The 55,430-nt window shown below is 64.5% G+C and carries 56 protein-coding genes and 1 tRNA gene (1 of these 57 only partly in view); 35 read left to right on the top strand and 22 right to left on the bottom strand.

Features of this window, described 5'->3' with window-relative positions:
• Position 1: 1 nt before the first annotated feature.
• Positions 2–1,333, top strand: coding sequence for a hypothetical protein (locus FPH17_RS04050; RefSeq protein ID WP_016456429.1), 1,332 nt, complete (start codon positions 2–4; stop codon positions 1,331–1,333).
• Between the two features lie 569 nt (positions 1,334–1,902).
• Here the strand turns inward: FPH17_RS04050 and FPH17_RS04055 are convergent.
• The 4 genes from FPH17_RS04055 to FPH17_RS04065 all read right to left on the bottom strand — a co-directional run bounded on the left by FPH17_RS04055 (position 1,903) and on the right by FPH17_RS04065 (position 4,390).
• Positions 1,903–2,328, bottom strand: coding sequence for a single-stranded DNA-binding protein (locus FPH17_RS04055; protein WP_016456430.1), 426 nt, complete (start codon positions 2,326–2,328; stop codon positions 1,903–1,905).
• Between the two features lie 91 nt (positions 2,329–2,419).
• Positions 2,420–2,563 carry a hypothetical protein gene (locus tag FPH17_RS11875; protein ID WP_016456431.1) on the bottom strand — a complete coding sequence of 48 codons (144 nt, stop codon included), beginning with the start codon at positions 2,561–2,563 and terminating at the stop codon, positions 2,420–2,422.
• Positions 2,564–2,723: 160 nt separating this feature from the next.
• Positions 2,724–3,746: a DUF4192 domain-containing protein gene (locus FPH17_RS04060; protein ID WP_049181628.1), complete on the bottom strand. Its 1,023-nt coding sequence runs from the start codon at positions 3,744–3,746 to the stop codon at positions 2,724–2,726.
• Positions 3,747–3,916: 170 nt separating this feature from the next.
• Complete coding sequence (locus FPH17_RS04065; protein WP_080972893.1) at positions 3,917–4,390, bottom strand: recombinase family protein; 474 nt, start codon at positions 4,388–4,390, stop codon at positions 3,917–3,919.
• A gap of 35 nt (positions 4,391–4,425) precedes the next feature.
• Between FPH17_RS04065 and FPH17_RS04070 the strand changes: the two genes are divergently transcribed.
• Positions 4,426–4,962, top strand: coding sequence for a hypothetical protein (locus tag FPH17_RS04070; RefSeq protein WP_218079069.1), 537 nt, complete (start codon positions 4,426–4,428; stop codon positions 4,960–4,962).
• A gap of 169 nt (positions 4,963–5,131) precedes the next feature.
• On the opposite strand, the gene FPH17_RS04075 is transcribed toward FPH17_RS04070, so the two are convergent.
• Positions 5,132–6,691, bottom strand: a complete 1,560-nt coding sequence (locus FPH17_RS04075) for a SulP family inorganic anion transporter (protein WP_034664651.1) — start codon at positions 6,689–6,691, stop codon at positions 5,132–5,134.
• 169 nt (positions 6,692–6,860) lie between these two features.
• Here FPH17_RS04075 and FPH17_RS04080 point away from each other — a divergent pair, with 169 nt between their 5' ends.
• Entirely contained in the window at positions 6,861–7,265 is a 405-nt protein-coding gene (locus tag FPH17_RS04080; protein ID WP_048733850.1) for a MerR family transcriptional regulator, read from the top strand.
• A 540-nt stretch (positions 7,266–7,805) separates the two neighbouring features.
• On the opposite strand, the gene FPH17_RS12065 is transcribed toward FPH17_RS04080, so the two are convergent.
• The 3 genes from FPH17_RS12065 to ychF are packed head-to-tail and all read right to left on the bottom strand — an operon-like array spanning position 7,806 to position 10,425.
• A complete protein-coding gene (locus tag FPH17_RS12065; protein ID WP_238397069.1) occupies positions 7,806–8,399 on the bottom strand; it encodes a host-nuclease inhibitor Gam family protein in 594 nt (197 codons plus the stop codon).
• Positions 8,366–9,316, bottom strand: a complete 951-nt coding sequence (locus FPH17_RS12070) for a recombinase family protein (protein WP_238397068.1) — start codon at positions 9,314–9,316, stop codon at positions 8,366–8,368. The genes FPH17_RS12065 and FPH17_RS12070 overlap by 34 nt, the downstream gene beginning before the upstream one ends.
• Before the next feature lie 20 nt (positions 9,317–9,336).
• Positions 9,337–10,425 carry a redox-regulated ATPase YchF gene (gene ychF, locus FPH17_RS04090; protein ID WP_154878775.1) on the bottom strand — a complete coding sequence of 363 codons (1,089 nt, stop codon included), beginning with the start codon at positions 10,423–10,425 and terminating at the stop codon, positions 9,337–9,339.
• 87 nt (positions 10,426–10,512) lie between these two features.
• On the opposite strand from ychF, the gene FPH17_RS04095 reads away from it, so the two are divergent.
• The 3 genes from FPH17_RS04095 to FPH17_RS04105 are packed head-to-tail and all read left to right on the top strand — an operon-like array spanning position 10,513 to position 13,619.
• Positions 10,513–11,904, top strand: a complete 1,392-nt coding sequence (locus FPH17_RS04095; RefSeq protein ID WP_414437224.1) for an AI-2E family transporter — start codon at positions 10,513–10,515, stop codon at positions 11,902–11,904.
• 30 nt (positions 11,905–11,934) lie between these two features.
• Complete coding sequence (locus FPH17_RS04100) at positions 11,935–12,978, top strand: DNA recombination protein RmuC (RefSeq protein WP_154878776.1); 1,044 nt, start codon at positions 11,935–11,937, stop codon at positions 12,976–12,978.
• Positions 12,979–12,989: 11 nt separating this feature from the next.
• Positions 12,990–13,619, top strand: a complete 630-nt coding sequence (locus FPH17_RS04105; RefSeq protein WP_203085473.1) for a DUF6542 domain-containing protein — start codon at positions 12,990–12,992, stop codon at positions 13,617–13,619.
• Positions 13,620–13,622: 3 nt separating this feature from the next.
• Here the strand turns inward: FPH17_RS04105 and FPH17_RS04110 are convergent, their stop codons facing one another.
• Positions 13,623–14,594, bottom strand: a complete 972-nt coding sequence (locus FPH17_RS04110; protein WP_154878777.1) for a 4-hydroxy-3-methylbut-2-enyl diphosphate reductase — start codon at positions 14,592–14,594, stop codon at positions 13,623–13,625.
• A 154-nt stretch (positions 14,595–14,748) separates the two neighbouring features.
• On the opposite strand from FPH17_RS04110, the gene xseA reads away from it, so the two are divergent.
• Together xseA and FPH17_RS04120 are read left to right on the top strand one after the other, a co-directional pair.
• The gene (gene xseA, locus FPH17_RS04115) at positions 14,749–15,999 is read left to right on the top strand and encodes an exodeoxyribonuclease VII large subunit (RefSeq protein WP_154878778.1); all 1,251 of its coding nucleotides are present in this window, start codon (positions 14,749–14,751) and stop codon (positions 15,997–15,999) included.
• Positions 16,000–16,009: 10 nt separating this feature from the next.
• Positions 16,010–16,285, top strand: a complete 276-nt coding sequence (locus FPH17_RS04120) for an exodeoxyribonuclease VII small subunit (protein ID WP_095276814.1) — start codon at positions 16,010–16,012, stop codon at positions 16,283–16,285.
• Here the strand turns inward: FPH17_RS04120 and FPH17_RS04125 are convergent.
• Complete coding sequence (locus FPH17_RS04125) at positions 16,282–16,857, bottom strand: DUF4245 domain-containing protein (RefSeq protein WP_154878779.1); 576 nt, start codon at positions 16,855–16,857, stop codon at positions 16,282–16,284. The two genes, FPH17_RS04120 and FPH17_RS04125, sit on opposite strands and share 4 nt — an antisense overlap.
• 231 nt (positions 16,858–17,088) lie before the next feature.
• Between FPH17_RS04125 and glpX the strand changes: the two genes are divergently transcribed.
• From glpX to FPH17_RS04150, 5 genes are all read left to right on the top strand, one after another.
• Positions 17,089–18,108 (top strand): class II fructose-bisphosphatase, encoded by a 1,020-nt coding sequence (glpX, locus tag FPH17_RS04130; protein ID WP_154878780.1) that lies wholly within the window; start codon positions 17,089–17,091, stop codon positions 18,106–18,108.
• Between the two features lie 122 nt (positions 18,109–18,230).
• Complete coding sequence (locus FPH17_RS04135) at positions 18,231–19,631, top strand: class II fumarate hydratase (protein ID WP_154878781.1); 1,401 nt, start codon at positions 18,231–18,233, stop codon at positions 19,629–19,631.
• 57 nt (positions 19,632–19,688) lie between these two features.
• Positions 19,689–20,204 (top strand): hypothetical protein, encoded by a 516-nt coding sequence (locus tag FPH17_RS04140; protein WP_095535675.1) that lies wholly within the window; start codon positions 19,689–19,691, stop codon positions 20,202–20,204.
• A gap of 45 nt (positions 20,205–20,249) precedes the next feature.
• Positions 20,250–20,894 (top strand): TetR/AcrR family transcriptional regulator, encoded by a 645-nt coding sequence (locus FPH17_RS04145; protein ID WP_154878782.1) that lies wholly within the window; start codon positions 20,250–20,252, stop codon positions 20,892–20,894.
• A complete protein-coding gene (locus FPH17_RS04150; protein WP_095276826.1) occupies positions 20,867–22,444 on the top strand; it encodes an MDR family MFS transporter in 1,578 nt (525 codons plus the stop codon). The genes FPH17_RS04145 and FPH17_RS04150 overlap by 28 nt, the downstream gene beginning before the upstream one ends.
• A 74-nt stretch (positions 22,445–22,518) precedes the next feature.
• Here FPH17_RS04150 and FPH17_RS04155 read toward each other — a convergent pair whose 3' ends face one another.
• The 3 genes from FPH17_RS04155 to FPH17_RS04170 all read right to left on the bottom strand — a co-directional run bounded on the left by FPH17_RS04155 (position 22,519) and on the right by FPH17_RS04170 (position 24,607).
• Complete coding sequence (locus tag FPH17_RS04155) at positions 22,519–23,049, bottom strand: GNAT family N-acetyltransferase (protein ID WP_095276829.1); 531 nt, start codon at positions 23,047–23,049, stop codon at positions 22,519–22,521.
• 113 nt (positions 23,050–23,162) lie between these two features.
• The gene (locus tag FPH17_RS12025) at positions 23,163–23,777 is read right to left on the bottom strand and encodes an LGFP repeat-containing protein (protein ID WP_203085471.1); all 615 of its coding nucleotides are present in this window, start codon (positions 23,775–23,777) and stop codon (positions 23,163–23,165) included.
• Positions 23,778–23,941: 164 nt separating this feature from the next.
• Complete coding sequence (locus tag FPH17_RS04170) at positions 23,942–24,607, bottom strand: type 2 periplasmic-binding domain-containing protein (protein WP_095276833.1); 666 nt, start codon at positions 24,605–24,607, stop codon at positions 23,942–23,944.
• Between the two features lie 24 nt (positions 24,608–24,631).
• Here FPH17_RS04170 and FPH17_RS04175 point away from each other — a divergent pair, with 24 nt between their 5' ends.
• On the top strand, positions 24,632–24,982 hold the full coding sequence (locus FPH17_RS04175) for a DUF5997 family protein (RefSeq protein ID WP_095535677.1): 351 nt from the start codon (positions 24,632–24,634) through the stop codon (positions 24,980–24,982).
• Between the two features lie 4 nt (positions 24,983–24,986).
• Here the strand turns inward: FPH17_RS04175 and glyA are convergent, their stop codons facing one another.
• Positions 24,987–26,279, bottom strand: coding sequence for a serine hydroxymethyltransferase (gene glyA, locus FPH17_RS04180; RefSeq protein WP_095276837.1), 1,293 nt, complete (start codon positions 26,277–26,279; stop codon positions 24,987–24,989).
• A gap of 179 nt (positions 26,280–26,458) precedes the next feature.
• Between glyA and coaA the strand changes: the two genes are divergently transcribed.
• Complete coding sequence (coaA, locus tag FPH17_RS04185; protein WP_233125438.1) at positions 26,459–27,394, top strand: type I pantothenate kinase; 936 nt, start codon at positions 26,459–26,461, stop codon at positions 27,392–27,394.
• A gap of 16 nt (positions 27,395–27,410) precedes the next feature.
• Here the strand turns inward: coaA and FPH17_RS04190 are convergent, their stop codons facing one another.
• From FPH17_RS04190 to mca, 3 genes are read right to left on the bottom strand one after another with little or no spacing between them, the layout of a single operon-like run.
• Positions 27,411–28,199 carry an isoprenyl transferase gene (locus FPH17_RS04190; protein ID WP_186439380.1) on the bottom strand — a complete coding sequence of 263 codons (789 nt, stop codon included), beginning with the start codon at positions 28,197–28,199 and terminating at the stop codon, positions 27,411–27,413.
• 15 nt (positions 28,200–28,214) lie between these two features.
• A complete protein-coding gene (locus FPH17_RS04195) occupies positions 28,215–28,529 on the bottom strand; it encodes a hypothetical protein (RefSeq protein WP_095535680.1) in 315 nt (104 codons plus the stop codon).
• Entirely contained in the window at positions 28,526–29,386 is an 861-nt protein-coding gene (gene mca / locus FPH17_RS04200) for a mycothiol conjugate amidase Mca (RefSeq protein ID WP_154878783.1), read from the bottom strand. The genes FPH17_RS04195 and mca overlap by 4 nt, the downstream gene beginning before the upstream one ends.
• A 133-nt stretch (positions 29,387–29,519) precedes the next feature.
• Here mca and FPH17_RS04205 point away from each other — a divergent pair, with 133 nt between their 5' ends.
• From FPH17_RS04205 to FPH17_RS11880, 3 genes are all read left to right on the top strand, one after another.
• Positions 29,520–30,005 carry a DUF4307 domain-containing protein gene (locus FPH17_RS04205; RefSeq protein WP_244288058.1) on the top strand — a complete coding sequence of 162 codons (486 nt, stop codon included), beginning with the start codon at positions 29,520–29,522 and terminating at the stop codon, positions 30,003–30,005.
• 126 nt (positions 30,006–30,131) lie between these two features.
• Positions 30,132–30,650: a transcription elongation factor GreA gene (gene greA, locus FPH17_RS04210; RefSeq protein WP_095276849.1), complete on the top strand. Its 519-nt coding sequence runs from the start codon at positions 30,132–30,134 to the stop codon at positions 30,648–30,650.
• 68 nt (positions 30,651–30,718) lie between these two features.
• Positions 30,719–31,234: a hypothetical protein gene (locus FPH17_RS11880; protein WP_095537674.1), complete on the top strand. Its 516-nt coding sequence runs from the start codon at positions 30,719–30,721 to the stop codon at positions 31,232–31,234.
• Positions 31,235–31,325: 91 nt separating this feature from the next.
• On the opposite strand, the gene FPH17_RS04225 is transcribed toward FPH17_RS11880, so the two are convergent.
• Entirely contained in the window at positions 31,326–32,129 is an 804-nt protein-coding gene (locus FPH17_RS04225) for a Bax inhibitor-1/YccA family protein (protein WP_095548446.1), read from the bottom strand.
• A gap of 116 nt (positions 32,130–32,245) precedes the next feature.
• Here FPH17_RS04225 and FPH17_RS12075 point away from each other — a divergent pair, with 116 nt between their 5' ends.
• The 7 genes from FPH17_RS12075 to FPH17_RS04250 all read left to right on the top strand — a co-directional run bounded on the left by FPH17_RS12075 (position 32,246) and on the right by FPH17_RS04250 (position 37,141).
• Complete coding sequence (locus FPH17_RS12075) at positions 32,246–33,238, top strand: suppressor of fused domain protein (RefSeq protein ID WP_154878784.1); 993 nt, start codon at positions 32,246–32,248, stop codon at positions 33,236–33,238.
• Positions 33,239–33,258: 20 nt separating this feature from the next.
• Complete coding sequence (locus FPH17_RS12080) at positions 33,259–33,354, top strand: deoxyribodipyrimidine photo-lyase (RefSeq protein WP_198949229.1); 96 nt, start codon at positions 33,259–33,261, stop codon at positions 33,352–33,354.
• The gene (locus tag FPH17_RS12085; protein ID WP_244288059.1) at positions 33,351–33,566 is read left to right on the top strand and encodes a deoxyribodipyrimidine photo-lyase; all 216 of its coding nucleotides are present in this window, start codon (positions 33,351–33,353) and stop codon (positions 33,564–33,566) included. Before FPH17_RS12080 ends, FPH17_RS12085 begins: the two co-directional genes overlap by 4 nt.
• A 62-nt stretch (positions 33,567–33,628) precedes the next feature.
• Positions 33,629–33,925: an FAD-binding domain-containing protein gene (locus FPH17_RS12090; RefSeq protein WP_238397067.1), complete on the top strand. Its 297-nt coding sequence runs from the start codon at positions 33,629–33,631 to the stop codon at positions 33,923–33,925.
• A 44-nt stretch (positions 33,926–33,969) separates the two neighbouring features.
• Entirely contained in the window at positions 33,970–34,728 is a 759-nt protein-coding gene (locus tag FPH17_RS04240; protein ID WP_154878785.1) for an SDR family NAD(P)-dependent oxidoreductase, read from the top strand.
• Positions 34,729–34,765: 37 nt separating this feature from the next.
• On the top strand, positions 34,766–36,322 hold the full coding sequence (crtI, locus tag FPH17_RS04245; protein ID WP_154878786.1) for a phytoene desaturase family protein: 1,557 nt from the start codon (positions 34,766–34,768) through the stop codon (positions 36,320–36,322).
• A 27-nt stretch (positions 36,323–36,349) separates the two neighbouring features.
• On the top strand, positions 36,350–37,141 hold the full coding sequence (locus FPH17_RS04250; RefSeq protein WP_133064842.1) for a hypothetical protein: 792 nt from the start codon (positions 36,350–36,352) through the stop codon (positions 37,139–37,141).
• 4 nt (positions 37,142–37,145) lie between these two features.
• Here the strand turns inward: FPH17_RS04250 and FPH17_RS04255 are convergent.
• Positions 37,146–37,219 (bottom strand) — tRNA-Leu (locus tag FPH17_RS04255).
• A 156-nt stretch (positions 37,220–37,375) separates the two neighbouring features.
• Here FPH17_RS04255 and FPH17_RS04260 point away from each other — a divergent pair.
• Positions 37,376–38,401 (top strand): DNA cytosine methyltransferase, encoded by a 1,026-nt coding sequence (locus tag FPH17_RS04260; RefSeq protein ID WP_095553189.1) that lies wholly within the window; start codon positions 37,376–37,378, stop codon positions 38,399–38,401.
• A complete protein-coding gene (locus FPH17_RS04265; protein ID WP_095276872.1) occupies positions 38,398–39,282 on the top strand; it encodes an NgoMIV family type II restriction endonuclease in 885 nt (294 codons plus the stop codon). Before FPH17_RS04260 ends, FPH17_RS04265 begins: the two co-directional genes overlap by 4 nt.
• 413 nt (positions 39,283–39,695) lie before the next feature.
• Here FPH17_RS04265 and mfd read toward each other — a convergent pair whose 3' ends face one another.
• Positions 39,696–43,328, bottom strand: a complete 3,633-nt coding sequence (gene mfd / locus FPH17_RS04270; RefSeq protein WP_154878787.1) for a transcription-repair coupling factor — start codon at positions 43,326–43,328, stop codon at positions 39,696–39,698.
• Positions 43,325–44,008 (bottom strand): TetR/AcrR family transcriptional regulator, encoded by a 684-nt coding sequence (locus FPH17_RS04275; RefSeq protein WP_154878788.1) that lies wholly within the window; start codon positions 44,006–44,008, stop codon positions 43,325–43,327. Before FPH17_RS04275 ends, mfd begins: the two co-directional genes overlap by 4 nt.
• A gap of 269 nt (positions 44,009–44,277) precedes the next feature.
• On the opposite strand from FPH17_RS04275, the gene FPH17_RS04280 reads away from it, so the two are divergent.
• Entirely contained in the window at positions 44,278–46,320 is a 2,043-nt protein-coding gene (locus FPH17_RS04280) for an acyltransferase family protein (RefSeq protein WP_154878789.1), read from the top strand.
• On the opposite strand, the gene FPH17_RS04285 is transcribed toward FPH17_RS04280, so the two are convergent.
• Positions 46,295–47,752, bottom strand: coding sequence for a multicopper oxidase family protein (locus FPH17_RS04285; RefSeq protein ID WP_244288060.1), 1,458 nt, complete (start codon positions 47,750–47,752; stop codon positions 46,295–46,297). The two genes, FPH17_RS04280 and FPH17_RS04285, sit on opposite strands and share 26 nt — an antisense overlap.
• Positions 47,753–47,832: 80 nt before the next feature.
• On the opposite strand from FPH17_RS04285, the gene FPH17_RS04290 reads away from it, so the two are divergent.
• The 7 genes from FPH17_RS04290 to pth form a co-directional block, all read left to right on the top strand.
• Complete coding sequence (locus FPH17_RS04290; RefSeq protein WP_154878790.1) at positions 47,833–49,068, top strand: MFS transporter; 1,236 nt, start codon at positions 47,833–47,835, stop codon at positions 49,066–49,068.
• A gap of 66 nt (positions 49,069–49,134) precedes the next feature.
• Positions 49,135–50,574: a bifunctional UDP-N-acetylglucosamine diphosphorylase/glucosamine-1-phosphate N-acetyltransferase GlmU gene (glmU, locus tag FPH17_RS04295; protein ID WP_154878791.1), complete on the top strand. Its 1,440-nt coding sequence runs from the start codon at positions 49,135–49,137 to the stop codon at positions 50,572–50,574.
• A 9-nt stretch (positions 50,575–50,583) separates the two neighbouring features.
• Positions 50,584–51,561, top strand: coding sequence for a ribose-phosphate diphosphokinase (locus FPH17_RS04300; RefSeq protein WP_154878792.1), 978 nt, complete (start codon positions 50,584–50,586; stop codon positions 51,559–51,561).
• Between the two features lie 79 nt (positions 51,562–51,640).
• Positions 51,641–53,002 (top strand): amino acid permease, encoded by a 1,362-nt coding sequence (locus tag FPH17_RS04305; RefSeq protein WP_244288061.1) that lies wholly within the window; start codon positions 51,641–51,643, stop codon positions 53,000–53,002.
• Positions 53,003–53,008: 6 nt separating this feature from the next.
• Positions 53,009–54,043 carry a histidinol-phosphate transaminase gene (hisC, locus tag FPH17_RS04310; RefSeq protein WP_154878793.1) on the top strand — a complete coding sequence of 345 codons (1,035 nt, stop codon included), beginning with the start codon at positions 53,009–53,011 and terminating at the stop codon, positions 54,041–54,043.
• A gap of 391 nt (positions 54,044–54,434) precedes the next feature.
• Positions 54,435–55,088 (top strand): 50S ribosomal protein L25/general stress protein Ctc, encoded by a 654-nt coding sequence (locus FPH17_RS04315; protein WP_154878794.1) that lies wholly within the window; start codon positions 54,435–54,437, stop codon positions 55,086–55,088.
• Positions 55,089–55,108: 20 nt separating this feature from the next.
• Positions 55,109–55,430 carry the 5' portion of an aminoacyl-tRNA hydrolase gene (gene pth / locus FPH17_RS04320; RefSeq protein ID WP_154878795.1) on the top strand. Its footprint extends 242 nt past the window's final position, so the window shows 322 of its 564 coding nt (coding positions 1–322); its start codon is at positions 55,109–55,111; its stop codon lies beyond the right edge, outside the window.

Here is a 55,430-nt window from a genome sequence, read left to right on the forward strand (position 1 = left end):
CGTGCAGAAGAACAGTTTCAAGACGTCGCTGTTCGTCGTGTATCTGCCGAAGTCGATGTGCAAGGAGATCCCCGACTACTACACCAGTGAGGTGGACGGGCGCGAAGTGAAACGTCCGCGCTATGTCGCCCGCGACTACGAGGAAGCAAAGCAGTACCTCGAAGAGTCAATGCGCTGGCTTGCAGAAAACTTCATCCCCGGCGGTATCGACGCAGTCGCTGGCGGTGATATGAACTTTGACGAATCAACGCCACACATCCAGTTCCAGGCGGATACGTTCTCACCGAAGCCCGAAGATCCCGACAAGCTCCGTTGCCGCCCCGGCATCGCGTACAACACTGACACCTCAGTGCGGTACACATCCGGCCCGAAGAAGGGCAAGCAGATCTCGGGTAACCAGAAGTTCATCGACGCGCAACGGGGCCTGCGCGAACACATGCACTCGCTCGGCTATCCGGTGGAACTAGAAGTCTCCGAACGTCATGACGAGTCACTCAACCTCGACCGCTACACCGAGCAACAAGACCGGGAGCGCGATCTCGCCAAGCGCGAGGATGATGTGGAAGTCAAGAAGCGATCCGTGCAGCGCGACATGGACGCAATTGATCGTGACCGCGAGCAGGCTGCTAAGGAACTTGAACAGGCGCAAGAAGCCCGCGAAGCAGCCCAGCGCGTACAGGAGAATGCTGAAGCACAGGCTCGCGAGGTTGCCGAGCGTGTGCTCAAGGAAGCACGCGAGAAGGCCGAGCAAGAAGCCGAAGAGATCCGCAGCGAAGCACGCAAGGATGCTGAGCAGGAGTTGGGCCTGGCCGAAGCGCAAGCAGACGAGCTGCTCGAACGAGCCGAAGAGACTGCGCGGGCCAAGGCGGGCGATATTACAGCCGCAGCTCGCAGCGAAGCAGAGACGATCACTCGCAAGACCGACGAGGCCCGTAAGCAGGCTGAGCGCGACGCCGAGACGATCCGCAGCAAAGCACGAGATGAGGCCACGAGCATCCGCGACGAGGCCACACGCGACGCTGCAGTAACGCGCAAGGATGCCCGCGATGAGGCTGATCAGATCCGCCGCAACGCGCACACGGACGCCGAAGATGAAGCCGCCATCATCATCGAAGAAGCGGTGAAGTCAGGACAACAGTTGGAGCACTTGGATAAGAAGTTCCTGGTGCAAGAACTGCATCGCAGCCCAGAGTTGCTTGAGCGTTACACGCTGTTCAGGCAGTCGCAGACCTCAGGCAAGAAGGGCGGGGCGCAGCAGCGTGCACGCGAGCGCATCGAGAAGCGCCGCCAGCAGCAACAGCAGCGTGATCGTGATGGCGGTATGGAGTTGTAGCACTGCTCTCCCCTGCCCTGTACGGCCTTCTGCGGGCCTAACAGGGGGCCGTCGGCGTCGTAGGTCATTGGCGGCGGGTAAACGGCTGATATTCAGCGAAAATCGAAGAAATCTCGGCTAGGCGGGGCCGGTGTCACTACGTTGCGCAGTGAATTGGCCTGTTGAGTGGCGGAGATAGTGCGCAGCACGTCGGTGTGTACGACGGGGCATGTGCTGCGCAGAAGAGATGTCCGTAGAAGGGCCGACAGAATGTCGTTGTCATTCTGTTGCGTAGTAAAGGTGTCAATAGGATGACAAACCACTTCACTGCCCAATTCACATGTCATTAAAGTGACAGGGCATTTGATTGCGCAGTAAACGTGTCGATGAAATGGGTGCCCAATACACAGTGCAACCTACGTGTTAATGAAATGTCACAGACACTACATAGTGCAGTGAGTTGCGCAGCAGAAACGCCAGTAAAAGCACCGCACCACTGCACCGTAAAACTGCACAAGTGATTCGCAGCAAATTGGCGTGTGAAATGGTTGAAAAAATAACCCCGCAGGTTTCCCTGCGGGGTTTCGTAGTTAGAACGGTACTTCTTCGCCCTCAGCGCCAGCCAGGGCGGCGGTCGCCGCCTCGCCTCCGCGACGGGCAGCGCGAGCAGCGGACTCCTTCTTGGAATCGATCAGCTGCACCGTGTCGATGCGCGCCACCAGCGGGTACTGCTTCACACCGTCCTTGTCGGTGTAGACGTCGGTCTTGAGCGAGTAGCTCACCGCAACGCGATCGCCGGAGCCGATGCAGCCGAACACACCGGGGTTCGCGGCGTCCTGGACGTAGCCGGTCAGCTCCACGATCTCGCTTTCCACCTTGCCGGTGGACTTGTTCTTGAAGGTGTTGCGCGCATAGACGCTGAGCTTCACCGTCGCGCCGCCGTTTGCGTGCTCGAACAGCTTGGGTGCGCGAGCTGCGTTGCCGACGATGGTGCCGTTGTTGAAGGGGTTGGACATGTTGGTTCTCCTTACGTGAGTGGGTGTGATTTGCCGTGCAATTTGGGTACTTAAGCAGCTGCTTTGCTGCTGCGGGGCGGTTGCGCTGTCGTTACAACACTGCCCAGGGCAGCGGTGTGCCTGCCGCCTCTAGGTCGCGCAGTTCTTGTGCTGCGCCCGGATCGGCGTCCTCGCCGTCGATGCCGTCGGCGAGCTGGTAGAGCAGTTCCAGGTCGGTGTGGGTGATGTCGCGCATCACGTGCCTCCTTGTTCGGATTGATGGTCAATCCGTCTGTTGGAGACAGCTCTGCTGTCTAAAGGTCACTCCCCTGCCTCGTTGCGGTGTCTGTCGTCGCAAGCCAAGGCCCCGCGAGAAAAAGAAACCCCGTTGCATTGCTACAACGGGGTGTGTGGTGCTACTCGGCAAACAAGATCGTGCGGGTCTTCTCAGCGCCCTCGCGGACAAGCTCGACCATCCGCTCGCCCTGGCCGATATCGGTCAGCTTCGCCACCAGCGACGGGAAGTTCTCGTCTGGCCCGATCTCGGTGGCTCGCTGCGCAGCCACGCCAGCTAGCCCCGGCTGGCCTGTGGCGTGAGCGAGCACGGCAACAGTGGCGGTGAGCTGCGAGCGCATGCCTGGCCAGCTGGTCGGGACAGCGCGCATAACCTTCTCTATGAACGCAAGGCCCGCCTGCGGGTCATCGAGCAGTGCGGCAAGCAGCGTGTCCCGCAAGCGCGGCGTGGTGAAGCATTTCAGCGCAGACCGAACAGCGCGAGCGCTCGGCTGGGTGATCCCTGCCGCCGCCTGCTCATACTCACGCTGCAGCACGTCTGCGAACATGGGCGGGATATACGCCAGCGCGTCTTCGATGATGTCGGCGTGCTCGGCAGCGTCGATGCCGTGGTCAGTGCTGTTCAACCGTGCCTCGATGTCGTCTTTGCTCGGCTCCGGCAGCTCGCCGGTGTGCTCTAGCATCTGCTGCAGCGCCGCTGATGCGGCGACCTCGCCGACAACACCGTGGCGCGGCTCGTCGATGAGCGGATGCTGGTACACAGACCACCAAGCAGCCCCAGTGACGATCTCGGGCACCTGCACCACCCCGAGCAGCGGCGGTAGCGGCGAGGCCCCGCTGGTGAGGTACGTGGCCGTCTCGTCGAAGACCGGCTGCGCAATGTCATCGCTGATCATGTACGCGATAACAGCGTCGAGTTCGAGGTGGTGGACCCACGCTGCGAACCGCTCGCGGCTCTCGGTGAGCTTCTCCACTGCTTCGTCCAGGTCGAACCGTGCGACCGGGCCGAGGCGGACGGTGTCGACGCCCTCGTCGTCGACGAAGAACGCGAGGATCAGCGAGTTGTTCGGGTAGAACCCGAGGATGCCGGGGAGGTTCGCGAGGATCTCGCCGTGGGATGCAAGCGTGTGAGAATGGGTGGACATGGCAGTGCTCCTTTGCACGAATACGGGGTGTATGTGGTCAATCCCGTATTCGGCCCGGCTCTGCCGGTCGCAGGCGTATCCCAGCAGTGCAGCACTCATGTGTGCCGAGCGTCGCTAGCGCAGCCTGATGCCTTCTCGCCGGGTGCGAGCGCTAGCGACGCAGCCTGTGCTTAAGCGTCGGCTTCGATGCGCTTGAGAGCGCGATAGATCGTCGGCCGCGAGACGTTAAAGGTGCGCGCTACAGCGCTGACGGACTTGCCGCCGTCGATAAGCTCCTTGGCCATCTGCGCCTGCTCAGCGCTGAGCTTCGGCTTGGGGCCGGCGACCCTGCCCTGTGCGCGGGCGTGCGCCACGCCCTCACGGGTGCGCTGGACAAGCAGGTCACGCTCCCACTCGGCAAGACTTGCCATGACGTTGATAACCACCTTGTCGGTGGGCTTCGACGTGTCCAGCGCTGGCTCCAACACCTTGACGTTGATGTCACGCTCGGCGAGGTCAGCGATGGTGTTCACGGTGTCCGCGAGGCTGCGGCCGAGCCTGTCCAAGCGCGTGACAACGAGCGTGTCGTCGGGGCGCATGTACGCCAGCGCGTCATCAAGACCAGGCCGTTGCCAGTTGGTGCCGGAGATGGTGTCTGAGTAGATGTGGTCCGGGTCGCAGCCAGAGCCTGAACGCTCAGATGACTTCGAGCCTGACTTCTAGCCTGGAACCGCTGGTAGAAGTAGCTGTATCTGAGGCAATGTCGAAAGAGCCTAAGAGCCTGCACGAGGCAGCAGAAGCCTCTAAGAAGGCTCGCAGCGCTCTGCTCCAGGAGAAGGAGTCCAACGAAAAGCTGCTGGAGGAGATACGCGCAGAACGCAAGCAGTATAACGACGATATGGAAAAGTCGAACACGAACTTTATTAAGGCCTGCATGTCTGCCTCGTGGATTGCAGCCAGTGTTCTCTTCGTTGCTATCGCACTCGTTGCTGTCGGAGCCTTGGGGAACGGGCTGCTAAGTATGCTCGGCATACCCGACGGCGTGTCTGCCTTGTGGGGTCACGTCCAGGAGGCCAACGGCATCGGCCCAACACTGGGCTGGTTGGCGTTAACACTTATCGTCATAGGGGTTCTTATAGCGCTTATGACCTGGATGTTGTCCCAGGCTGCGCCGGGTATTGCTCACTTAGTCGAGGAATACCGTCGCAATCACCCGAGGAAAGAAACGAACCACTAACTAGAACACGTGCACCGTAAAAAGTAAAAATCCCCACAACACAGCGTAGCGGTTAACCGCTACGCTTCTTTTATGCTCTTCCTATGCCCCAACTTTGCAACAGCACCAATAAACTGGCGCCCCGGTTATAAGTTGGGGCGCCAAGTCGATGTGCTCGAGTCGGGGGATGTTAGTGGCCGGTGCCAAGCCGGCCAGACAGGCGGTTCAGCCGGTCCTGACTGGGACCGTCGAGCCCGATAATGGACACGGTTTTGCCTCTGTCCTGGAACTTCTGCGTAATCGCGTCAAAGGTCGCGACCGTGGAGGCATCCCAGATCTCCGCCTCAGTGAGATCAATAGTGATATGACGGGCAGAATCGGTGTAATCAAAGCGATAAACCAGGTCATTGCTTGATGCCCAAAACAACTGGCCATGCACCCGGTAGGTACGAGTATCAATCTCTCCATCGCCGTCGCCGTCGATCTCGGAGACCTTTTCAATGGAAGCGATATGTGCCATCCGACGGGCGAACATGATCATCGCGGTGACCACACCCAACACCACACCAATGGCCAGGTTGCTGGTGGCTAGGGTGGCAATAATCGTCACGGCCATAACAATGGTCTCAGAGACCGGCATGAGTTTAAGGGTGCGTGGATGCACCGAGTGCCAGTCGATGGTGCCGACCGAGACCATGATCATGATTGCCACCAGGGCAGCCATCGGGATCATGCCAACGATGTCGCCCAGTGCCAGGACCAGGACCAGCAGGAACACACCGGCTAACAGGGTGGATAGGCGGGTACGTGCCCCGGATTCGCGGACGTTGATCATGGTTTGACCGATCATCGCGCAGCCACCCATGCCGCCGAAGAAACCGGAGGCAATATTAGCCACCCCCTGTCCCCAGGATTCACGAGTTTTATCGGAATGAGTGTCGGTGATGTCATCGACGAGCTTGGCGGTCATCAACGATTCCATGAGACCGACCACGGCCATGGCCAGGGCATAAGGCGCGATGATCTGCAGGGTCTCCAACGTCCACGGCACGTTCGGAATAAACAGGGACGGTAAGGTCTCCGGCATCTTGCCCATGTCCGAGACCGTCGGGACAGTCAAACCGGCGGCAATGACCAAACCGGTGAGCACGATAATCGTGACCAGCGGGGCGGGGATCACACTGGTGAGCTTGGGGAAGAAAATCATGATCACCACACCCAAGCCGACGAGTGGGTAGACTATCCAAGGCACATCAATGAGGTGTTCGAGTTGGGCGGTGAAAATCATAATGCCCAGTGCATTGACGAAACCCAGCATCACCGATCGGGGGATAAAACGCTGAAGTTTCGCCACACCGAGGGCGCCGAGCACGATTTGTAGGACACCGCCCAACAGGACGGTGGCGATGAAATAATCCATCCCGTAACCACGCGCCACAGGAGCAATGACTAGGGCAATAGCCCCGGTGGCGCCGGTGATCATTGCCGGGCGGCCACCGGTAAAGGCGATCGCAATGGCCATGACTACCGAGGAAAACAGACCCATGGCTGGGTCAACACCGGCAAGGATGGAAAAGGCAATGGCCTCAGGGATCAGCGCCAGGGATACCGCCAGTCCGGCCAGAATCTCTATACGGATACGGGCGGGGGAAGAAAATGCGTAACGGAAGGATGCGATGATCCCGGTAGGGGCATCAGCGCCGTCTGGACTCAGGAGGGGGCGGGGGGCCGCCGTGCTAGTTTCAGTCATAGATGTCCAATCTTTGAGGGGATAGGTAACTGGGCGAACGCCCGAAAGGAATCCAACCCTCTAGTAACTTTAGGTTTGGTGATGGTGGTCATGGTAGCGGGAGTTTTACTCAACCGCCAACCCAGGCACAGGAACCCGTGGGCAACATCACCGTGAAGGAGAACAGGCAATGCAAAACAGTAATTTCAAGATCGGCGAGGTCGTTGACCAGACGGGGTTGTCGATTCCCACCTTGCGTTATTATGACAACGTCGGCCTGATTACCCCATCGGGGCGTAGCCCTGGTGGGTTCAGGCTTTATAGTGAGGCTGATGTACGTCGTGTTTTGCTGGTGCGACGGATGAAACCGCTGGGGTTTACTCTGGATCAGATGCGGGAATTCCTGGAAGCTGCGGAGATTCTTCATAGTTCAGATGGCGGGCAGGACAGTGATACCGCACAGCAGGCACGGAGTAATGCCAAGGCCACCCTTGCCGACATTCGTGAGGAGACGCGCACCCGCTACGAAAAGCTACGCAAGCAAATTGCCTACGCTGAGGAATTCCTCGATCTGGTCAACACCCTGGTACCCTAAACTGCCCCCATCCTTCGCAGGGAGAAAAAGACCATCGTATTGAATGCGCTCTGTCGAATCGCGTTCCAGATGAAGTGGACGAACGCCCGCGGCCTCTCCGGAGTGGATGGCGATAGTACAGAGGACTTCTGAAATCCGTGCAGACGACTCCTCAAAACGACACAGTCATCCAAGGTCACAAAATCGAAAATTGTCACTTAACCCCATCACTTCCAAACCGGCTTAAGTGACAAAATGCCATCGCTAAAGTCCCGATTTGAGTCCCAGGACGTGCGCCTTAAGAGAAATAACTAAAGCCCCTACCAGTGTTTCTCCTGGTAGGGGCTTGGAAGTTGGTAGCGGGGGCAGGATTCGAACCTACGACCTCTGGGGTAACAAGAGCCGTGTCATACTTCCTGCGAACGCCACGGTTGAGCAGTGTCGCCCCCGATACACGAAGGCAGATCTCCCCCGAACTGCCGGCTCCCGTGGCGTTCCTTCGTAAGAGCTTTGCGCGCCGCAGCGCATGCGCGCGATTGTTGACGTGTCACACACTGCAACCTAGTTCCACACGATCTGCACCGATTCAGGGTTAAAGGTCTTGGTGCCGCGCACGCCACGGCGCAGGCGCACCTGGCACAGGGTATTGATGACTCGGCGCTGCACGGCAAGCTCTGCGTTGTCGAAGGCATCCACGGGCGAGGCGTAGCCGGTTGTGTCGAGCAGCGCCGATGCGCCAGCAAGACGGGCACGGCGCGTTTCGAGTTTCTCGATCTGCGGCTCATAACGGTTTCGCGCGCGCTTGAGGTCACGGGCCTCGATAAGCTCCTCATCGTAGTCAGCCTGGACGCGGGCGAGCTTTGCGCGAAGCTCAGCGAGTTCGTCGTCGATGGCGTTGACCTCGTCGTCGTCCACAGTCGGCAGCAGGTCCGCCAGGTCGTCACGGCCAAGGCGGGCGCGGATCACGGCGAGCACAAAATCATCGACGCTATGTGTGCGCACTAATCCACAGGCGGCGCAGCGGTAGCGGTCGGCATGTGTGCGCACGGGGTTGCCACACTCGTCGCAGACATACAGACCCGAGCCGAGATGGCGGCGAGTGTTCCGGCGCTCCTTGTTGGTCAGCCGGTCGGGATCGTCGAGCACGTTCTGCACGCGCCACCACAGATCTGGTGTGACGATCGGCTCCCACTGCCTTTCACCGGCTCGCCGGTATCGGGGTCGCGGACGATATGCGTGACACGGCGGTATTTGTTCTTCACGCCTTTGCGCTTGGCCTTCTTATAAGTGGAGTAACCCGCATACACGGGGTTGCGCAGGATCGAGTGCAACGACGTGTAGGCCCACGGCTGCGCGTCGGGAACCGGCTTTTCTTCCTGGCCTTCAGCGCGGCGTCGAGCGTTGCGCTCTGTGACCACGGTGTACATATGGCGCGGCGTGGTCGGGATATCCGGCAAGCCCGGTTGATCGACCCCAGATAAGGCGCGCGCAATGTCGCGCATGGAGTTGCCCCTCTCGACAGCGCGGAACATACCGAGCACGGCGGCGGCTTCGGATGGAATGATCTCGCCGGTGGAGGTGTAGCCGATAGGGCGCACACCGCCGGAGTACCAGCGGCCCTGCTCGGCGCGTTGCTGTTGCGCACGAGACTGGCGCATGCTCTTTCGCTCGATCTCGCCGCGTGCCACGGCTGCTTTGATGCGCGCGTACATTCTGCCGCCGTCGGTGGCAAGGTCAGCATCACCGTTCGCAGTGACGAGTTTCAGCCCCTGCTCCTCTGCCCTGTCGATCCACTCTTCGAGCTGCCAGGGCTGCCGTGTGAGGCGGTCGAGGTCCCAGCAAATGATCGCGTCGATCTCGCCGCGCTCAAAGGACGCCACCATCGCGTCGTAGTCGGGGCGGTCCACGTCCTTCTTCGACGCGGAGATCGACTGATCGACGTAGGTATGCACGACGTCCCAGCCGCGTTGCTCGGCAAGGGCTTCGCAGTCCTGGCGCTGCCGGTCGATGGCGAGGCCGTCCATGGCAGCATCGAGCGAGATACGGAGGTAAATAGCAGCACGTGTTGTCATGCCGCTAACACTAGCGCGCCTCAGGTTACATTGAAACGAAACTCCACCACGTCACCGTCAACCATGACGTAATCCTTGCCCTCCTGGCGCACCTTGCCGTGGGCACGTGCCTCTGCCATGGAGCCGAGCTCGTCCAGGTCGTCGAAGGCAACGATCTCGGCCTTGATGAAGCCCTTCTCAAAGTCGGAGTGGATCACGCCGGCCGCCTGCGGGGCGGTGTCACCCTTGTGGATGGTCCAGGCGCGCGCCTCCTTCGGGCCGGCGGTCAGGTAGGTCTGCAGGCCCAGGGTGTCAAAGCCGGCCTTCGCCAGCGTCTGCAGGCCCGGCTCGTCCTGGCCGACGGCGGCGAGGAGTTCGGACGCGTCTTCGTCGTCAAGCTCCAAAAGCTCGGTCTCTGTCTGGGCGTCGAGGAAGACTGCGTCGGCGGGGGCAACGACGTCGCGCAGCTCCTGCTTGCGGGCGTCGTCGGTGAGCACGTCCTCGTCGGAGTTGAACACGTAGAGGAAGGGCTTGGCCGTCATCAGGTGGAGGTGGTGCAGCAGGGAGAGGTCAATATCGCCGGTCTTGGAGGCGGCGAACAGCGTGCGGTCGTCCTCCAGCACGGCCTGGGCCTTCTTGGCCTCCTCAGCTTGCGCGGCGATGTCCTTGTCCTTGCGGCCGTCCTTCTCCAAGCGAGGCAGGGCCTTCTCAATGGTTTGCAGGTCAGCGAGGATCAGTTCGGTGTTGATCACGGCGATGTCGCTCGAGGGGTCGATCTTGCCGTCGACGTGGATCACGTTGTCATCGCTAAACGCCCTGACCACCTGGCAAATCGCGTCCGCCTCGCGGATGTTGGCCAAGAAGGCGTTGCCCATCCCCTCGCCTTCGGAGGCACCTTTCACAATGCCGGCAATGTCCACGAAAGACACGGTGGCGGGCAGGATCCGCTCAGATTCAAAGATCTCGGCCAGGCGATCCAGGCGCGGGTCCGGCAGCTCTACCAGGCCCACGTTGGGCTCGATGGTGGCAAACGGGTAGTTGGCAGCAAGCACCTCGTTGCGCGTCAGGGCGTTGAAGAGGGTTGACTTACCAACGTTGGGCAGTCCGACGATTCCAAGTGTAAGGCTCACGTCGGCCTATCCTAGCCCACTTCGCCTCCTCCCCCGACACGCAGGGGGTGCGAGCGCTTTGGATGCGAGTGGGGCACAATAGTGCGGGTGAGTAGCAGCAAGGCAAACACCGAAACCGTCACCGCCCCCCAGGACACCGCTGCGGTCGAGCGGGAGGATCGCGTGGACCGCGGCGTGGTTATCAACTCGTGGGTCAAGGGCGCCGCGATGTTGACCCTGCGCCTGCTCATCATCGCTGTGTTCCTGTTCGCGCTGGGCAACCTCATCGGCGCATTCTGGGCCGGCGTCCTGCCGATCGTGCTGGCGCTGATCATCTGTACGGTCTTGGCCCCCATCGCGTCGTGGATGCGCAACGCGGGCCTGCCGTCGGGCCTCGCCGCGATGATCACTCTGCTGGGCTTTTTCGGCCTACTCAGCGCAATTGCCCTGCTCATCGCCCCGGACATCGTCTCGCATTCCCGCGTCCTCTACCTACAGGCTCTCGAGGGCATCCAGCGCATGCAGCTGTGGCTGCAGGGTCCGCCGCTCAACATGGACCCCGACGACCTCAGCCAGGCGATCAACGAGGTCGCCCAGTGGATGCAAAACCAGGCGGGCGCGATTGCCGGCGGCGTCTTCTCCGGCCTGGGCACCGCGGCGAGCCTCATGGTCTCGCTCATGGTCCTCCTCGTGCTGACCTTCTTCTTTCTCAAGGACGGACACCGCTTCCTGCCGTGGGTACGCTCCGCCACAGGCGGTCGTACCGGACTCCACGCCACTGAGCTGCTCACGCGCGCCTGGAAGACGCTGAGCGGTTTCATCGTCGCGCAGGCCATCGTCTCGCTCGTCGACTCCGTCTTTATCGGCCTCGGCATCTCCATCGTTGGCGTCCCGATGGCGTTCACGCTGGCCGTCATCACTTTCATCGCCGGCTTCATCCCGATCATCGGCGCCGTCACCGCAGGCGCCCTCGCCGTCCTCGTTGCCCTCGTCTCCCTGGGGTTCACCGAGGCTCTCATCGTCCTAGCCATCGTCTGCGCGGTCCAACAGCTCGAGGGCAACATCCTCTCCCCCATGCTGCAGTCGCGCGCCATGAACCTGCACCCGGTCATCGTCCTGGTCTCCGTCACCGTCGGCGGCGGCCTGTTCGGCCTCATCGGCGGCTTCCTCGCCGTGCCCGCGGCCGCGATGATCGCGGTGTGCTACCGCTACGTCCTGGACATCCTGCGCATTCACTCCGGCGAGAAGTTCGCAGCCGAGCTCGACTTTGTCACCGAGGAAGGCCGCACCATCGCCGAGATCGAGGAGAAGGAGTCCGTCCACGAGCGCGCGGAGTGGCGCAAGGAACGCCAGTGGACCGCCCCGCCGGTCGTCGAGGAGCTCGAGGCCGACGAGCCCCAGAGCTCGTCGAGCTGGAAGAAGCTTATCGACGCCCACGAGAACTCCCGGTTCGCCAAAATGTTCGGAAATTCCGACTCGGAGGGCGAAACCAAGGATTAGGTGTTCGGTGCGTGTGGTTAACTCGGGCGCATGTCTACCGCCACCGCATTTCTCATCCTGGCCACGGGCCTCCTCCTCGGCTTCATCGCGGGACTGTTCACTGGCATGAGCTGGCTCAGGCGCAACACCCCCACGCCCGCCCCGCCGGCGGACCTGGCGCCCGTCGCCCGTGCACTCACGCAGCTCCAGGATCAGCTGGACGAGCTGGACAAAGACCAGGCCGTCGGCCGCAACGCGCTGGCCAGCCAGGTCCAGGCGATCGGACGGACCTCTGCCCGGTTGGGCGACCGCACCGATCAGCTCATTAACGCCCTGCGCAGCCCGCAAACGCGCGGGCGGTGGGGCGAGATCCAGCTCCAGCGCGTCGTCGAGCTCGGCGGGATGGTGGAGCACGTCGACTTTGACGTGCAGGCGCACCTGCGCGGCGGCATCGACGCTCCAGGCGTCCGCCCCGACATGGTGATCCGGCTCTCGCAGGACCGCAACGTCGTGGTGGACGCGAAGGTGCCGTTCTCCTCGTACCTGGACGCGTTGAACACGGAGGACCCGGAGGAGAAGCAGGCATACATGCGTCGGCACGCGCACTTGCTGCGCCGCCACGTGGACACGCTCTCATCCAAGTCCTATATCCAGGTGTTCCAACCCACTCCGGAGTTTGTGGTCATGTTCGTGCCCGCGGACCCGTTCCTCGACGCAGGCTTGACCATCGACCCGGAGCTCCTCGACTACGCGCTTGCGCGCGACGTGGTCATCGCCACCCCCACCACCCTGTTCGCGCTGCTGCGCACGGTAGCGCTCGGCTGGCGGCAGGACTCGGTCAATGAGAAGGCGAAGGAGATCCAGCGGCTCGGCGCGGAGCTGCACACTCGCCTGCGCGTGATGGGCGAGCACTACAACAAGGTGGGAGCCTCGCTGGACAAGGCCGTGGAAGCATACAACGCCACGCTTGCGTCGATGGACTCGCGCGTCATGGTGACCGCCCGGCGGCTGGAGGATATGGAGGTGCCCACGGGCCGCGCACACGCCGCGCCGCTCACGCCTGCCACATCGCGTCCGCGGCACGCTGCCGGGTAAACTGTGTCACCGTGTCTCACGTGATCCGGAATACCAACGCCCCGTCTGCACCCTTCCAGGGCCTGCCGACAGGCTCTGCCATTGGCATCCAGTTCGCAGCCCTCGTGACCGGAGCACTGCTGTGCACCATGATCGGCCAAATCGGTTGGCCGTTGCTGGCCTGCTTTGCCGTCGGGGTCATCCTGGTCACCACCGTCGTCGAGCCGAAGGGGCTCTTCCTCACCGTCGCGTCCGCGCCGATCATGTTTGTCATCGCCGTGTTGGCTACGGGGTACGTGCTCTCGCGCAGCCAGATCGCCAACGGAGGCACCTCCTCGCGCGCCGCACTACTCACGGTGTTTTACCCGCTCACGGAAGTGTTTCCCGCGCTGATCACCATCACCATCGGCGCAATCATCATCGCGGTGGTCCGCTACAAATTGGTCGAGCGGCAAAACCGTGCGCGCGCTCGCTCCGAGAGTGCGGAGCGTCACCGCGTCGCAGAGAGCAACCAGCGCACCTCCGTGCAGAGCCGCCGCGCGCGCGAGCGCACCTCGAGCGTGTCCGTGCAGGAGCTGCTCAACCGCGCGAAGACCGAGCGCGAGAAAAACCCGCGCCCGCAGCGAACGCGGGGCGGGTTGAACGACAACCTCTACGGCTAGCGTCTAGCTCGCGGAGTTTTCCTTCGTGCGCCGCGCGCGCAGATCGCGGGGCAGCGCGAACGTGATGGTTTCCACCGTGGTGGTGACCTCCTCAACGTCGGTGTAGCCGCGCTCCGCGAGGAAGTCCACGACCTGGCCCACCAGGATCTCCGGGACGGACGCACCGGACGTGACGCCGACGGTGTTCACGCTCTCGAGCCACGCCTCGTCAATCTGCGAGGCGTAATCCACCAGGTGCGAGTCCTTCGCACCGGCCTCCAGCGCCACCTCGACCAGGCGCTTCGAATTCGACGAGTTCTGCGAGCCGACGACCACGACCAGGTCGGAGTCCGCCGCGATCTTCTTCACCGCAGCCTGCCGGTTCTGGGTGGCGTAGCAAATGTCATCGCTCGGCGGGTCCTGCAGGTGCGGGAAGCGCTCTTTGAGCTTGGTCACGATCTCCATCGTCTCGTCCACGGACAGCGTGGTCTGGGAGAGCCACACCAGCTTCTGGTCCTGCAGCGACTCCGGCAGGCTCTCCACACCCTCGACGCCATCGACCAGGTGCGTCACCTCAGGTGCCTCACCAGCGGTGCCCTCGACCTCCTCGTGGCCCTCGTGGCCGACGAGCAGGATGTGGAAGCCGTCGCGGGCGAAGCGCTTCGCCTCGTTGTGCACCTTGGTCACCAGCGGGCACGACGCGTCAAGCGTGCGCAGGTTCAGGTTCGCGGCGGACTCACGCACCGCCGGCGAAATCCCGTGCGCGGAAAAGACAAGGTGTGCGCCCTCCGGCACCTCGTCGGTCTCATCAACAAAAATTACGCCGCGCTGCTCAAGGGTCTCCACAACGTACTTGTTGTGCACGATCTGTTTGCGCACGTAGACGGGCGCGCCGTACTTTTCCAGCGCCTTCTCCACCGTCTCTACCGCGCGATCCACCCCGGCGCAGTAGCCGCGAGGCGCAGCAAGAAGAACTTTTTTACCCTGATCAGTCATGGAACCGACAGTACCCAATCTGCGTCTAAAAGAATAGGCGGCTTCGCACGGCCCGGGGCGCTGCGTACGCGGCGGCGGTGGCGTCGAGAAGCGCTCTGCCCGTGTGCCGTGCGAGTGCGCTGTGTAAGTTCGGCTTTGGAAGAAAGGAGAAAAGGTGGCAGAAACCGCGAAAGAGAAGACCACGCCCGAGGCGCCATGGTCAGTCTCCAAGCTCAACACCACCGTGAAGGGGTGGATCGAGCGGCTCGGGTGGCTGTGGGTTGAGGGGCAGCTGGCCCAGATCAACGCGAAGCCAACCTGGAAGCTGTCCTACCTGGTGCTGCGCGACACGCAGGAACAGGTCAGCGTACAGCTCACCGTCAACTCGGGCATGTTGCGCGACATGCCGACCCCGCTGAAGGAAGGCGACCGCGTTGTCGTGCGCGGCAAGCCCGCGTTCTACGCCGGGCGCGGCACGTTTTCTATGTGGGTCACGGAGATTCGCCACGTCGGTGAGGGTGAGCTGCTCGCGCGCATCGAGCAGCTGCGCAAGCAGCTTGCCGCGGAGGGGCTGTTCGACCCGGCCCGGAAGCAGCGGCTGCCGTACCTGCCCACCACGATCGGGCTGATCACCGGCAAGGGCTCGGCCGCGGAGCGCGACGTGCAGTCCGTGGCGCAGCAGCGCTGGCCTGCAGTGCAGTTCCGCACCATCAATACCCCGGTGCAAGGCGCACTCGCGGTGCCGGCCGTTGTCGAGGCACTCGAGCAGCTCGACCGCGACCCGGACGTGGACGTGATCATCATCGCCCGCGGCGGCGGCTCGGTGGAGGACCTGCTGCCCTTTTCGGAGGAGGCGCTCCAGCGCGCGGTCGCGGCCGCGCGCACTCCGGTGGTTTCCGCCATCGGCCACGAGCCGGACACGCCGGTGCTGGATAACGTCGCGGACCTGCGCGCGGCAACGCCCACCGATGCGGCCAAGCGCGTCGTGCCCGACGTGGAGCAGGAGCGCGCGCTTATCGCGGAGGCGCGCCAGCGCTCCGCGGCGGCGCTGCGCGGCTGGGTGCGGCGCGAGCGGGACAGCCTCGCTGCGGTGCGGAGTCGCCCCGCGCTCGCGGACCCCATGTCCCCCATCACCAGGCGGCGCGACGAGCTCGAGCGCGCTCGCACGCAGATTCGCCGCGATGTGACGTACCTGCTGCAGCAGGAGCGCAGCGGCGTGGCGTCGTTACGCGCGCAGGTTGCGGCGCTCGGCCCCTCCGCGACACTCGCGCGCGGGTACTCGATTGTCCAGGTCCTGCCCCGCGACGGCAGCGGGCCGGACGTGGTCACCAGCATTGAACAGGCACCGCCCGGGGCGCAGCTGCGCATCCGCGTGGGCGACGGCTCTATTACCGCGGCCTCGATGGCCAACACACCAGCAGATTAAAGGAGACACTATGGCAGACAACACTTTCGGCGCGGGCGAGGCCGGCGAGAACGCGTTCCCGGACCCGCAGGACCTCAGCTACGAGCAGGCCCGCGACGAACTCATTGAGACGGTAAAAATCCTGGAGCTCGGCCAGATGAGCCTCGACGAGTCACTTAAGTACTGGGAACGCGGCGAGGCGCTTGCCAAGCGGTGCGAGGTGCTTCTCGACGGAGCGTCGCAGCGCGTCGAAGCCGCCATCCAATCCCGCTCCGGGGACGGCGACGACGGCAACGCGTCCAATTAACTCTGCGCCGGCAGCGGTGCCGCGGTGAGCGCCGCCTCAATCAGCGCGCGGAATTCCTCCTCGGTGCCGGCGCCCGTGACGAGGAACCGCGATTGCCCGGCGTCGACGGCCCACAGGTCGCGCACGTCGTCGGACGCAGAGGTGTACACCTGCGCTTCCGTGCTGCCCACGTCAACGGAGCGCTGCAGCTCGCGCGGTTTCTGGTCGGCCCCCCGCACCGCCTTGTCCAGCGGGGCGCCCGTCTGCGTCAGCTGGAGGTAGCCCCCGTCGGCCGTGACCCAGCCGACGGTCGGCGCAGGCGCCTGCTCGATCATCGCGCGGCGGGCGGAGTTGGTCACCCAGCCCGCTGGCGCCTCGGGGTACACCACCGGGAAGTCCACGGAGCGGGCCTCCATGTCCAGGAACGTACGCGCGTCGACCTCCTGCACCGGCCCCTGCTCCGGCTTGCCGGGGTTGAACGTGCACAGACCGGTCGCGCCGACCGCCACGAGCATGATCACCACGATCAGCACCATGTTGAGCGCGATGTTCCGTCCGTCCTGAAAGATGCGGGTGCTGCTGTTACTTGCCACGTAGGCCAGTATGGCACGCGGCGTGGTCCACCCCCGAATTTGTCAGCCGCCGCGGCCGCACCGACGCGCGGGCCACGCATCCGCCCTGCTGGGGTGCATCTTCCCCCGAATTGGTGGAATTCGGTGCCGAAACCGGGCGCAAAAGTGCGACAATGAGACGGTGCGGTGTGGTGTCGGTTCACCCCCGTTGATGTTCGATGCATGTATTTACGCCCAGGAGGCCACATTTCGATGTCTGAATCGAAGTCCACAGAGTACTTCCCCGACCGCAACCTTGCGATGGAGCTCGTCCGCGTCACGGAGGCCGCAGCGCTGGCCTCGGGGCGCTGGGTTGGCCGCGGGAAGAAGAACGAGGGCGACGGCGCGGCCGTCGACGCGATGCGCAAGATGATCAACTCCGTGAGCATGGACGGCGTCATCGTGATTGGCGAGGGCGAGAAGGACGAGGCCCCCATGCTCTTCAACGGCGAGCAGGTAGGCAACGGCGAGGGCGCCCGCGTCGACCTGGCGGTGGACCCGGTCGACGGGACCCGCCTCATGGCGGAGGGCCGTCCGAACGCTATTTCCGTCATCGCCGCTGCGGACCGCGGGGCGATGTACAACCCGAAGGACGCGTTCTACATGAACAAGATTGCGGTCGGCCCGGAGGCCGCCGGCCACATCGACATCACCGCGTCTGTCGCCGAGAACGTCCAGTCCGTCGCGAAGGCGAAGGGCGTGCGCCCGAACGAGGTCACGGTGGTCGTGCTGGACCGCCCGCGCCACAAGCAGCTTGTCGACGAAATCCGCGCCGCCGGCGCCAAAGTCCGCTTCATCATGGACGGCGACGTCGCTGGCGCCATCGCCGCCGCGCAGGACACCAACTCCATCGACATGGCCATGGGCGTCGGCGGCACCCCGGAGGGCGTCATCACCGCGTGCGCGCTGAAGTGCCTGGGCGGCGACATCCAGGGCATGCTGGCTCCGCAGTCCGAGGAGGAGCGCGAGAAGGTGCTCGCCGCGGGCCACGACCTCGACCACGTTCTGACCATCGACGAGCTGGTCACCTCCGATAACTGCTACTTCGCCGCCACCGGCGTGACCAACGGCGACATGCTGCGCGGCGTGTCCTACCGCAAGAACGGCGCCACCACCCGCTCCCTGGTGATGCGCTCCAAGTCCGGCACGGTCCGCTACGTGGAGTCCCTGCACAAGCTGGCCAAGCTGCAGCAGTACTCCGTCGTCGACTACTCGGACCCCACCCACGAGTAGCGCCCCTCCCCCACATCGGGCGGTCGCGAACTGGGACGACCGCGCCCGGCGGGAAAAAGGGGCATAATCGTGAGCTCAAGAATATTGTGACCAACCACGCAAGTAAGTAAAGGACGTTAGTTATGACAGAACAGCAGTACCGCATCGAGCATGACACTATGGGCGAGGTCAAGGTGCCTGTCGACGCCCTCTGGCGCGCCCAGACCCAGCGCGCCGTAGAGAACTTCCCCATCTCCGGCCGCGGCCTGGAAGACCAGCAGATCCGCGCTCTCGGCCTGCTCAAGGCTGCCTGCGCGCAGGTGAACAAGGACCTGGGCAAGCTGGACGCCGAGAAGGCGGACGCAATCATTGCCGCCGCGAAGGAGATCGCTGACGGCAAGCACAACGACCAGTTCCCCATCGACGTGTTCCAGACCGGCTCCGGCACCTCGTCCAACATGAATACCAACGAGGTCATCGCCTCCATCGCGAAGGCGAACGGCGTTGAGGTCCACCCGAACGACGACGTCAACATGGGCCAGTCCTCCAACGACACCTTCCCCACCGCGACCCACGTGGCGGCGACGGAAGCCGCGGTCCAGGACCTGATTCCGGGCCTCGAGGTCCTGCAGAAGTCCCTGGCCGCAAAGGCTGACGAGTGGCACGAGGTGGTCAAGTCCGGCCGCACCCACCTCATGGACGCCACCCCGGTGACCCTGGGCCAGGAGTTCTCCGGCTACGCCCGCCAGATCGAGCTGGGCATCCAGCGCGTCCAGGGCACTGTCGAGCGCCTCGGCGAGCTGGCCATCGGCGGCACGGCCGTCGGCACCGGCATCAACACGCCGGCCGAGTTCGGCAGCAAGGTCACCGAGGAGCTGAAGAAGCTCACCGGTGTTGACGCCCTGTCCGAGGCGGCCAACCACTTCGAGGCCCAGGCGAACCGCGACGCGCTCGTCGAGTTCTCGGGCGCGATGCGCTCCGTGGCCGTTTCCTTCTACAAGATCGCTAATGACATCCGCCTGATGGGCTCCGGCCCGCTCGCAGGCTTCGGCGAGATTCACCTGCCGGACCTGCAGCCGGGCTCCTCCATCATGCCGGGCAAGGTCAACCCCGTGCTGTGCGAGACCGCCACCCAGGTCTCCGCCCAGGTCATCGGCAACGACGCCGCGATCGCCTTCGGCGGCACCCAGGGCCAGTTCGAGCTCAACGTCTTCATCCCGATGATGGCGCGCAACGTCCTCGAGTCCGCGCGTCTGCTGGCCAATACGGCCCGCCAGTTTGCCACCAAGCTTATCGACGGCATCGAGCCCGACGTCGAGCGCATGCGCGGCCTCGCCGAGTCCTCCCCGTCCATCGTGACCCCGCTGAACTCCGCGATTGGTTACGAGAACGCGGCGAAGGTTGCCAAGCACGCGATCAAGGAGGGCATCACCATCCGCCAGGCCGTGATCGACCTCGGCTTTGTCGATGGCGAGAAGCTCACCGAAGAGGAGCTGGACAAGCGCCTCGACGTGCTCTCGATGGCCAACACCGATCGCAACTAATCGGCCCCGCCGGTTAGGATAAGTCCCCAGTATCACTACCGAGCTGGGGACTTTTACATGCCTGATTCCTTTTCCGAGCTGCGCCACGCGGGCGGCTCCAACAAGCCGTGGGTCGCCGGCGGCGTCTTCGCGCTCGCGCTCGCCCTCATCGGCGTCGCGCTCGCCGCCGCGTACTGGTCAAGCAACCCGCACAGCAATTCCCTCCCGGCCACGGTTACCGTCACCGCGCAGCCGTCCGCGCCCGGCCCGGACCTCGCCCCGGCGGGCACCTACTCCGGCACCTTCGTCCGCCTCGCGGAGACCACCGATGGTGCGAATACGCTATCGTGGCCGGTCGTCGCCACGTTCGGCGGCGGCACGGCGACCGTCACCTACCCAAACAGCGGGTGCAGTGCGCTTATCGACGCCACACTCCACCACCACCCACTCACCGACAAGTGCGAGGCCGCGAACGGCGCCGACGCGCGCTGGGAGGTTGCCGTGCCAGACAACGGGCTCGTCGAGCTCACCTACCTTGAGGACGACCAGCGGATCGCCGGCGGCACCCTCTCAATCGGTTCTGACCGGGCATAAACAGACGATTTGCCAAACTTTGCACCGAGTGTAAGATTGCACTCCGTGCAAAATTCACAGTCTTCCGCAAACGCGTGGGAGGTGAAGCGACAGCGCACCAGGCAACGCATCTTTAAAGCGGCTATGGACCTGGTCGAGGCACACGGAATCGACAACACGACCGTCGAGGACATCTGCCAAGCCGCCGACATCTCCCGGCGCACCTTTTTCAACTACATGGACTCCAAGGACCATGCAATCCTTGGAGCCTTCCCCTTCGATCTCACCGAAGACGGACTCGAGGCCATCGCGTCAACGCCCTCGGACAACCTTGTCGCGCTCATCATCGAGTCGCTCGAGGAGCACCCCGAGGCCGCAGACCAAGAGCACCTCGCCCGTCGGCGCAAGCTACTCCACCAGCACGTGGAGCTTGAGAGCGCCGCGATGGTTCGCAAAAGGGAGGCGATGAAGGCATTGTGGCGTGCCGTCGATAAGCACTTTGCACAACATCCGCAAGACCGAAAGCTCGACGGTCCGGTCGAGGAAGAAATTCACGCAGTTGTGGAGATCTTCTTCTTCGCCGTCTCCCGCTATCTCCACCTTCCGGAACGACCGGAAGGCACTCTGAAAGCCAACCTGCTGCGCGCAGGCGCCATGTTTACTGAGTTTACAAAGGAACTGAAATGGAACAATCCGGTAACTCCGGCGTAACAACCGGGAGCACCGTCGTTGAAGGCGGTGCAAAGCAACACATTGGACTGATTTTCACGGCCCTCCTGCTCACCATGCTGATGAGCTCCATGGGCCAGATGATCTTCTCCACCGCCCTGCCGACCATCGTCGGCGAACTCGGCGGCGTTGACCACATGAGCTGGGTCATCTCCGCGTTCCTCATCACCATGACCATCGCGATGCCGATCAACGGCAAGTTTGGCGACGGCCTGGGACGCAAGTGGTTTTACGTCGGCTCGATCGGCCTCTTCGTCATCGGCTCCGCCCTGGGCGGCTTCGCGCACACCATGACGCTGCTTATCATCGGCCGCGCCGTGCAGGGCCTTGGTGCCGGCGGCATGATGGTGAACTCGCAATCCATCATCGCCGAGGTCGTCCCCGCCCGCGAACGCGGCAAGTACATGGGCGTTATGGGCGCCATGTTCGGCGTCGCCTCCGTGCTCGGCCCTGTCCTGGGCGGCTGGTTCACCGACGGCCCGGGCTGGCGCTGGGGCCTGTGGATGAACATCCCGCTCGGCATTCTGGCCATGCTGGTTTCTGCCTCCGTCCTTCGCCTGCGCAAGGGCTCCGAGGGCCCGCTTAACGCCGACTGGCTCGGCATGGTGCTGATGATTATCGGCACCACCAGCCTGATCCTCACCACCACATGGGGCGGTACCCAGTACGAGTGGGGCAGCACGACCATCCTGACCACGATCGCTATCGCCGTGGTTGCCATCGTCGCATTCGTCTTCGTTGAGCTGCGTGCGAAGAACCCGATGATCCCGATGGGCCTGTTCAAGAACCGGAACATGGCGCTCACCACCGCCGCCGGCACGGTGCTCGGGATGGCAATGGTCGGCGCACTCGCCTACCTGCCCACCTACCTGCAGATGGTGCACGAGATGACCCCGACGAACGCGGGTCTCATGATGATTCCGATGGTGCTGGGCATGCTGGGCACCGGCATGACCGTCGGCTTTGTCATCTCTCGCACCGGCCGCTACAAGATGTACCCGCTGGTGGGTATGGCCATCACCGCCGTCGGCATGTTCCTCTTCTCCCGCCTCACCGTCGAGACCTCGCTGGTCATGCTGGGCATCTACATGTTCATCTTCGGCTTCGGCCTCGGCCTGGTCATGCAGGTGCTGGTCCTGATCGTGCAGAACTCCTTCCCGGTTGCCATGGTCGGCACCGCGACGGCGACGAACAACTTCTTCCGCCAGCTCGGTTCCTCCATCGGCGCCTCCCTGGTTGGCTCGCTGTTCATCCACAACATGCGCACCCACATGGAGGAGCGCATGCCTGAGGCGATGGCACAGCTGCCGCCCGAGCAGGCGCAGGCGATCGGCCAGCAGTTCAGCGGCGGCAGCAGCAACCTCACGCCGCACCAGGTGGCGCAGCTGCCCGACGCGATCCGCGAGGTCGTGCTGACCAGCTACAACGACGGCCTCACCCCGGTCTTCCTGATGATCGTGCCGCTCGCCGTCATCGCCTTCCTCCTGCTCATCCCGATCACTGAGGATCCGCTGAAGGAAACTGTGGACTAGGAAGAGCCACTGACCAACACAAAGGAGCCACCCTGACACTCGCCAGGGTGGCTCCTTTTCTGCGTTCTTCGGACCTACTTTTCGTCGGGCTTTGGCAGCAGCAGCTCGTATATGTCGGAGTCGCGCCACTCGCCGGCGCGCTCGCCGTACGTCATCTTCGCCATGTGGTGGAAGGTGCCGATCTTTTCAAACCCGCGGGAGATGTGCAGGCCCGCGGAGCCGGTGTTCTCCGGGAAGATCCACGAGTGAATCGACCACTTGTCCAGCGCAACGCAGGTCTCGATCAGCTTGTCCAGCAGCGCGCCGGACACGCCCATGCCGCGCGAATCGGGGTGCGTGTAGATCGAATCCTCAACCACGCCATGGAACACGCTTCGCGACGACGCCTTCGCCGCGGCAACCCAACCGAGCACCTTGTCGTCGTCAAGCGCATCAACGGCGACGAAAACGGTCTCGATGATCTTACCGCGGGAGAACGCCTCCCACGTCTGCCCCTTCGTCTCGTAGGTGGCGTTTCCAGTGCTCAAGCCCATCTCATAGATCTCACGGACCTGCGGGTAGTCCTCAGGGCGGATCGGACGAATATTAAAACCGTTTTTGGCCATGCGCACTATTGTCATGGCCTTCGAAGTAGCGCGCAAACCGCGCACGAAAAACGCCCCACCACCAGGGTTTTCCTGGTAATGGGGCGCGAGCTATAGCGTAACGCTACGCCAGACTAGTGCTGGTTGATGATCGGGCCGAACTCGCCGTTGTCGCCGCGGGTCCACTCGATGGTGCCGTGCTCGAACTCCTGGATCCAGCCAGACTCGGACGGCAGCGGGGTCTCCGCCTCGAGCGGGAAGCCGAGGGTCTCGGCGTGGTTGCCGTTGATCCACTCGTTCGCAATCTCGCCCCAGATCGGCGCGCCGCCGGTGTTCTCGTTCCAGGTGACGTAGTGCTCGCCGTCGTAGGAGACGATCCAGCCGTTCGCGGTCTCCTCGATGGAAGCCGGCTCGCCCCATGCCGGGTCGGCGTACTTATCGATGGCCGCCGCCAGATCGTTCGGGACCATCGCGGTCTCGCCGTCCGCGGTAGCGATTTCGGTGGTGTCACCCTCAGCGCCGGCAGCAGCGCCCGCGCCTGCAGCGCCCTCGGCACCCTCAGCGCCGTCTTCGCCCTCAGCGCCGTCCTCGGCGCCAGCGGTCTCGGTGGCGGTAGCGGTCTCGGTCGCGGTCTCCTCGACCACGGTGGTGCCGTTCTCGCTGTCGCCCTCGTCGGAGGAGCAAGCGACCAGGCCGGTGGCCAGGGTCAGCGCAGCTGCGGAAGCGACGATCTTGCGGGAGATGCTCATAAACAAAACCTTTCGTTGTGTCGTTTACGTGACGTGACCATTATGCAAGCTATACATTCCCACGCCGTTTTACCCCACCCGAACGGGGGTAAATTCTCCCGCTCCCCTTGCAGAATCCTGCACTATCCCCATGGATAGCAAACAAAAAGTGTGCACATCCCGCACTAGTTCCGTCCGCGCCGCCTTCCCCGTCCACGCGGCTGGATCGCTTTCCCCTTCTTCCGCTTCTTGTGGCTCTTGTGGCTCTTCTGGGCCGCGTTGGCGCGCGAGGACCGCACCGAGCGCCCCTTGGTGATCCCCACGAAGTCCTGGATCGCGTCGCAGTCGTCGTCCTTGCGCCACACCAGCGCGATCGGCGTCGGCGCGACCGATGGTCCCGCCACCTCGAGCGGCACGACCTGCTTCTTCGACAGGTGCTTGAGCAACGGCAGCGGTCCGTACGCCACTCCGACATTCGCAGCGACGACCTGCAGCGCTTCGCGCAGCGCGTCCACGTCTGGGCGGTGCGAAAACGGCAGGTTGACGTACTCGTCGGCGAGGTCCGATTCCGCGACCTGCTCCCCCACCTCCGCGTACACGGAGTCCTTGGGCACGGCGACCCCGGGGGCTTCCTCGTAGAGGCGGACCATGTGGAAGTCTTCGCTCGCGGCGTCGAGGCGCGGGTCCGGGAGGCGGAGCAAGGCGACGGTGGGTGGGGACGAGGGGGCGTCGATAAGCACTGCCCAGGGGTCGGCGGCATCGATGGCCTCGACGGAGTCCCCCGTGGCCTCCTGATAGCGCCGGATCCATTTGCTGGGCGCGGAACCTGTGACGAAGACGAGGGAGAGCATGCCCAGAATGCTACCGTGTGCAGCATGAGCAATGAGACGCCGTCCAGCACGGCCATGAAGCCGGAAACCGCCGCGAAGAAGCTCGGTGTGTATCTGCCCGCCACCCCGCAGGAGTTTCAGGACGGGTCGGTTACCCATGCTGAGCTGCGAGAGCTCCAGCAGAATCCACCCGAGTGGCTGCAGGAGCTGCGCCACAACGGGCCGCACCCCCGCCCCGAGGTCGCCCGCAAGCTGGGCATTTCCATCACCGCGCTGAAGAAGCACGAGATGGACCGCCCGCTGACCTCCAAGGAGATCAGCGAGCTGCTGGCAGACCAGCCGGAGTGGCTGCGCGAGGCCCGCGCGGCGCACGCCGAGCAGCGCAGCGACAACTAGCGCCCTAGAGCATCTTCCAGTCTTCGAGGCCCGGGTAGAGCGGGTACTTCTCCGCCAGTGCGTCGACGCGCGCGTGCAGGGCCTCGGTGTCGGCAGCCTCGCCCTTGATCAGGGCCTCCGCAATAATCTCTGCGACCTCGGTGAAGTCCTCCTTGCCAAAGCCGCGGGTGGCCAGCGCGGAGGTGCCGATGCGCAGGCCGGAGGTGACCTTCGGCGGGCGCGGGTCGAACGGCACAGCGTTGCGGTTCACGGTAATGCCCGCGCTGTGCAGCAGGTCCTCCGCCTGCTGGCCGTCCATCTTGGAGTTGCGCAGGTCCACGAGGACCAGGTGCACGTCGGTGCCGCCGGAGACGACGTCCACGCCGGCCTCTTTCGCATCCGGTTGGGTGAGGCGGTCGGCGAGGATGCGCGCGCCCTCGATGGTGCGCTCCTGACGGTCCTTGAACTCCGGCATGCCGGCGATCTTGAACGCGGTCGCCTTGGCCGCCACCACATGCATCAGCGGGCCGCCCTGCTGGCCGGGGAAGACCGCGGAGTTGAGCTTCTTGTTCAGGTCCTCGTCGTTGGTGAGGATGAAGCCGGAGCGCGGGCCGCCGATGGTCTTGTGCACCGTGGAGGACACGACGTGGGCGTGCGGCACCGGCGACGGGTGCAGCCCGGCGGCAACCAGGCCCGCAAAGTGCGCCATGTCGACCCACAGGTACGCGCCGACTTCGTCCGCGATGGAGCGGAACTCGGCGAAATCCTCGTGGCGTGGGTAGGCGGACCAACCGGCGATGATCACCTTCGGCTTGACCTCGCGCGCCTGCTCGCGCAGCTTCGCCATGTCGATGGTGTGGGTGTCCTGCTCCACCTCGTAGGCCGCGACGTTGTAAAGACGACCGGAGAAGTTGATCTTCATGCCGTGGGTGAGGTGGCCGCCGTGCGCCAGGCTGAGTCCCAGGATCGTATCGCCCGGCTCCGCCAGCGCCATGAGGACGGCGGCGTTAGCCTGCGCGCCGGAGTGCGGCTGCACGTTGGCAAACTTCGCGCCGAAGACCTGCTTTGCGCGCTCCTGGGCCAGTTCCTCCACCACGTCGACGTGCTCGCAGCCGCCGTAGTAGCGCTTGCCCGGGTAGCCCTCGGCGTACTTGTTGGTCAGCACAGAGCCCTGTGCCTGCAGGACGGCGCGCGGCACGAAGTTCTCGGACGCGATCATCTCCAGGGTGTTGCGCTGCCGGCTCAGCTCGTTGACGATGGCCTCGTGTACTTCGGGGTCGAAGGTGGCGAGGTCCTGGTAACGGAAGTCTTCAGACACGTGCTCCGGGTCCTTTCAATGGTTCAAGATTCGATGGCAAAATCTCCGCAGCGCGGTGACTTTCTAGCAGTATAAACGCCACCCCACACCCACGGGGGCAACTTCCAGCCCTCTTCAAGCCATCTTCAAGCCCTGCCCTGAGCGCGAGCAGTGTTCCAGCGAGTGGAACAATGGGGCCCATGGCTCAAGGTGTACGGGGAGCGGACTCAAGCCCCTATCTGGACTTCCACCGCCAGGATTGGCGCGAGCGCCGCGCGACGATGCCGCAGGTGCTCACCGCCGAGGAGGCGGAGAAGCTCAGCGGTATCGGCGAAAACCTTGACTTGCAGGAGGTCGAGGACATCTACCTCCCCTTATCGCGTCTCATCCACCTCCAGGTCCGCGCCCGCCAGAAGCTCACCAACGCCACCGAGACCTTCATCGGCGGCGACCCCGGCCACGTCCCATTCATCATCGGCCTGGCCGGTTCGGTGGCCGTGGGCAAGTCGACCACTGCGCGCGTGCTCCAACTCCTGCTGCAGCGCTGGGAGTCGCACCCCCGCGTGGACCTGATCACCACGGACGGGTTCCTCTACCCCACCGAGGTCCTCCAGGAGCGCAACCTCATGTCGCGCAAGGGCTTCCCGGAATCCTACGATCGCCGCAACCTCATGCGCTTTGTCACTGAGGTCAAGTCCGGCCAGCCCGTGGTCAAGGCGCCCATCTACTCGCACACGGCGTACAACATCCTGCCCGGTGAGTACATCGAGGTCCGCCAGCCCGACATCCTCATCCTCGAGGGCCTCAACGTCCTCCAGACCGGCCCCACGCTCATGGTCTCGGATCTGTTCGACTTCTCAATCTACGTGGATGCCTCGGTCGAGCACATCGAGCACTGGTACATCTCGCGCTTTCTCAAGCTGCGCCACACCGCGTTCCGCGAGCCGGGCGCCCACTTCGCCGACTACGCCCAGCTTGATGATGCCCAGGCGACCCACCGCGCCCGCGAAATCTGGCAGACCATCAACCTGCCGAACCTGGTGGAAAACATCCTGCCCACGCGCCCCCGCGCCTCGCTCGTGCTGCGCAAGGGCTTCGACCACACGGTGCAGCGCGTGCGCATGCGCAAGCTGTAGCGCTTGTCAGCGCCCCCTACTTCCCGAACCGACGCGACCGCTGGGAGTACTCGCGCAGCGCGCGCAGGAAGTCGATCTTGCGGAACGCGGGCCAGTACGTATCCGTAAACCAGATTTCGGAGTAGGCGGCCTGCCAGAGCAAGAATCCGGACAGCCGCTGCTCGCCCGAGGTGCGGATGACCAGGTCGGGGTCCGGTTGACCCGAGGTATAGAGGTGCTCCCCGATCGAGTCCACCGTGACCGCCTCGGCCAGCGCGTCTGTCGTGGTGCCGCGGGCGGCTTCGTCCCGGATGAGGGAACGCACCGCGTCCACGATTTCCTGGCGCCCGCCGTAGCCGACGGCGATGTTGACGGTCAGCCCCGCCTTCCCCGTGGTTGACTCCGCGGAGCGCTGCATGCGCTCCACCACGTCCGGCGGCAGCAGGTCAAGGTGGCCGACGAGGCGCACGCGGCACGAATAGTGTTCCGTCGCGAGGTCCTCGATCACGTCAGAGATGATGTCAAAGAGCAGCTCCACCTCTTCGGAGGTGCGCTGGAGGTTCTCCGTGGAGAGCAGGTAGAGCGTGACCACGTCAACGTCCATTTCCGCGGACCAGCGCACCAGCTCGCCGATCTTCGCGCCGCCCGCCCGGTGCCCCTGGGAGATGTCGGTCAGCCCGGCCTCGCGCGCCCACCGACGGTTCCCGTCCGCCATCACAGCGATATGCTTGGGCCGCTTCTTGCCGCGCAGCTCGCGCTTCAAGCGCAGCTCGTACAGCGGGTACAGCACCTTCTCCAGCAACGTCACAGTCCTCACTCTACTCATGTGGCGCGCTCGCGCTTAGAAAATACGCTTCTTCCCGAGGTCCAGCACGCCGGCCTCGCGCATCGCGGCGTCCAGCGCCTCCTGGTCGAACGGGTCAATCCCGTGCGCCTCGGCAAACTGCTGGCGGCGCCGGAACCGCGAGTAGCGGCGGTGGAAGGCAAACCCGAGCGAGAGGATCACCACGGCCAGCACCACCAGGATGAGCAGGCCGATTGGCGATGCCTTGCCAAAGTCCGGCCCCACCGGGGTCTCCGCGGGCGCCTGCGCGAGCACGTAGCTCGACGCGTTCACCGCGGACGCGGTCAACGATGCTGTGAACCCAATGCTCATTTCGCGGCCTCCTCTTCGATGCCGGCGAACAGGTCGTCCTCCGGCAAGTGCGTTTTCACCCTGGTCTGCGCGAGCTCGAACTCCTCGGTGGGCCAGGCGTCTCGCTGGTCCTGCACCGAGCTGGCCAAAAACGCGCCAGCCGGGTCGATCTGAGTAGCGTGCGCGGTGAGCGCCGCCTCGCGCTGCGCGAAGTACTCACCGCACTCCACTTGCGTGGTCACTCGGCTCATCACGTCGGCTTGGTTCTGCTCCCAGCGCGCAATCATCAGCTCGTACGGGCTCGGCTTCCCCTGCGCGTACAGACGCTCCTGCAGCAGACGCATCCGCTGCAAGATAAACCCGTGGCTGTAATACAGCTTCAGCGGCGTCCACGGCTCACCCGCCTCGGGCGCAAACTCCGGATCGCCCGCTTTTTCCCAGGCCAGCATGGAAATCGTGTGCACCATGATGTGGTCCGGGTGCGGGTAGCCACCGTTTTCGTCGTAGGTGATAATGACGTGCGGGCGGAATGCGCGTATCGACGCCACCAGCGTGGCCGCCACCGCCTCCGGATCCTGCACGGCGAACGACCCCTCTGGCAACGGGGGCAGCGGGTCCCCTTCCGGCAGCCCGGAGTCCTGGTAGCCCATCCACTCGTGCTCGACGCCGAGCGCTTCAACCGCGCGGGCCATCTCCTGCTCGCGAACCTGGATGAGGTTGTCCAGCACCCCCGGGCGATCCATGGCTGGGTTCAAAATGTCGCCCCGGCGGCCGTCAGTGCAGGTGACCACCTTGACGCGATTGCCTTCCGCCGCGTACTTCGCCATCGTCGCCGCGCCCTTAGACGATTCGTCGTCCGGGTGTGCGTGGATTGCCATCAGCCGCAAACCAGTCACGAGAACTCCAACTTTTGTAGGGGGCAGTGCTTCAACTCCGGCCCATCTTAGTACCATCAAGTGCGAAGCAATCGTTCGCTCCCGCGCCGCTAACCCAGAAGGAGAGGTCGCCGCCGTGTCCACTACCTCGAATACACCCGCAGCACCAGGCAACGGCGGTACTTCGCGGACGCGGTACGGAGGGGGCACGGGGGCGTCGGCAAGCAAGCTGCCCGGGCGCATCATGGCGATCGCTGCGGTGCTGCTGGTGGGTTTTGCCATTTTTGCCGTGGCGCGCGTGATGAGCGAGCGGTCCGCGCAGCCGGTCAGCGCAGATTTCATTTCACAGGAGAAGGTCGATGACTCGACCTCGCGGCTGTGGATCGACGTGACCCGCGAAGATACTGACGTGCCGTCCTATTGCATCGTCACCGCGGTGGACTACCACCACGCGGAGATCGGCCGCCGTGAGGTGGTTATCCCCGCGGGGGGCGAGGAAATGGAACGACTCGCCGTTGACATGCCGGTGCGCGGCGATCTCGCGTCGGGGCGCGTCTACGGGTGCTCAGAGAAGATTCCGGACTATATGGATGCGGAAAGCGCCTACTACGCGGCCCGGTAGCCTGCGGGCGGTGTGTTAAGATCCGCCTGTATATTTGTACGAGTATGACCACGTAATCCGTCGGACTGGGCCCGGCCTGGGAAACAGGCGGGCTCGTTTTTGACGTATGAGGGAAGGGTTTTCCGCATGGCTGAGACGCAAAAGCAGTACATCACCCCGGAAATGAAGGACAAGCTCGAGGCAGAGCTGCAGCAGCTGATTGATAACCGCCCGGTGATCGCTGCTGAGATCAACGAGCGCCGCGAGGAGGGCGACCTCAAGGAGAACGCGGGCTACGACGCGGCTCGTGAGCAGCAGGACCAGGAAGAGGCCCGCATCAAGCAGATCTCCGAACTGCTGGCCAACTCCACCACCGAGCGCACCGGCGTCATCGAGGGCGTCGCGCACGTCGGTTCCGTCGTGCACGTGTACTACAACGGCGACGAGAACGATAAGGAGACCTTCCTCATCGGTACCCGCGCTGCATCCACCGACAACAAGGACCTGGAGACCTACTCCGAGAACTCCCCGCTTGGCGCAGCCGTCGTCGGCGCCTCCGAGGGCGATACGCGCAAGTACACCGCGCCGAACGGCCGCGAGATTTCGGTGACGATTCTCTCCGCGGAGCCGTATGATTCTGTTAAGGCTTCCACGCCGCGCGACTAGTACCACTAGCACGCAGCCTCATCCCCGCTTTATTGCACGCTCTTAGAACTAACTGAAGGATCAAACCTGTGATTTCCGTTTCCCGTAAGGCCGCGGCCGGCATGCTCGCCGTGGCAGCAGTTTCCCTCTCCGCCTGCCACCCGCCGCACCAGGTTGACTCCGCCGAGAAGGTCGACACGGCGAAGAGCCAGGACCCGGATTCGCTGGCTTCCTACGGCGCGACCCCGTCCGGCACCGCAGCTGCATCCGGCACCGCTACCGCGTCTGGCACCGCATCCGCGCAGCCGACCACTATCACGGCCTCTGACGGCACCCCCACCATCGCCAACTGCGGCGCCGTCGAGCTGGAGCGCCCGACCGAGCTGGTGCTGGATTGCACCGACCAGGGCAACCTGCTGCGCGACATCGTCTGGGATTCCTGGGAGGCCGACGCCGCTACCGGCACCGGCACCCGCGTGGCCCCGGGCCAGGAGCCGGAGAACATCGCCGTCTCCCTGTCCGAACCGGAGATTGTCAACGGCGTACTGGCCTACACCACGATCACCGTGGACGGCGCGCAGGTGTACCCGGAGCGCGACATGTAACTTCGCCCCGCCTCAGGGCACGCGAAACGCGCCCGGCCCGCAACCTTGATTCCTTGCAAGGTGCGGGCCGGGCGCGTTTGGTATTCAGTGATTAATCATCATTGAAGATGGACAGGAAGCGCAGAATCTCGGTGTAGAGCCAGATGAGCGTCACTGCCAGGCCGAGGGCGACGCCCCATGCCTCCTTTGCCGGCGCACCGGAACGCACCAGCTTGTCGGCCAGGTCGAAGTCCTGCAGGAAGGACAGCGAGGCGATCACGATGCAGACGAGGCTGAAGATGATGGCCATCACGCCGTCACCACGCAGCGGGTTGATACCGGTGAACATGGCGAGCAGGAAGTTGCCCAGCGCGAGGATGGCGACACCAAAGATCATGCCGGTCAGTGCGCGGTTGAAGCGCGGGGTGACGCGGATCGCGCCAGTGCGGTAGACAAACAGCATGCCGATAAACACGCCGATCGTGCCCAGGATTGCCTGGAAGATGAGCTCACCGGCCGTCCCGCCGATGAGGAAGGAGAAGCCGCCGACAAACAGGCCTTCAAACGCCGCGTAGAGCAGCGTGACGGTCGGCGAGCCAAAGCTCTTGGAAAACGAGTGGACCAGCACAGTGATGAACGCGGCGATACCGCCGACGAACGTCAGGATCATGCCGATGCCTTGGTTCACGCCCATGCACAGGGCGAAATTCACCGCGGCGAACGCGACGATCACCGCGAGGGTGATGCCGGTCTTCGACACAATGTCATCCACCGTCATCGGGCGCTGTGAGTCCTGCGGGGCCCGCGGGGCCTCAGTCTGGACGCCACCGTAGGGGGTGTGCTCGTTGCTCCCGTATCCGTAGCCCTGCTGCTGGGCCTGGGGCAAGTTCTTCAGTACCGGATTGCTACTTCGCATCTGGTTTCCATTCCTTTCCTTGTCCATCGTCCGTGTCACCTTATGTAACGCCCCACCTTCCCAGATAGTTCCCATCCGCGTATGAAGCTCGCGGCACACGGGCCTAAAGTGTGAGTATGCATCTGCCCGAATGGGGCGCGCCGGAGCTGTTTTCCCGCGCCCACCAGCAACGGTTTCGCCCCGCCGCGGTAGGCGACGCCGTGCGCGAGCGGCTGCTCGAGCTCACGGGGGATGCGCACCCGTTTGCTGCGCAGTACGGGGACGTGGAAATCCTGGCCTTTCGGATCAGCCACCCGGTGGACCACTACCTGTTCAGCACGTTCGGTCTGGCGCCGGTGCGCTCCTCGCTCCCGCTCGCCGGCACGCACACCGAGCTGACGCTCCGGGTTCCCGCAGCCGGCGCGCCGCTTCCCCCGGGTTGGCCCGCGGCGGTGCTGGGCCGGTTGGTCCGCCACATCCGGAGGACTGGCCGCCCCATCGAGCCCGGCCACTACTTCGACTTCCACGCGCCGGTCGCAGATGGCGCGCGGCTTTCCGCGTTCAGCTTCGTCGCGGACCCGCTGCTTGGTGTCATCGATTCGCGCCTGGCCATGGTCCGCTTCACCTACGCCGTGGGATTGACCGCGCGCGACCTCGAGGACGCGCTGGCGTGGGACCCGCTGAAGTTCACCGGTGTACTCGGAGACACGTTCCCCCTCGGGCTGAGCGATCCGGCGCGCGCGGACGTAGCCACGCACCGCCCCGCCCGCCGCATTGTCACCGCGGCCACCGCCCGCGAGGGATCGACCGTGGGCGCCGTCGAGTCGCGGCTGCTCGGTGTCGAGGGCACCGGGCGTATCGACGTCTCCGTCGACGGCGCCCGCGCGATCCTACGCGCCATGCGCCACCGCCTCCCCTTCGGCAGGCCTTTCGCCCTGGTCGCAGAGCACAACTGGCTGCTGTTCGACCCCGACCTCCCAGGAGCCATCACTGCAGAGGAGGACGGTCTGCGCGTGCCCACCTCCCCGGACGTGCGCAACGAAATCCTGGCCAAACTGGACGCGGCACCAGGGACGTACCGGTTCGTCACCGCCCCACTCGAGTTGCACGTCGTGGATACGCAGCGCTAACCCGCACGAGCATCGGTGCAATGAGCCACGACACCAACGCCCCCACCACCCTCGTGTGGTTCCGCGACGACCTGCGCCTGCACGACAATGCGACGCTTGCTTCGGCGCCGCGGTGACGTGGAACCGCCGCTACCACCTCACCGACATCGACGCGCAGGTCAAGGAGGCCACCGGCGCGGTCTCGCACCCCGGCTTCCTGCTCACCGAGCCCTGGGAGGTCCGCACTGCTTCCGGCACGCCCTACCGCGTATTCACGCCCTTTTCCAAGAAGGCACAGGGCATGCTTCTCGACGCCCCTCCGTCCCCCCACACCCGCCCCTGCCGTTGAGGGATTGGAGGGGGTCGAGGGGGCGTCGACAAGCATGGACGAGCCCGAGTGGAGCGCAACACTTGCGGCGCACTGCACCCCCGGCGACCGTATGGCACGCGGTCGCGCACCCAGAGATGGACCCCGATGTGCAACACCTCGAGCAGCTCGCCCGCTGGCAGCGCGGGGAGACGGGCGTGGCGTACTTCCGTATCTTCAATCCGCTCACGCAGCAGCAGAAGTTCGACCGTGACGGCGCGTACGTCAGCCGCTGGGTACCCGAGGTGAGTACCCCCGCCTATCCTGGGCCGATGGTGGATGTACAGGCATCCCGCAAGGTGGCATTAGCGGCCTACGACGACATCGCGGCGCATCATTAGTCTGGTGCGAAGATCCCATCCACCTCCACCGAAAGGACATCCCTATGGGCATCTTTGACAACCGCGTCGCGCTGGTCACCGGCGCAGCATCCGGCATCGGCAAGGCCGTTGCCGCCGACCTCGCCGCCAACGGCGCGAAGGTCGTCGTCGCCGACATCAACGAGGACGCCGCCCGTGCAGTCGCCCAGGACATCGATGCGGCCGGCGGCACCGCAGCCGCGCTCAAGCAGGACGCCGCGAGCGCGCAAGAGAACGAAACAGCAGTGAAGTTCGCTGTGGAGACGTTCGGCGCGCTCCACCTCGCGGTGAACAACGCCGGTATCGGTGACCAAGTCCCGCTCGCGGAGAAGAAACTCGAGGACTGGGACCGAATCATCAACCTCAACCTCAACGGCGTCGCCTACGGCTGCCACTACCAGCTCAACCAGATGCTTACGCAGCAGGATGGAATCCCGTGCGCGATTGTCAACATGTCCTCCATCCACGGCTCCGTCGCCCGTCAAGGCGGGATCGCGGCGTACGCCGCCGCGAAGCACGGCGTGATCGGGCTGACCAAGTCCATCGCCGCGGACTACGCCGCCAAGGGCATCCGCTGCAACGCCGTCGGCCCCGGCTACATCGACACCCCGCTGCTCAACCGCCTGTCTGAGGAGATGCGCCAGCAGCTCATTGCCCGCCACCCGCAGGCTCGCCTCGGTCGCGCGGAGGAGGTCGCAGCCATGGTCCGCTTCCTGCTCAGCGACGAAGCCTCCTTTGTCAACGGCTCCTACCACCTCGTCGACGGCGGATACACTGCTATCTAGGCTATCTAGCCCCCTCTAAAAGAAAGGTGTACTCCCCGTGCCCACTTCAGCCTCGACCCCAACCGCAGCCGTGATCGGCGCCGGGTTCGCCGGCCTCGCCACCGCCGCGCTCCTGGCCCGCGAGGGATACGAGGTGACCGTCTTCGAGCGCTTGGACGCAGTCGGCGGGCGGGCCGGGGAGGAAACCTTCGACGGGTTCCGCTTCGACATGGGGCCGTCCTGGTACCTCATGCCGGACGCGTTTGACCACTTCTTCGCGCTCTTTGGCTACCGCACGGAGGAGCTGCTCGACCTCGTTCCGCTGGACCCCGCGTACCGCCTGTTCCCCGAGTGCCAGGCGCCACTCGACGTCCCCGCGGACCCCGCGCGCGCTGCGGCGCTTTTTGAGTCCATCGAGCCCGGCGCGGGCGCGAAACTCACCGAATACCTCGACTCCGCCGAGCGCACCTACGACCTGGCGTTGCGCCACTTCCTCTACACCACATTCTCCTCCCCCGCCGCGTTCCTCGCGCCGGAGGTGCGCGCCGGCTACGCCGACCTGGCCAAGTTTCTCACCACCCCGCTCGACCGCTTCGTGGCGCGCCGCTTCAGCGATGTCCGCCTGCGCCAGATGCTCACCTACCCGGCGGTGTTCCTGTCGTCGCACCCCTCGAAGACCCCGTCGCTCTACCACCTCATGAGCCACACCGACCTCACCCAGGGCGTGCGCTACCCGCTGGGCGGATTCGCCGCCGTCGTCGACGCCATCTACCGCATCGCCCGCGAGCAGGGCGTCCGCTTCCGCCTCGGCACGGAGGTCACCGCCATCACGCACTCCGGCGGCCGCGCCACGGGTGTGCGCGTTGGCACGGAGCAATTGCTTTTCGACGCCACCGTCTCCGCCGCCGACCTCCACCACACCGAAACACGCCTGCTCCCGGCGGACAAGAGGACCTACGACGAGCCCTACTTTGCCAAGCGCAACCCCGGGGTCAGCGCCGTCCTGCTCACCCTGGGGGTGCGCGGAGCGCTGCCCCAGCTGGCGCACCACAACCTGCTGTTCAGCCGCGAGTGGGGCACAGATTTTGACGCGGTGTTCGACGGCCCCGTCGACGCGCGCCCGCTGGGCGCCTCGCGCTCAATCTACGTATCCAAGCCGTCGGCCACGGACCCCGGCACGGCGCCCGAGGGGCACGAGAACCTCTTCGTCCTCGTCCCGGTGCCCGCCCAGACGGATGTTGGGGGCGGAGATGCGTACGGAGGCGGGGCGTCGACAAGCGTCGAAGCGATCGCCGACGCTGCCCTGACGCAGATCGCGGAGTGGTGCGGCATCCCGGACCTGCGCGAGCGGATCGTCGTGCATAAGACGGTCGGGCCCGCAGACTTCGCGGACCGCTACCGCGCGTGGTCCGGAGGCGCGATCGGCCCGGCGCACACGCTGCGGCAGTCGGCGTTTCTGCGCGGGCGCAACGCGTCTCGCACACTGGACGACCTCTACTATGCGGGCGCGACGACGGTGCCGGGGGTAGGCGTGCCGATGTGCCTCATTTCTGCCGAGAACGTGGTGAAACGGCTCCGCGGCGACAAAAGTTCTGGGCCTTTACCTACCGCCTGACGGCGTCGATCACGTATGGTCGGGCGCATGAAACGACACACCGTAATTGCCGCGACACTGCTGACCTCGGTGGGCCTGGCGCTTGCCGGCTGCTCGGCCGATGACTCGACCAGCACCGACACGAGCGCAACGGCATCGCAGGAGTCCCCAGCGTCTGAGAGCACTGAGAGTCCCGTGGAAGCTGCGCCGGCGGAAGACCGAGGCACCGGCGAGCCGCCCGCCGAGTACGGCGAGGAAGCCAACAAGGTCATCGCCGCGTTTAAGGAGCAGTACCCCACCGCGGAGGAAACGGACCTGAATGCGCTCTACGAGCAGATGGGCGGCGACGACCAGTCGATGGAGACGCCCAGCGATGTCACCGTGGATCCGCCGCAGTGCGACTTCTCAGACGAGACCAAGGTCCTGGACAACCTCATGACCAAGCACTCGAAGTCCACCCTGCTGTCCAAGCCGGCAGAGATGCCCGAAAGCGGTCCGTCGGTGGACCTGGTCGTCGCGGAATTTGGCAACGAGGACGACGCGAAGGATCTGCTGAAGCGCAGCGACGTCTACAGCGGCGACTGCACGGACATCACGATCACGTCCGGCACCGGAGAGCAGGCCGTCTCTTCCCACAACACGTACGAGAAGTCGGACCTGAAGTTTGAGGGCGCGGACGATTCCTTCTCCGGCGTAACCACCGTCGAGGGCGCAATGTCCTACACCGGAGAGACGGTCTACGGCCGCTTTGGCAACACCGTTGTCCAAATCACCGGTTCCGGCGAGGACCCGGAGCAGGTCACGCGGCTGCTGCAGGACGCCGTTGACGCGGTGAGCTAATCGGTGCCCCCAGTGGGACTCGAACCCACACTGAATCGATTTTAAGTCGACTGCCTCTGCCGATTGGGCTATAGGGGCAACAGGCAGTCATCGTACCCTGCACCCCCGACGCACTAAGAATTGCCTACCCCTCCTGAGATTAAGAACATATTTTCGATTCCATCCTCTTGGTGTTGGCTCCAAAAGTAGACTCATTACCCCAAACGGTAAGCACTATATAAAGTAGGTCTCACGATGGAAAAACAACTCACCTCGGTAGAAATTTGTGCTGGAGCTGGCGGTCAAGCGCTCGGTCTTGAGCAGGCAGGCTTTCACCACCGAGCTGTAGTGGAAATTGATGATCACGCAGTGGCAACACTTCGCTCGAACCGTCCGGAGTGGAATGTAATTCACCACGATGTTTTAGAGTTTGATATTTCCCCTTACACAGACAACCTCGACCTCTTTGCAGGTGGTGTCCCCTGCCCGCCGTTCTCCATCGCGGGAAAGCAATTAGGTCAAGACGATGAACGCGATCTATTCCCTCGCGCGATCGAACTCATCGCTAGCTCAAACCCGAAGGCAGTATTGCTGGAGAACGTTAAGGGACTGGCGCAGCCTCGTTTTGCGGCCTACAGAGATAAACTCGTCAACCAACTCGCAGAGCTTGGCTACCAGTCGTACTGGGAACTCGTTACTGCTGCAGACTATCGAGTTCCCCAACTTCGGCCGCGATTCATTTTGGTTGCACTGAAAGAGGAGTATGTCGAGTATTTCGCCTGGCCAACGCCATACGAGAACCGCCTCACGGTAGGGCAGGCTCTCGAACCGCTTATGGGTGCAAACGGCTGGCCAGGCGCAAAACGCTGGGCGCAACAGGCAAACGCCATTGGGCCGACTCTCGTCGGCGGATCTAAGAAACACGGCGGACCAGATGTCGGTCCAACCCGAGCCCGAGAAGCTTGGAAGAAATTAGGCGTCCGTGGCACAAGTATCGCAGAAGAGCCTCCTCACCCGGATTTTCCAACCGATCTCTCTGAAAATTTACCTCGCCTCACCGTGAAGATGGGCGCCGTAATCCAGGGTTTTCCTCCAGAGTGGAAATGGGAGGGGGGCAAGACTGCGGCGTGGAAACAGGTGGGGAACGCGTTCCCACCACCTGTGGCCCACGCGATCGGTGTTCGAATTGCATCTGCACTACGAAAGGAGCCTCTGCAGGGCCTCTCCCCGGCCACAGCGATCATCCCTCACGCACCGTTACTCGAGGAGCTATCATCATGAAACCGCGTCCAGCTTTAATTACATCATCGCGCCGCGCCTTACATCAGCAACTTGTTGAATCAGGCACCCTTTCCATCGCGGAGACACCACTTGGCAAGATCGCATCAAACGCTGACAAGAGTCAGTCATCGTCCCGGGCGCTTTCTCTCCACGTCGCGGAACAGCTCCATGCACACACTGCCAAGAAAAAGCCTGGACAGAGCGCTGGAGCGGGCTTCGAACACATCATTGCTGAATTCCTGGAAGCAACGTTCCCCTATATGCAATCTGTGCGCCCGGGCGATTGGTCCATCCTCAATGTGGGCAGCTCACGCCGTAGAGACCATCTCGCAGTGTATGAGCCATATACGCACCTTGCGAGTTTGGCAGAAGCAATCCGCCTTAACCCCGACTTAGGCGCGTCCCTGGGCAACAACTATGTCATATCACCGGACATTTTGGTTCTCCGAAATGCAATCTCAGACGACGTGCTAAATCAAGACCGTGTCATCGTCGATGAACACACTGGAACCCTCTCCCCTGTACGCGCTGCAAACCGCGCGGCTCCCACAGCGCATGTGCACGCTGTCATCTCCTGCAAATGGACAATGAGGAGCGACCGATCTCAGAATACGCGTGCGGAAGCGCTCAATCTGATTAGAAACCGAAAAGGTCGGTCTCCGCATATCATCGCTGTCACAAATGAACCAACGATGAGTAGGATAGCTAGCCTTGCTCTGGGCACTGGCGACGTCGACATGGTGTACCACGTTGCGTTGAATGAGCTTATGATCGCGATTGAAGAGAAGGGAAGCGACGACGCCAAGGAATTAATGCATACCTTGGTGGACGGTGACCGCCTGCGTGACATCGCTGACCTTCCACTCGATCTTTCGGTCTAATTAAATGCTCAGTAACCCTGCGTCCACTTTCCTTGTACCCATCGGCGCAGCATTCGGTCTCACATTTCATAGTGGAGGCGCTCGTGGTTAGTCGCAATCCGCTATTCGCGGGCACCTGCTGCTGAACTGACTGCCGTCATGCAAGAGACGGGCTGGCGCCAACGCTTGCAGCCCTCGTATTCAGGGCATCGTCGAGGGGCGCATCCACCGCAACCTGGTTCCACGCCACCTGCGCCCTCTCGGTGCGAATACCTGCGCCACGAAAGGCAGTCCCCACGGCTCGACGTCCTAGCACAGTCGAGATGGGCTTGGCACTACTTCTGCCACGAAGCGAACGGGCGCTTCTATTCCCCGGTCGCCACCGGCTTCAATGCGGAGCATCTTCTTGGTACTCATCTCCCCGAATCGGCTGCTTACTCGCTGACCGAGATGACCTTCTTCTTGCCCTTCTTGCCCTCCCCTCCGGCAGGCTTGGGGCCGTTGACGTCAATCTCCTCGACATCGAACATGCTGGACAGGAAGTCGGCTACCCACTGGACGAGTTCCACGTCGCGCAGATTCGGGCTGTTGATGGCCTTCGACTCGCGCGGCATCGGCACCTGGAGCGTCTTCGCGGCGGCGCGGTAGTTCGCCCCCGAGTACAGGCTCTTGAGCCGCACCTGCTTCGAGTCCGGCAGCTCCACGGGGTGGAACTTGATGCGCGTGCCCTGCACCAGGATGTCGGAGACCCCGGCCTTGCGCGCCTGGTGGCGCAGCCGCGCCACGGCCATCAGGCGCGACACCTCGACCGGCATCGGCCCGAAGCGGTCCACCATTTCCTCGGTGACGCGCGCGAGGTCCTGTTCTTCGCGCGCCTCGGCGAGCTTGCGGTAGATCTCCAGGCGTAGGCGTTCTGCGTTGACGTAGGTTTCCGGGATGTGGGCGTCGACAGGCAAATCGACCCGGATCTCCTTGGGGCCCTGGTCGGTGCCGTCGACGGTGCCGCCGTCCATCATGGTCTTAAACGTTTCGACCGCCTCGCCGACGAGCCGGACGTACATGTCAAAGCCGACACCGGCGATGTGGCCGGACTGCTCGGCGCCCAGCACGTTGCCGGCGCCGCGCATCTCCAAGTCCTTCTGCGCCACCGCGATGCCCGCGCCCAGGTCGTTGTGCTGGGCGATCGTGGCCAGGCGGTCGTAGGAGGTCTCTGTAAGCGTCTTTTCCTTCGGGTAGAGGAAGTAGGCGTAGCCGCGCTCGCGGGAGCGCCCCACGCGCCCGCGCAGCTGGTGCAGCTGCGACAGGCCCATGTTCTGGGCATTTTCCACGATGAGCGTGTTCGCGTTGGCGATGTCCAGGCCGGTCTCCACGATGGTGGTGCACACCAGCACGTCGTACTCGCGGTCCCAGAAGCCCTGCACGGTCTGCTCGAGCACCTGCTCGCTCATCTGCCCGTGGGCCACCACCACGCGGGCCTCCGGCACGAGCTGGCGCAGGGTGCGGGCGGTCTTCTCAATGTCGGAGACCTTGTTGTGGATGTAGAAGACCTGGCCGTCGCGCAGCAGCTCGCGTCGGATCGCCGCGGCAACCTGCTTGTCCTCCTGTGGGCCCACGTAAGTGAGCACCGGGTGGCGGTCCTCCGGCGGCGTGGTGATGCTGGTCATCTCGCGGATGCCGGTCAGGCTCATCTCCAGGGTGCGCGGGATCGGCGTCGCCGTCATGGTGAGCACGTCCACGTGGGATTTGAGGGCCTTGATGTGCTCCTTGTGTTCCACGCCGAAGCGCTGCTCCTCGTCCACGATGATCAGGCCGAGGTTCTTCCACTGCACGCCGGTGGTGAGCAGGCGGTGGGTGCCAATGACTACGTCCACGGAGCCGTCGGCAAGCCCGCCCGTGATCTCCTTCGCCTCCTTGGCCGAGGTGAAGCGGGACAGCTCGCGGACCGTCACCCCGAAGCCGTCCATGCGTCCGGCGAAGGTGTTGTAGTGCTGCTGGGCCAGCAGCGTCGTCGGCACGAGTACCGCGACCTGCTTGCCGTCCTGCACGGCCTTGAACGCGGCGCGGACGGCTACCTCGGTCTTGCCAAACCCGACGTCGCCGACGATGACGCGGTCCATCGGCGTCGGCTTCTCCATGTCGTCCTTGACCGCGTCGATGGCCGCCATCTGGTCCTCCGTCTCCACGAACGGGAACGCGTCTTCCATCTCCTGCTGCCAGGGCGTATCCGGGGCGAAGGCGTGGCCCGGCGCGGCCTGGCGCTTGGCGTAGAGCTCGATGAGCTCGCCGGCGATCTCGCGCACGGCCGCGCGGGCCTTGCGCTTCGTGTTCTTCCAGTCCGAGCCACCCATCTTGCTCACGCGCGGGGCCTCGCCGCCGGTGTACTTGCTCAGCAGGTCCAGCGATTCCATGGGGACCCACAGCTGGTCGCCGGGCTGGCCGCGCTTGGCGGGCTGGTACTCCAGCACGATGTACTCGCGCCGCGAGTCCTCGTCGCCCGTCTTGATGGTGCGCTCGGCCATCTTCACAAACTTGCCAATGCCGTGCGTGTCGTGGACGACAAAGTCGCCCGGCGTGAGCGCGAGCGGGTCGACGCGGTTGCGGCGGCGCGGGGCGCGGCGCTTGGCGCCGGCGATGTCGCCGACCCTGTTGCCGGTCACGTCCGTCTCGGTCACCACGACCAGGTTCGGACCCGGGAACACCATGCCCGCGTGGCTGAGCGCCTGGTAGAGGGTCACGGCGCCGTCGACGGGCTCGAGCCCCGGCGTGGCGATGCGCGCGGAGACGCCGTGCTCGCGCAGGCGCTCCGCGGTGCGCTCCACTGAGCCCTTCGCCGGGGCGACAAAGGCGACCTTGCCGTGGTTCTGCTGCACGTGCAGCTTCAGGGTGGCGTAGAGCTTCTCAATCTCCTTCGGGTCGCCCTTCGGCGCGGGCGCGGGCTCGAACTCGAGCGGGAGCGTCTCCGTGTCGTCCGCGGCGAACATGCCGGGCGGTGCGAAGGTCCACCACGCCGCCCCCGCGTTGCGCGCGGAAACCTCCAGCGACTCGTAGGAACGGAAGGAGGATGCGGACAAGTCGAGGCCCTCCACGGCGACGGGTCCCTCAGCGCCCATGGCGGCGGCCTCCCAGCCGGCCTCGAGGAATTCGTGGTCAGTGGCCTCCAGGTCGGCGATGCGGGTGCGCACCTTTTCCGGGGAGGTCACCATCACGATCGCGCCGGACGGCATCAGCTCCGGCAGCGCGGCGTACTTCTGCTCGGTGAGTGCGGGGATGAGCGCCTCCATGCCGTCGGCGTGGATGCCCTCGGACACGCGGGTGAGCAGCTGCACCAGGGTCGGGTTGGACGGGAACTTCCTGGCAAGCTCGTCGGCTTTGGCGGACACGGTGGCGTCGATAAGCAACTGCCTTGCGGGGAACACCTCGACGGCCGCGACCTCGTCGATGGTGCGCTGGTCCGCGACGGAGAAGCTGCGCAGGTCGGTGACCTCATCGCCCCAGAACTCGATGCGGACGGCCTGCTCGGCGGTGGTGGGGAAAATGTCGATGAGGCCGCCGCGGGTGGCAAACTCGCCGCGCTTAGCCACCATGTCCACGTGCTCGTAGCCGAACAAGGAAATCCGCTCGGTGAGCTGGGAAAAGTCGTACTCGCGGTCGGCTTCGATCCGGATCGGCTCCGGCGCGGGGAGGACGGGCTGGCACGCGGCGCGCGCGGCGGCCACGATCACCCGCGGCATCTCCCACAGCACCTTCGAGCGCCGCCCCACCACGTCCGGCGCGGGCGAGAGCCGCTCGTGCGGCAGCGTCTCGTAGGCGGGGAAATGCCCCACCTTCGCCTCGCCGAGCAGCGCCTTGAGCTCTGCAGCGAGGTCCTCCGCTTCGTGCCCCGTGGCGGTAATGAGCAGCAGCGGCACCTCGCGCGCGATCGCCCCGGCCGCCCAGGCGCGCGCCTGGTCCAGCCCCGTCACATGCAGCGAATCCATCCCTACGTTGGCCACCAGCCCCTTGAGCTTGGGGTCGGTCATGGCCATGGTGAGCAGCCCGCCAAGCGCGGGCACGGTGTCCTGTGTCATTCGTCCTTCTCCCCATCCGTGGGCTTGTAGTGCTTGTCGACGCCACCTTCTCCGCCCCCACCCGCAGCCGAAGGCTCACACTGCACGATGTGGGGCTGCGCTTCCAGGCCGCGGAGCCCGTTCCAGCACATGTTGGCGATGTGGGCAGCAGTGGTGTACTTGTCCGGCTGGCGCTCGTCCAGCCACCACAGCGCGGTGTTGGAAACTGTGCCGACCAGCGCCTGACCGTACAACGCCGCAACCGAGTCATCTAATCCACGCTGGCGGAACGCCTGCGCTAACAGCGCGGAGACCTGCGTGGTGACGCGGCTGAGCAGCGTGGTGTAGGTGGGCTCTTCCCCCGGCGCTTGGCCGCGCACGATAATGATGAACCCGTCGGTTTCCTCCTCGACGTACTCCAGCACCGCGACCACTCCCTTCTCGATGCGCTCGCGCCACCGACCGTCCTGGATCACCGCGGAGATCCGCGTTTCCAGCTTCTGCATCTCCACGTCGATGACGGCGCGGTAGAGCCCCTCCTTGCCGCCGAAGTGCTCGTAGATGACCGGCTTGGACACCTCGGCCCGGCTGGCGAGCTCCTCCACCGAGATGCCGTCGAGGCCGCGCTCCGCGAAGGCGGCGCAGCCCACGGCAATGAGTTGATCCCGGCGTTGCTTGCCGGTCATTCGCTGACGAGCCATGCGTACCACTTTACGTCCGCACTGCCCGCACCCGTCGAGGCGCCACCGCTGGAGACATTTTCTGGAATCGCGCGCTATACGCTAGACTGTCTTCTTGTCATTCCCCATGGTGTAATCGGCAACACTACGGTTTTTGGTACCGTCATTCTAGGTTCGAGTCCTGGTGGGGAAGCTTTTTTATGCAGCGGATTCGCTTGGCCTAATGAGTACATTCAATCTTTCCCGACTACACTGTCATTGTTTTACCAGCTAGTCGGAAGGCTTCCTCTATGCCGCGCCCAATTCACGGCTCAACCCGGTATGTTCCTGCGCTCGACGGGCTCCGCTCGATCGCGGTGCTGTTGGTCATTGCGTACCACCTGAACCTTCCGGGCTTTGGCGGCGGGCTGCTCGGCGTCGGCGTCTTTTTCACGCTCTCCGGCTACCTCATCACGCTCAACCTGATGAACGGCCACCTGCGCGACAACTCGCTGCACCTGGGCACCTTCTGGCTCCGCCGGTTCCGTCGTCTCGCGCCGGCAATGTTGGCCACCGTCCTGACGGTCCTGCTCCTCTCCGTCGCCTTCGACGCCGAGCACCTGCACGACCGCGCCTTCGAGGCCCTCAGCTCGGTGTTCTACGTGAACAACTGGCACAACATCGCCACGGGGGCGTCGTATTTTGAACAGTTCAACGGGCCCGGCCCACTGGACCACATGTGGTCCCTGGCCATCGAGGAGCAGTTCTACCTCCTGTGGCCGCTCCTGCTCTGGGTCCTGCTCAAGGTGCTGCGCCGCCCCTGGCTGGTCGCCACCGCCACCGTCCTCCTGGCCGCCGCCTCCTACGGGTGGATGTGGGCGCTGGCCAGGCCTGACGTGGACCCGACCCGCATTTACGAGGGCACCGACACCCGCGCCGGCGGCCTGCTGTTGGGCGCGGCACTCGCCGTCATCGTCGCTGCGCGCCGCAACGCCGGGAAGCAGGTGGCCGCTTCACCGGTGGCCGGCACGCTCGTCGGCGCAGTCGGCTTTGCCGGCATCATCGCGCTGAGCATGATGGTCGCCCAAGAGAACATGTTCCTGTACAAAGGTGGCATCCTCCTGCTCAACGCGGCGACCGTTCTGGCCATCTACGCCGTCTTGGGCACGCGCGGCCCCTGGCCCGCGATCCTCGGCTGGGAGCCGCTGCGCTGGATTGGCGAACGCTCCTACGGCATCTACCTGTGGCACATGCCGGTCATCTACTTCATGCCGGATACGTGGCTGCAGGAGCACCTGTTCTGGGCCTCCGTGCTTACCGTCGGTTTGTCCGTGGCGCTCGCAGCGCTCAGCTGGACTCTGTTTGAAAACCCGATCCGCCGCCACGGCGTGCTCGGCCCGCTCAAGGCGTACAAGACGAAGCCGCTGCAGGCGCTGCGCCCGGTATCGCTGGGGTCCACGGTCACGCTGATCAGCGTGATCGCCATCGGCATCCCCGCCCTGTTCGCCACGGACACCGGCAGCCCCGCGAAGCCGGCGATGGAGCTGCCCGACTCCGCGAAGAGCAGCGGTAACAGGGAGCAGGAGGACGAGGCAACGACCGAATCTATGACGACCACTGAGCAGGCGGCGTCGTGGAGCGACCAGGACGCCGACGTCACCACCGCCTGCAGCCAGGTCATCCACGTGGGCGATTCCACCTCGATCGGCATGTTCGACCCCGGCCAGCTCCCCGAGGGCGCGGAAACCGCGATCGACCGCTACCTGGACGCCGGGGCGGGCAGCGTCGAGACGAGCGTCTTCGGCGCCCGCGCCACCAACCAAGGGTTTAGCGGCAACGGCGAAAACTACCCGTCTGCTATCGAGTCCGTCCAGCAGCTCCAAAACATGGGCGTCCCTGATGAGGACACCTGCTGGGTGATCGCCACCGGCGTCAATGACGCGGCCAACGCGGACGCCGCCCGCTCCTACGGCTACGACACCACCGGCGAGATCGAGACCAACATTCGCACGATGCTCGAGCTTCTCGACGGCTACCGCGTCATGTGGCCGACCGCCGCCACCGGCACCCCGAGCAACGGCTTCTACTCCAACGAGAACATGCAGGAGTTCAACGACGCACTCCGCAAGGTCGCGGCGGAGCGTCGCGACGTCGTGGTCTACGACTGGGCGTCGGAAGCCCGCGGCCACCTGGACTGGTTCCTGGCCGGAGACGAGGTGCACTACAACGCCACGGGCAACGACGCGCGCGGCACGCACTTCGCCTCAGCGCTGTCCCACGCATTCCCACAAAACATCGAGACCAGCGACATCCCGAAGGACGCGGAGGTTACCGCGGACGGTCCAAAATCTTAAACTGGCCCATCATCCCCTCGTCCTCGTGGAACAGCATGTGGCAGTGGTACATGTAGGCGTACTCGGGGTTGGGGAGGAACGGGATGTCCACGTAGAGGCGGACCGTGGCCAGCGGCGGGATGTAGACGGTGTCGTGCCAGCCGTCCGTGAACGCTAACTCGCCGCCTTCCACGCCGAGTACACGGAAGCGCGCGTTGTGGATGTGGAAGTTGTGGGGCCAATCCGCGTTCTCGTTGGTCACGGTCCACACCTCCGGCCCCTCCTTATCAATGACAAAGTCGATCCGGTCCATGTCCATGGACTGCTCGTTGATCTGGAACCCGTTGAGGCGGAACTCGCGCTCCACCGCTGCCTGAACATCGTCGGAGCTCACCTCCGGCGCCGCAGCAAGCGAGGACGGCAGGTCCCCGCTGCTCTCGGACGCAGGCCCGGTAATTTCCAGCAGGTCGAACGTATCGCCCAGCCCGAAGCCGTCGGCCACCTCCCCGTCCGGGAGTCCGCCGCCGTCCGGCACCCCGATGCTGCGCAGCTTCGCGGACTTGCCCGCGCCGAGGTCCAAGATGACCTCGGCGCGCTCGCCCGGGCTGAGCAGGATCGAATCCACCTCGACGGGGCGCTCCAGCAAGCCTTGGTCCGTAGCGATGACGTGGACCGGCGTGCCGAAGCTGAGGTTGTGGAACCGCATGGTGGTCCCGTTGAGCAGGCGCAGCCGCAGCCGCGACGCTTCGGCCTCCAGCTTCGGCTTCGTAATGCCGTTGATCAGCGGGGTGTCCCCGAGCAGGCCGTAGGTCGGGTCGATCGTCTCGTCCAGCTGGCCGTCGTCGGTGAACTTGGCATCGGTGATCACCACCGGGATGTCGTCCACGCCGTAGGTGTTGGGAAGGCCGAGGGCGTCCGCGTCGTCGTCGGCAATCACGATGCCCCCGGCGAGGCCGCGGTACGCGTGCAGCGCGGACACCCCGTGCGGGTGCGGGTGGTACCAGACGGTGGCGGCGTCCTGTCGCACGGTCCACTCCGGCTGCCACTGCTCCCCCGGCGCGAAGACGAGCGCGGGGCCGCCGTCCGCATCAGCGGGAAGGTGCATGCCGTGCCAGTGCACAACGGTGGGCTCGCTCACCTGGTTGCGCACCGTCATCCGCACGGTCTCGCCGTTGCGCATGTACAGGGTCGGCCCGAGGAAATCGCCGTTGAAGCCCCAGGTGTTGGTGCGCACCCCGGGCAGGATCTCAACGCGCCCCTCCTGCGCGGTCAGCTCGAACTCGCGCACTCCCCCGACCAACCGGCCCTGGTCCAACGGCGGAATAGGCAGGGGCCGCGCCTCCTCCTTCGCCCCGCGCGGGGTGGGTTGCCCGCTCGCGCAAGCGGCGAGTACCGCCGCACTCGAGAGGACGATGCCCCGGAAAAAGGTTCGCCGATTGATACCGCGTGCCACGGTAAAAGCCTCCTGCTCAGCCGAAAAGTTTGGTGCGCCTCATTCTGCGCACGTCACCCCTCAATTCTACTATTTCCCACATGAGCAACAGCCCGAAACCACATCAGGAGTACAACGCGCGCAGGTTCATCTGGTCGAACGGCCTGCAAGGCATCGGCGACCAGATCGTCGCGCCCAAAACGGTCCTGCCCTGGCTCTTCACGGCGGCAGGCGTGCCGCACGTCTTCACCTCCTTCCTCGTCCCGATCCGCGAGTCCGGCTCGATGCTCCCCCAGGCCGCGCTCAGCCCGTGGGTCACCTCGCAGGCGCAGCGCAAACGCGCCTGGCTCATCGGCTCGTGGGGCCAGGCGATCTCCGCAGGCTTGATCGCGCTCAGTGCAATGCTTATCGACGGCACCGCCCTCGGCGCCGCAGTCGTCGTCCTCCTCGCAGCGCAAGCGGTGTTCCGCGCGCTGTGCTCCATCGCGGGCAAGGACGTGCAGGGGCGCACCATTGAGAAGGGGCGCCGCGGCCGGATCACGGGCCGCGCCGCCGCGCTGTCCGGCGGCTTCACGCTCGCCGTCGGCCTCCTCCTCTCTGTCCTCCCCAACGACTTGCCCCGGTGGGTGATCGTGGCGCTGCTGGCGGGCGGCGCGTCCACGTGGGCGTTCGCCTCGCTGGTCTTTGGCACGATCAAGGAGCCCGCCGAGGAGCCGACTCCGAAGACCAACAGCAACTGGGCGAAGGCCACCTACGACCTGGTCAAGGGCGACCGCCAGTTGCAAAAATTCCTCGTCGTGCGCTCGCTGATGTTGGTCACCGCACTGTCCACCCCCTTCATCGTGGTGCTGGCGCAATCGGAGGGCGCGAACCTCTCCAACCTGGGCTCGTTCATCATTGCCTCCGGCGGCGCGGCGCTCATTGGTGGGCGCATCTCCGGCATGTGGTCCGATAAGTCGTCGAAGACGACGATGGCTTGGGCGGCGGCGGTGGCGTCGATAAGCCTGCTCCTGCTCGTCGCGAGCGCAAACCTGCTGCCCGCGGCCGCCAACGCGTGGATCATGCCGCTGGGCTTCTTCGTGGTCAACCTGGCGCACACCGCCGTGCGCGTGAGCCGCAAGACGTACCTGGTGGACATGGCGGACGGCGACCGCCGCACGATGATCACGGGGGCCGCGAACACCGTGATGGGCGTGGTGTTGCTGGTGGTCGGCGCGATCTCTTCGGCGATCTCGGTGCTCGGACCGCAGACCACGCTGGTGTTCTTGGCCCTCGTCGGCTTCGTCGGTGTGTTCTCCGCCGCGAACCTGAAGGATGTCTCTGCCCGCAACGCGTAGGCGTTATGCGTTAACGTAAACAGGACGTTAGTTACTCAACTCAAAGCCATACATAAGGAGCCAAGAGTGCCAAACCACTCCAAGTGCGCCGTCGTTGTGCTCGCCGCAGGCGCCGGTACCCGCATGAAGTCGACGAAGCAGAAGACGCTGCACGAGATCGGTGGGCGCAGCCTGCTCTCCCACTCGCTGCATGCCGCGGCCTCCGTGCACCCGGAGCACGTCGTCGCTGTCGTCGGCCACCAGCGCGACCAGGTGTCTCCGGCGGTGGACGAGATTGCCCAGGAGATGGACACCACCATCCTCCAGGCGGTGCAGGAGGAGCAGAACGGCACCGGCCACGCGGTCCAGTGCGGCCTGACCGCCATCCCCGACTTCGACGGCACCGTCGTGGTCACCAATGGCGACGTCCCGCTCCTGCAGCCGGAGACCATCGAGGCGCTCATCAACGAGCACGAGCGGGCGCAGGCCGCCGTGACGGTGCTCTCCCTGGAATTCCAGAACCCCACCGGCTACGGCCGCATCATCCGCGACGAGTCCGGCGACGTGCGCGAGATCGTCGAGGAGAAGGACGCTAACGACCAACAGAAGGCCGTCAAGGAGGTCAACTCCGGCGTCTTTGCGTTCGACGGCGCCGTGCTGCGCGACGCCCTGACCCGCATCAACTCGGACAACGCGCAGGGCGAGCTGTACATCACCGACGTGCTTGGTATCGCCCGCAGCGACGGCAAGACCGTTGCGGCCTTTGTGGCGCCCGACGCCCGCGAGCTCGCCGGCGTGAACGACCGCGTGCAGCTGGCCGCCGCCGGCAAGGAGCTGAACCGCCGCCAGGTGGAGAAGGCGATGCGCGGGGGCGCCACCGTAGTCGACCCGGCGACCACCTGGATCGGCGTGGACGTGGAGATCGGCCAGGACGTAATCATTTATCCCAACACGCAGCTGTGGGGTGCCACCTCGATCGGCGACCGCGCCGAGATCGGCCCGGACACCACGCTGACCGACATGGAGGTGCACGCCGGCGCCAAGGTCGTGCGCACCCAGGGCGAGCTGGGCGTGATCGGCGAGGACGCAACCGTCGGCCCGTTCACCTACATCCGCCCCGGCACCGAGCTGGGCGCGCGCGGCAAGCTCGGTGGGTTCGTCGAGTCCAAGAACGCGAAGATCGGCGAGGGCTCCAAGGTCCCGCACCTCACCTACATCGGCGACGCCACCGTGGGCCGCGAGTCCAACATCGGCGCTTCCTCCGTCTTTGCCAACTACGACGGCGTGAACAAGCACCACACCACGATTGGTGACTACTGCCGCACCGGGTCCGACACCATGTTTGTCGCCCCGGTGAACATCGGTGATGGCGCCTACACCGGCGCGGGTACAGTGGTAACGGAGGATGTGCCTGCCGGCGCACTCGCCATCAAGGAAGGCCGCCAACGCAACATCGAGGGATGGGTGGAAAAGCGCCGCCCGGACACCGATGCTGCGAAGGCTGCCAAGAACGCACGCGAGAGCTAAAGGATCGCAATGACTGGATACTCAACCGAAAGCCACAAGGACCTCAAGGTCTTTTCCGGCCGCGCCCACCCGGCGCTGGCGGACCAGGTGGCCAGCGAGCTCGGTATTGACCTCGTTCCCACCACCGCCCGCGACTTTGCAAACGGGGAGATCTTCATCCGTTTCGAGGAGTCCGTCCGCGGCGCCGACTGCTTTGTCATGCAGTCGCACGCGCAGCCGCTGAACAAGTGGCTGATGGAACAGCTCATTATGATCGACGCGCTCAAGCGCGGCTCCGCGAAGCGCATCACCGCGATCCTGCCGTTCTACCCCTACGCCCGCCAGGACAAGAAGCACCGCGGCCGCGAGCCCATCTCCGCCCGCCTCATCGCGGACCTGCTCACCACCGCAGGCGCCGACCGCATCGTCTCCGTGGACCTGCACACCGACCAGATCCAGGGCTTCTTCGACGGCCCGGTCGACCACATGCACGCCCAGCCCATCCTTGTGGACTACATCAAGTCCAAGTACCCGATGGACAACCTGGTCGTGGTCTCCCCCGACGCCGGCCGTGTGAAGACCGCGGAAAAGTGGGCGAACGCGATGGGCGACGCCCCGATGGCGTTCGTGCACAAGACCCGCGACATCGACGCCGCGAACAAGGTCGTGTCCAACCGCGTCGTCGGCGACGTCAAGGGCAAGGATTGCATCCTCATGGACGACATGATTGACACCGGCGGCACCATCGCCGGCGCCGTCGGCGTGCTGAAGGAGGCGGGAGCAAAGTCCGTCGTCATCGCCTGCACCCACGGCGTGTTCTCCGACCCGGCGCGCGAGCGCCTGAGCCAGTGCGGCGCCGAGGAGGTCATCACCACCGACACTCTGCCGCAGTCCACGGAGGGCTGGCAGAACCTCACGGTGCTGTCCATTGCCCCGCTGCTGGCCAAGACGATCCGCGAGATCTTTGAAAACGGCTCGGTGACCACCCTTTTTGAGGGCCAGGCGTAGTAGCCCACCGCCGTACTTTCCCATAAGCCCCCGTGACCGAACGCCGGCACGGGGGCTGCAATGAATTGTGAGGAGCCCCGTGTCCGACGTAGCAACACCGCCAGAAAGCGATGGTGGCCTGCAGCGCGGCGTGAAGCAGCGCCACATGCAGATGATCGCCTTTGGCTCATCGATCGGCACCGGCCTGTTCCTCGGCTCCGCTGAGTCCATCAGCTACGCCGGCCCCGCGGTCCTGCTCGCGTTCGTCATCGTCGGCGCGATCGTCTACCTGCTCATGCGCATGCTGGGCGAGATGGCGGTCGCCCGCCCGGTCTCCGGTTCGTTCGCCGCCTACGCCCGCGAGTTCATCGGGCCGCGAGCCGGCTTCATCGCGGGCTGGAACTGGTGGTTCACCACCATCGTGGTGGGCATGATCGAGCTGACCGCCATGGGCACGTTCCTCGACTTCTGGTTCCCCTCCATCCCCCACTGGCTCACCGCCTTGGTCACGCTCCTGGTCGTGGTGACCATCAACGCGGCGCGCGTGAGCGTATTCGCGGAGGCCGAGTACTGGCTCAGCCTGATCAAGGTCATCGCGCTCACCCTCATGATTGTGCTGGGCATCGTGCTCGTCCTGGGACTGGGACCAGAGCCCGCGGTGGGCACCGGCAACTTGTTCATCCACGGCGGGTTCTTCCCCAACGGCGCCACCGGCGTCCTGTTTTCCCTGGTCGCCGTCACGTTTACGTTCGGCGGCATCATGTCCATCGGCACGGCCGCGGGTGAGGCGCAGGACCCGTCGAAGTCCATTCCGCGCGCCGTCAACTCGGTCATCTGGCGCATCCTCTTGTTCTACCTGGGCGGCATGAGCGTCATCTTGCTCCTCGCCCCGTGGGACGAGCAGGGCTCCTCCGCCAGCCCGTTCATCCGCGTGCTCACGGCGGTCGGCGTCGACGGCGCCGCGCACCTGCTCAACCTGGTGATCCTGGTGGCGGTGGCCTCGGTGTGCAACACCATGACGTACTCCGGCAGCCGCATGCTTCGCGACCTCTCCCGCAACGGCCAGGCCCCCGCCTGGTTCTCCGCCACCACCAAGAAGGGCCTGCCGCTTCGGGCATTGCTTTTCGACGCCACGCTCATGGGCGTCGTTGTCATCCTAAACTACTTCTTCGAGGGGAAGGTCTTCGCGGTGTTGCTTGCCATCATCGTGGGTTCAGAGCTGATCACGTGGGCGTCGATAAGCTTTGCCCACCTCCGCTTCCGGGCGGGCGGCGGGCAGTCTTCCTTCCGCGCGCCGTTCTACCCCGTTGCCAACTGGCTCTGTGCCGGGTTCTACGCGCTGGTGCTCGTGCTCATGGCGTGCCTGCCGGATTACCGCGTGGGGCTGTTCGCCCTCATTGCGTGGATCGTTGCATTGAGCGTGATAAGTGCCCTCAGGAAGCCCGATGAGGTCCTAAACTAGGCAGGCATGATCCGCCACGACCTCTCATCCCTTCCCGCATACGTCCCCGGCGCGCGCGAGCACGCGCCCGGCACCGTCAAGCTCTCTTCCAACGAGTCCGCGGAAGGACCGCTGCCCACCGTGGTGGAGGCGATGACGAAGGCGCTGGACGGCACGAACCGTTACCCCGACATGGGCGCGGTGGAGCTGCGCGAGGCCCTGGCCGCGCACCTTGGCGTCGACGTCGACCAGGTCGCTGTGGGCACCGGCTCCTCGGCGCTATGCCAGCAGCTGGTCACCGCCACTGCGCAGCCCGGCGACGAGGTGATCTTTCCCTGGCGGTCGTTCGAGGCCTACCCCATCTTCGCGCAGGTCGCGGGAGCAACGCCGCGCCCGATCCCGCTGGACACGCAGCACCGCGTCGACCTCGCCGCGATGGCCGGGGCGATCACCGACGCCACCCGGCTTATCTTCGTGTGCAACCCGAACAACCCGAGCGGCACCACCATCACGACCGCGGAGTGGGAGTCATTCATGGCCGCGGTTCCGCCGCGCGTGACGGTCGCGCTCGACGAGGCCTACTTTGAATACAACCGCGCCACCGACACCCCGGTGGCCACCGAGGAAATCACGAAGTACCACAACGTGGTGGGCCTGCGCACGTTCTCCAAGGCGTACGGCCTGGCCGGCGTGCGCGTGGGCTACGCCTTCGGCGCCCCCGCCATCATCGAGGCCCTGAACAAGGTGGCGGTACCGTTTTCCGTCAGCTCCGTCGCGCAAGCGGGGGCGCTCGCCTGCCTGAGCGCGGGCGCGGAACTGCAGACGCGCGTGGACGAGACGTGCGCTCAGCGGACCAGGCTGGTCGAGGCGCTGTCCCGCTTCGGCACGCCGGAGTCGCAGACCAACTTCGTCTGGATTCCGGGTGCCCCACAAGATTTCGCCGAGCGCATGGCCGCGCACGGCGTGCTTGTGCGCGCGTTTCCAGAGGGCGTGCGCATCACGGTCACGAACGAGGACGAGACAGACGCCTGCCTGCGCGCCCTTCACCAGATATTGGAATAGACGTTCGCCTCGCTCGGAAACGGTGACGTACCTCGTCTGCTCTCGCCTGGGCATCCGCCCAAACTCACCGGAGTATCTGGCCGGGTATATCGGGGACATGATGGCAACACATGGAGCATGGCCATCGCAGATGTCGCTGTCCAAGGTGATGGAGACGACACCGCCCGGTGATCCGCTCCTCCAAGAGTTTGGATTGATGGCGCTGGTGAGTTACACTTTCCACGTCTCGGCGAGGGCTGTATAGCCGTTATCGGCGCGATAGGTATCCAGACTTTTTCTCATGCTCGAGTGAGCAGTGATGAGCAAGCCTGCGATCACTCGACGAGCACACGTTCCGTTCAGTGGTCGCAGGCTTTTCCTGTGGCCCACACTTTACAAAAGGAGTCACACAATGGCTGTTACCCCAACTGTCATCAAGGTTGAAAAGCGCGAGGAGTTCGGCAAGGGCGCTGCCCGCCGCCTGCGTCGCGAGGGTCGTATCCCGGGCGTCCTCTACGAGTCCGGCATCGACAACGTTCACTTCTCCGTGGACCGCATCGAGATTTCCGCGATCATCCGTAACGAGGGCGTGAACGCCATTCTCGAGCTCGACCTCGACGGCGAGAAGCTGCTGTGCATGGTCAAGCACATCGACCAGAACGTCATCTCCATGGACATCGACCACGTCGACGTGCTTGGCATCAAGCGCGGCGAGAAGGTCAACGTTGAGGTCCCGGTCATCACCACCGGCGAGGCTCACCCGGACGCCGTCGTCCTGGTGGAGAACGACGTCATCGAGATCGAGATCGACGCCCTGAGCATCCCGGACGAGCTCGAGGTGTCCGTCGAGGGCAAGGAGATCGGCGACCAGATCACCGCTGGCGACGTCACCCTGCCGGCAGGCGCTACCCTGCTGTCCGACCCGGAGGACCTGCTGGTCAACGTCACCTACGAGCAGGTTGACGAGGAGCTCGAGGAAGCCGCTGCTGAGGCCGAGGAGGGCGGCGCCGAGGCTGGCGCTGAGTCCGCCGAGGACGAGTCTGAGTCTGGCGACTCTGAGGAGTAAACACGATATGCTGAGGGGCCGTGTCTACTTCTGATTCGCCCCTCCTCGTTGTGGGGCTGGGAAATCCCGGCCCCACCTACGCCGGCACGCGCCACAACGCGGGCGTCGCGCTTATCGACGAGCTCTGCTCCCGCGCCACACCGATGCCGGCCCAACTTGCCGTGCACAAACGCACGAACACCGAGGTCGCCGAGCTTGCCGCCGGCCGCCTCCTGCCCGACCGCCAGGTCATCCTGGCGCGCACCCGGGCCTTCATGAACGTCTCGGGCGGGCCGATCAAGGCGCTCGCGGACTACTTCCGCGTACCCCCGTCCAACCTTTACGTCGCCTACGACGAGCTGG

The sequence above is a fragment of the Corynebacterium gottingense genome (assembly GCF_007559235.1).
GTDB classification, from domain to species: Bacteria; Actinomycetota; Actinomycetes; order Mycobacteriales; family Mycobacteriaceae; genus Corynebacterium; species Corynebacterium gottingense.

Excerpts from the sequence above, each read along its gene's own strand:
- FPH17_RS04055 (WP_016456430.1), bottom strand. The coding sequence starts at position 2,328 with ATGTCCAACCCCTTCAACAACGGCACCATCGTCGGCAACGCAGCTCGC.
- FPH17_RS11875 (WP_016456431.1), bottom strand. The coding sequence starts at position 2,563 with ATGCGCGACATCACCCACACCGACCTGGAACTGCTCTACCAGCTCGCC.
- FPH17_RS04060 (WP_049181628.1), bottom strand. The coding sequence starts at position 3,746 with ATGTCCACCCATTCTCACACGCTTGCATCCCACGGCGAGATCCTCGCG.
- FPH17_RS04070 (WP_218079069.1), top strand. The coding sequence starts at position 4,426 with ATGACTTCGAGCCTGACTTCTAGCCTGGAACCGCTGGTAGAAGTAGCT.
- FPH17_RS04075 (WP_034664651.1), bottom strand. The coding sequence starts at position 6,691 with ATGACTGAAACTAGCACGGCGGCCCCCCGCCCCCTCCTGAGTCCAGAC.
- FPH17_RS04080 (WP_048733850.1), top strand. The coding sequence starts at position 6,861 with ATGCAAAACAGTAATTTCAAGATCGGCGAGGTCGTTGACCAGACGGGG.
- FPH17_RS12070 (WP_238397068.1), bottom strand. The coding sequence starts at position 9,316 with ATGACAACACGTGCTGCTATTTACCTCCGTATCTCGCTCGATGCTGCC.
- FPH17_RS04100 (WP_154878776.1), top strand. The coding sequence starts at position 11,935 with ATGTCTACCGCCACCGCATTTCTCATCCTGGCCACGGGCCTCCTCCTC.
- FPH17_RS04110 (WP_154878777.1), bottom strand. The coding sequence starts at position 14,594 with ATGACTGATCAGGGTAAAAAAGTTCTTCTTGCTGCGCCTCGCGGCTAC.
- FPH17_RS04120 (WP_095276814.1), top strand. The coding sequence starts at position 16,010 with ATGGCAGACAACACTTTCGGCGCGGGCGAGGCCGGCGAGAACGCGTTC.
- glpX (WP_154878780.1), top strand. The coding sequence starts at position 17,089 with ATGTCTGAATCGAAGTCCACAGAGTACTTCCCCGACCGCAACCTTGCG.
- FPH17_RS04135 (WP_154878781.1), top strand. The coding sequence starts at position 18,231 with ATGACAGAACAGCAGTACCGCATCGAGCATGACACTATGGGCGAGGTC.
- FPH17_RS04140 (WP_095535675.1), top strand. The coding sequence starts at position 19,689 with ATGCCTGATTCCTTTTCCGAGCTGCGCCACGCGGGCGGCTCCAACAAG.
- FPH17_RS04150 (WP_095276826.1), top strand. The coding sequence starts at position 20,867 with ATGGAACAATCCGGTAACTCCGGCGTAACAACCGGGAGCACCGTCGTT.
- FPH17_RS04155 (WP_095276829.1), bottom strand. The coding sequence starts at position 23,049 with ATGGCCAAAAACGGTTTTAATATTCGTCCGATCCGCCCTGAGGACTAC.
- FPH17_RS12025 (WP_203085471.1), bottom strand. The coding sequence starts at position 23,777 with ATGAGCATCTCCCGCAAGATCGTCGCTTCCGCAGCTGCGCTGACCCTG.
- FPH17_RS04170 (WP_095276833.1), bottom strand. The coding sequence starts at position 24,607 with ATGCTCTCCCTCGTCTTCGTCACAGGTTCCGCGCCCAGCAAATGGATC.
- FPH17_RS04175 (WP_095535677.1), top strand. The coding sequence starts at position 24,632 with ATGAGCAATGAGACGCCGTCCAGCACGGCCATGAAGCCGGAAACCGCC.
- coaA (WP_233125438.1), top strand. The coding sequence starts at position 26,459 with ATGGCTCAAGGTGTACGGGGAGCGGACTCAAGCCCCTATCTGGACTTC.
- FPH17_RS04190 (WP_186439380.1), bottom strand. The coding sequence starts at position 28,199 with ATGAGTAGAGTGAGGACTGTGACGTTGCTGGAGAAGGTGCTGTACCCG.
- FPH17_RS04195 (WP_095535680.1), bottom strand. The coding sequence starts at position 28,529 with ATGAGCATTGGGTTCACAGCATCGTTGACCGCGTCCGCGGTGAACGCG.
- mca (WP_154878783.1), bottom strand. The coding sequence starts at position 29,386 with ATGGCAATCCACGCACACCCGGACGACGAATCGTCTAAGGGCGCGGCG.
- greA (WP_095276849.1), top strand. The coding sequence starts at position 30,132 with ATGGCTGAGACGCAAAAGCAGTACATCACCCCGGAAATGAAGGACAAG.
- FPH17_RS04225 (WP_095548446.1), bottom strand. The coding sequence starts at position 32,129 with ATGCGAAGTAGCAATCCGGTACTGAAGAACTTGCCCCAGGCCCAGCAG.
- FPH17_RS12075 (WP_154878784.1), top strand. The coding sequence starts at position 32,246 with ATGCATCTGCCCGAATGGGGCGCGCCGGAGCTGTTTTCCCGCGCCCAC.
- FPH17_RS12080 (WP_198949229.1), top strand. The coding sequence starts at position 33,259 with ATGAGCCACGACACCAACGCCCCCACCACCCTCGTGTGGTTCCGCGAC.
- FPH17_RS04240 (WP_154878785.1), top strand. The coding sequence starts at position 33,970 with ATGGGCATCTTTGACAACCGCGTCGCGCTGGTCACCGGCGCAGCATCC.
- FPH17_RS04250 (WP_133064842.1), top strand. The coding sequence starts at position 36,350 with ATGAAACGACACACCGTAATTGCCGCGACACTGCTGACCTCGGTGGGC.
- FPH17_RS04260 (WP_095553189.1), top strand. The coding sequence starts at position 37,376 with ATGGAAAAACAACTCACCTCGGTAGAAATTTGTGCTGGAGCTGGCGGT.
- FPH17_RS04265 (WP_095276872.1), top strand. The coding sequence starts at position 38,398 with ATGAAACCGCGTCCAGCTTTAATTACATCATCGCGCCGCGCCTTACAT.
- mfd (WP_154878787.1), bottom strand. The coding sequence starts at position 43,328 with ATGACACAGGACACCGTGCCCGCGCTTGGCGGGCTGCTCACCATGGCC.
- FPH17_RS04275 (WP_154878788.1), bottom strand. The coding sequence starts at position 44,008 with ATGGCTCGTCAGCGAATGACCGGCAAGCAACGCCGGGATCAACTCATT.
- FPH17_RS04280 (WP_154878789.1), top strand. The coding sequence starts at position 44,278 with ATGCCGCGCCCAATTCACGGCTCAACCCGGTATGTTCCTGCGCTCGAC.
- FPH17_RS04290 (WP_154878790.1), top strand. The coding sequence starts at position 47,833 with ATGAGCAACAGCCCGAAACCACATCAGGAGTACAACGCGCGCAGGTTC.
- FPH17_RS04300 (WP_154878792.1), top strand. The coding sequence starts at position 50,584 with ATGACTGGATACTCAACCGAAAGCCACAAGGACCTCAAGGTCTTTTCC.
- hisC (WP_154878793.1), top strand. The coding sequence starts at position 53,009 with ATGATCCGCCACGACCTCTCATCCCTTCCCGCATACGTCCCCGGCGCG.
- FPH17_RS04315 (WP_154878794.1), top strand. The coding sequence starts at position 54,435 with ATGGCTGTTACCCCAACTGTCATCAAGGTTGAAAAGCGCGAGGAGTTC.